The organism is Candidatus Latescibacterota bacterium (assembly GCA_020633725.1).
GTDB lineage: Bacteria > Krumholzibacteriota > Krumholzibacteriia > JACNKJ01 > JACNKJ01 > VGXI01.
Genome location: JACKDC010000006.1, coordinates 172,420 through 228,838, shown reverse-complemented (window position 1 = coordinate 228,838; position 56,419 = coordinate 172,420). Strand labels below are relative to the sequence as shown.

General features: G+C 71.7%; 49 protein-coding genes (2 of these 49 running past the window's edge). 20 read left to right on the top strand and 29 right to left on the bottom strand.

All coding sequences use genetic code 11. From position 1 onward, the window contains the following. Together H6693_13395 and H6693_13390 are read right to left on the bottom strand one after the other, a co-directional pair. Positions 1–236, bottom strand: the start of a protein-coding gene (locus H6693_13395) for a hypothetical protein (GenBank protein MCB9517179.1). Its footprint begins 1,126 nt before the window's first position; only the first 236 of its 1,362 coding nucleotides appear in the window; the start codon lies at positions 234–236; its stop codon lies beyond the left edge, outside the window. Between the two features lie 92 nt (positions 237–328). Next, on the bottom strand, positions 329–1,975 hold the full coding sequence (locus H6693_13390; GenBank protein ID MCB9517178.1) for a serine/threonine protein kinase: 1,647 nt from the start codon (positions 1,973–1,975) through the stop codon (positions 329–331). A gap of 158 nt (positions 1,976–2,133) precedes the next feature. Between H6693_13390 and H6693_13385 the strand changes: the two genes are divergently transcribed. Then, a complete protein-coding gene (locus H6693_13385) occupies positions 2,134–4,746 on the top strand; it encodes a glycosyl hydrolase (protein ID MCB9517177.1) in 2,613 nt (870 codons plus the stop codon). Here H6693_13385 and H6693_13380 read toward each other — a convergent pair. After that, complete coding sequence (locus H6693_13380; GenBank protein ID MCB9517176.1) at positions 4,743–7,031, bottom strand: hypothetical protein; 2,289 nt, start codon at positions 7,029–7,031, stop codon at positions 4,743–4,745. The two genes, H6693_13385 and H6693_13380, sit on opposite strands and share 4 nt — an antisense overlap. Then, entirely contained in the window at positions 7,031–8,227 is a 1,197-nt protein-coding gene (locus H6693_13375; protein ID MCB9517175.1) for a metallophosphoesterase, read from the bottom strand. Before H6693_13375 ends, H6693_13380 begins: the two co-directional genes overlap by 1 nt. A gap of 49 nt (positions 8,228–8,276) precedes the next feature. Here H6693_13375 and H6693_13370 point away from each other — a divergent pair, with 49 nt between their 5' ends. From H6693_13370 to H6693_13360, 3 genes are read left to right on the top strand one after another with little or no spacing between them, the layout of a single operon-like run. Beyond that, positions 8,277–9,638, top strand: a complete 1,362-nt coding sequence (locus H6693_13370) for a BamA/TamA family outer membrane protein (GenBank protein ID MCB9517174.1) — start codon at positions 8,277–8,279, stop codon at positions 9,636–9,638. Further along, positions 9,610–11,322, top strand: a complete 1,713-nt coding sequence (locus H6693_13365) for a hypothetical protein (protein MCB9517173.1) — start codon at positions 9,610–9,612, stop codon at positions 11,320–11,322. The genes H6693_13370 and H6693_13365 overlap by 29 nt, the downstream gene beginning before the upstream one ends. Further along, positions 11,322–12,647, top strand: a complete 1,326-nt coding sequence (locus tag H6693_13360; protein MCB9517172.1) for an MFS transporter — start codon at positions 11,322–11,324, stop codon at positions 12,645–12,647. Before H6693_13365 ends, H6693_13360 begins: the two co-directional genes overlap by 1 nt. Here H6693_13360 and H6693_13355 read toward each other — a convergent pair. Further along, positions 12,644–12,949, bottom strand: coding sequence for a YciI family protein (locus H6693_13355; protein ID MCB9517171.1), 306 nt, complete (start codon positions 12,947–12,949; stop codon positions 12,644–12,646). The two genes, H6693_13360 and H6693_13355, sit on opposite strands and share 4 nt — an antisense overlap. Positions 12,950–13,071: 122 nt before the next feature. On the opposite strand from H6693_13355, the gene H6693_13350 reads away from it, so the two are divergent. Continuing rightward, positions 13,072–13,641, top strand: coding sequence for a hypothetical protein (locus H6693_13350; protein ID MCB9517170.1), 570 nt, complete (start codon positions 13,072–13,074; stop codon positions 13,639–13,641). Here H6693_13350 and H6693_13345 read toward each other — a convergent pair. After that, positions 13,638–13,991: a hypothetical protein gene (locus H6693_13345; protein ID MCB9517169.1), complete on the bottom strand. Its 354-nt coding sequence runs from the start codon at positions 13,989–13,991 to the stop codon at positions 13,638–13,640. The genes H6693_13350 and H6693_13345 overlap by 4 nt on opposite strands. A 125-nt stretch (positions 13,992–14,116) precedes the next feature. After that, a complete protein-coding gene (locus tag H6693_13340) occupies positions 14,117–14,518 on the bottom strand; it encodes a hypothetical protein (protein MCB9517168.1) in 402 nt (133 codons plus the stop codon). A gap of 353 nt (positions 14,519–14,871) precedes the next feature. Here H6693_13340 and H6693_13335 point away from each other — a divergent pair, with 353 nt between their 5' ends. Further along, the gene (locus H6693_13335; GenBank protein MCB9517167.1) at positions 14,872–15,849 is read left to right on the top strand and encodes a hydroxyacid dehydrogenase; all 978 of its coding nucleotides are present in this window, start codon (positions 14,872–14,874) and stop codon (positions 15,847–15,849) included. On the opposite strand, the gene H6693_13330 is transcribed toward H6693_13335, so the two are convergent. Further along, positions 15,843–17,117 (bottom strand): sodium:proton antiporter, encoded by a 1,275-nt coding sequence (locus H6693_13330; GenBank protein MCB9517166.1) that lies wholly within the window; start codon positions 17,115–17,117, stop codon positions 15,843–15,845. The genes H6693_13335 and H6693_13330 overlap by 7 nt on opposite strands. Positions 17,118–17,380: 263 nt before the next feature. Between H6693_13330 and H6693_13325 the strand changes: the two genes are divergently transcribed. Both H6693_13325 and H6693_13320 read left to right on the top strand, forming a co-directional pair. Further along, positions 17,381–20,551: a nucleotidyltransferase domain-containing protein gene (locus H6693_13325; protein ID MCB9517165.1), complete on the top strand. Its 3,171-nt coding sequence runs from the start codon at positions 17,381–17,383 to the stop codon at positions 20,549–20,551. A 132-nt stretch (positions 20,552–20,683) separates the two neighbouring features. After that, on the top strand, positions 20,684–22,675 hold the full coding sequence (locus H6693_13320; GenBank protein ID MCB9517164.1) for a Cache 3/Cache 2 fusion domain-containing protein: 1,992 nt from the start codon (positions 20,684–20,686) through the stop codon (positions 22,673–22,675). A 79-nt stretch (positions 22,676–22,754) separates the two neighbouring features. On the opposite strand, the gene H6693_13315 is transcribed toward H6693_13320, so the two are convergent. The 3 genes from H6693_13315 to H6693_13305 all read right to left on the bottom strand — a co-directional run bounded on the left by H6693_13315 (position 22,755) and on the right by H6693_13305 (position 26,705). Next, positions 22,755–24,686 (bottom strand): S9 family peptidase, encoded by a 1,932-nt coding sequence (locus tag H6693_13315; protein MCB9517163.1) that lies wholly within the window; start codon positions 24,684–24,686, stop codon positions 22,755–22,757. A 152-nt stretch (positions 24,687–24,838) separates the two neighbouring features. Continuing rightward, positions 24,839–25,429, bottom strand: a complete 591-nt coding sequence (locus H6693_13310) for a carbonic anhydrase (GenBank protein MCB9517162.1) — start codon at positions 25,427–25,429, stop codon at positions 24,839–24,841. 49 nt (positions 25,430–25,478) lie between these two features. Beyond that, positions 25,479–26,705, bottom strand: a complete 1,227-nt coding sequence (locus H6693_13305) for an HDOD domain-containing protein (protein ID MCB9517161.1) — start codon at positions 26,703–26,705, stop codon at positions 25,479–25,481. A gap of 163 nt (positions 26,706–26,868) precedes the next feature. Here H6693_13305 and H6693_13300 point away from each other — a divergent pair, with 163 nt between their 5' ends. The 6 genes from H6693_13300 to H6693_13275 all read left to right on the top strand — a co-directional run bounded on the left by H6693_13300 (position 26,869) and on the right by H6693_13275 (position 32,675). Beyond that, positions 26,869–28,248, top strand: coding sequence for an NAD-dependent succinate-semialdehyde dehydrogenase (locus H6693_13300; protein MCB9517160.1), 1,380 nt, complete (start codon positions 26,869–26,871; stop codon positions 28,246–28,248). 254 nt (positions 28,249–28,502) lie between these two features. Beyond that, a complete protein-coding gene (locus tag H6693_13295; GenBank protein ID MCB9517159.1) occupies positions 28,503–28,883 on the top strand; it encodes a transcriptional repressor in 381 nt (126 codons plus the stop codon). After that, positions 28,778–29,770, top strand: coding sequence for a zinc ABC transporter substrate-binding protein (locus H6693_13290; protein ID MCB9517158.1), 993 nt, complete (start codon positions 28,778–28,780; stop codon positions 29,768–29,770). Before H6693_13295 ends, H6693_13290 begins: the two co-directional genes overlap by 106 nt. Then, positions 29,767–30,549 carry an ABC transporter ATP-binding protein gene (locus tag H6693_13285; protein ID MCB9517157.1) on the top strand — a complete coding sequence of 261 codons (783 nt, stop codon included), beginning with the start codon at positions 29,767–29,769 and terminating at the stop codon, positions 30,547–30,549. Before H6693_13290 ends, H6693_13285 begins: the two co-directional genes overlap by 4 nt. Continuing rightward, positions 30,546–31,376 carry a metal ABC transporter permease gene (locus tag H6693_13280; GenBank protein MCB9517156.1) on the top strand — a complete coding sequence of 277 codons (831 nt, stop codon included), beginning with the start codon at positions 30,546–30,548 and terminating at the stop codon, positions 31,374–31,376. The genes H6693_13285 and H6693_13280 overlap by 4 nt, the downstream gene beginning before the upstream one ends. Positions 31,377–31,409: 33 nt before the next feature. Next, positions 31,410–32,675 carry a T9SS type A sorting domain-containing protein gene (locus H6693_13275; GenBank protein ID MCB9517155.1) on the top strand — a complete coding sequence of 422 codons (1,266 nt, stop codon included), beginning with the start codon at positions 31,410–31,412 and terminating at the stop codon, positions 32,673–32,675. A 550-nt stretch (positions 32,676–33,225) separates the two neighbouring features. On the opposite strand, the gene H6693_13270 is transcribed toward H6693_13275, so the two are convergent. The 9 genes from H6693_13270 to H6693_13230 all read right to left on the bottom strand — a co-directional run bounded on the left by H6693_13270 (position 33,226) and on the right by H6693_13230 (position 42,588). Continuing rightward, on the bottom strand, positions 33,226–34,089 hold the full coding sequence (locus tag H6693_13270) for a hypothetical protein (protein ID MCB9517154.1): 864 nt from the start codon (positions 34,087–34,089) through the stop codon (positions 33,226–33,228). 17 nt (positions 34,090–34,106) lie between these two features. After that, positions 34,107–34,742: an O-methyltransferase gene (locus H6693_13265; protein ID MCB9517153.1), complete on the bottom strand. Its 636-nt coding sequence runs from the start codon at positions 34,740–34,742 to the stop codon at positions 34,107–34,109. Next, positions 34,742–35,404: an isoprenoid biosynthesis glyoxalase ElbB gene (gene elbB / locus H6693_13260; GenBank protein MCB9517152.1), complete on the bottom strand. Its 663-nt coding sequence runs from the start codon at positions 35,402–35,404 to the stop codon at positions 34,742–34,744. Before elbB ends, H6693_13265 begins: the two co-directional genes overlap by 1 nt. A 49-nt stretch (positions 35,405–35,453) precedes the next feature. Beyond that, on the bottom strand, positions 35,454–38,525 hold the full coding sequence (locus tag H6693_13255) for an efflux RND transporter permease subunit (protein MCB9517151.1): 3,072 nt from the start codon (positions 38,523–38,525) through the stop codon (positions 35,454–35,456). An 11-nt stretch (positions 38,526–38,536) separates the two neighbouring features. After that, the gene (locus tag H6693_13250) at positions 38,537–39,856 is read right to left on the bottom strand and encodes an efflux RND transporter periplasmic adaptor subunit (protein ID MCB9517150.1); all 1,320 of its coding nucleotides are present in this window, start codon (positions 39,854–39,856) and stop codon (positions 38,537–38,539) included. Then, complete coding sequence (locus H6693_13245) at positions 39,834–41,075, bottom strand: TolC family protein (GenBank protein ID MCB9517149.1); 1,242 nt, start codon at positions 41,073–41,075, stop codon at positions 39,834–39,836. Before H6693_13245 ends, H6693_13250 begins: the two co-directional genes overlap by 23 nt. Before the next feature lie 47 nt (positions 41,076–41,122). Continuing rightward, positions 41,123–41,467, bottom strand: coding sequence for a hypothetical protein (locus tag H6693_13240; protein ID MCB9517148.1), 345 nt, complete (start codon positions 41,465–41,467; stop codon positions 41,123–41,125). A gap of 86 nt (positions 41,468–41,553) precedes the next feature. Beyond that, the gene (locus H6693_13235) at positions 41,554–41,919 is read right to left on the bottom strand and encodes a hypothetical protein (protein MCB9517147.1); all 366 of its coding nucleotides are present in this window, start codon (positions 41,917–41,919) and stop codon (positions 41,554–41,556) included. 78 nt (positions 41,920–41,997) lie between these two features. Then, complete coding sequence (locus tag H6693_13230; GenBank protein ID MCB9517146.1) at positions 41,998–42,588, bottom strand: hypothetical protein; 591 nt, start codon at positions 42,586–42,588, stop codon at positions 41,998–42,000. A gap of 129 nt (positions 42,589–42,717) precedes the next feature. Between H6693_13230 and H6693_13225 the strand changes: the two genes are divergently transcribed. Beyond that, positions 42,718–43,440 carry a creatininase family protein gene (locus H6693_13225; GenBank protein MCB9517145.1) on the top strand — a complete coding sequence of 241 codons (723 nt, stop codon included), beginning with the start codon at positions 42,718–42,720 and terminating at the stop codon, positions 43,438–43,440. Here the strand turns inward: H6693_13225 and H6693_13220 are convergent. Beyond that, positions 43,437–43,748: a Rieske 2Fe-2S domain-containing protein gene (locus H6693_13220; protein ID MCB9517144.1), complete on the bottom strand. Its 312-nt coding sequence runs from the start codon at positions 43,746–43,748 to the stop codon at positions 43,437–43,439. The genes H6693_13225 and H6693_13220 overlap by 4 nt on opposite strands. 151 nt (positions 43,749–43,899) lie before the next feature. Between H6693_13220 and H6693_13215 the strand changes: the two genes are divergently transcribed. Genes H6693_13215 through H6693_13200 form a run of 4 tightly spaced genes read left to right on the top strand, consistent with a single transcriptional unit; the run spans position 43,900 to position 49,022 of the window. Continuing rightward, positions 43,900–44,730: an ABC transporter substrate-binding protein gene (locus H6693_13215; protein ID MCB9517143.1), complete on the top strand. Its 831-nt coding sequence runs from the start codon at positions 43,900–43,902 to the stop codon at positions 44,728–44,730. Between the two features lie 13 nt (positions 44,731–44,743). Continuing rightward, the gene (locus H6693_13210; GenBank protein MCB9517142.1) at positions 44,744–45,919 is read left to right on the top strand and encodes an amidohydrolase; all 1,176 of its coding nucleotides are present in this window, start codon (positions 44,744–44,746) and stop codon (positions 45,917–45,919) included. A gap of 21 nt (positions 45,920–45,940) precedes the next feature. Continuing rightward, positions 45,941–47,494, top strand: a complete 1,554-nt coding sequence (locus H6693_13205) for a hypothetical protein (GenBank protein MCB9517141.1) — start codon at positions 45,941–45,943, stop codon at positions 47,492–47,494. Then, positions 47,466–49,022 carry a glycosyltransferase family 39 protein gene (locus H6693_13200; protein ID MCB9517140.1) on the top strand — a complete coding sequence of 519 codons (1,557 nt, stop codon included), beginning with the start codon at positions 47,466–47,468 and terminating at the stop codon, positions 49,020–49,022. The genes H6693_13205 and H6693_13200 overlap by 29 nt, the downstream gene beginning before the upstream one ends. On the opposite strand, the gene H6693_13195 is transcribed toward H6693_13200, so the two are convergent. Further along, on the bottom strand, positions 49,019–49,873 hold the full coding sequence (locus H6693_13195; GenBank protein MCB9517139.1) for a neutral zinc metallopeptidase: 855 nt from the start codon (positions 49,871–49,873) through the stop codon (positions 49,019–49,021). The genes H6693_13200 and H6693_13195 overlap by 4 nt on opposite strands. Positions 49,874–49,942: 69 nt before the next feature. On the opposite strand from H6693_13195, the gene H6693_13190 reads away from it, so the two are divergent. Then, entirely contained in the window at positions 49,943–50,731 is a 789-nt protein-coding gene (locus H6693_13190; GenBank protein MCB9517138.1) for a nitroreductase family protein, read from the top strand. On the opposite strand, the gene H6693_13185 is transcribed toward H6693_13190, so the two are convergent. The 7 genes from H6693_13185 to H6693_13155 form a co-directional block, all read right to left on the bottom strand. Continuing rightward, entirely contained in the window at positions 50,706–52,172 is a 1,467-nt protein-coding gene (locus tag H6693_13185; protein ID MCB9517137.1) for a beta-lactamase family protein, read from the bottom strand. The genes H6693_13190 and H6693_13185 overlap by 26 nt on opposite strands. 148 nt (positions 52,173–52,320) lie before the next feature. Beyond that, positions 52,321–52,959, bottom strand: coding sequence for an MOSC domain-containing protein (locus tag H6693_13180; protein MCB9517136.1), 639 nt, complete (start codon positions 52,957–52,959; stop codon positions 52,321–52,323). A gap of 28 nt (positions 52,960–52,987) precedes the next feature. Continuing rightward, entirely contained in the window at positions 52,988–53,368 is a 381-nt protein-coding gene (locus H6693_13175) for a hypothetical protein (protein MCB9517135.1), read from the bottom strand. 69 nt (positions 53,369–53,437) lie between these two features. Next, positions 53,438–53,821 (bottom strand): VOC family protein, encoded by a 384-nt coding sequence (locus H6693_13170; protein ID MCB9517134.1) that lies wholly within the window; start codon positions 53,819–53,821, stop codon positions 53,438–53,440. A gap of 32 nt (positions 53,822–53,853) precedes the next feature. Continuing rightward, positions 53,854–54,258, bottom strand: coding sequence for a DUF3052 domain-containing protein (locus H6693_13165; protein ID MCB9517133.1), 405 nt, complete (start codon positions 54,256–54,258; stop codon positions 53,854–53,856). Between the two features lie 394 nt (positions 54,259–54,652). After that, positions 54,653–55,051, bottom strand: coding sequence for a hypothetical protein (locus tag H6693_13160; GenBank protein ID MCB9517132.1), 399 nt, complete (start codon positions 55,049–55,051; stop codon positions 54,653–54,655). A gap of 60 nt (positions 55,052–55,111) precedes the next feature. Beyond that, positions 55,112–56,419, bottom strand: partial view of a response regulator gene (locus H6693_13155; protein MCB9517131.1) — the 3' portion only. The gene runs 45 nt beyond the window's last position; 1,308 of the gene's 1,353 nt are visible here — the last part of the coding sequence; its start codon lies off the right edge, out of view — the gene reads right to left on this strand; it ends in the stop codon at positions 55,112–55,114.

Sequence of the window (56,419 nt, the reverse complement as noted above, 5' to 3'; positions counted from 1 at the left end):
GGGGTGAAATAGAAGACGTCCTCCAGCAGCTCCTGCCGCACGCGCAGGTCCGCGCTCGCCCGCCAGCCCGGTTCCACCTGCACGGCATCGGCGCCGAGGGGATTCGTCAGCAGGCCGAACAGGCTCAGCCAGCCGCGCAGGGCGCTGGAGTCGGGGGGCGCGTCGGCGGCGAGAACCGGCGAGGACAGCGCGAGAAGCAGGCAGAGCAACCCGACGGCGCGAAACAGCGTGCGCATGGAGACCTCATCCCGAAGCTGGCCGCCCGGCGGTGAGGGGGGACTCCCGGCGAACGTCCGTCAGCAAACTAGCACAGGCCCGCGCGCGCGTGCTAGCGCCTGGCCGACGCCGCCGCGGGTCGCGGCAGCCCCATGCTGGGGTCTGCGGGCAGGTGCAGGTCCCACCACTCCCGCGCCTGGCGGGGACTCCAGGTCGCGGCATCCCGGCAGGCCGCGAGTCGATCGGCGAGCATCGCGGCGCTGATAGGACGCGCGCCGGGCTCCTTGGCGAGGCAGGCCATGATCACGCCTTCGAGGTCGGCGGGCACCGGCGTCTCGCTGCGCTGGGACGGCGGCAGGGGCTCGTCCTTCACGTGCTTCAGCACGGTGGCCAGCGGCGTCTCGCCCTCGAAGACCTGCACGCCCGTGAGCAGGAAGTAGCCGACGCAACCCAGCGCGTAGATGTCGCTGCGCGCATCCGCCGCGCCCGCGCCCATGGCCATCTCCGGCGCCATGTAGCCGGGCGTGCCGAAGGCCAGCCCATCGCGCGTGAGCTGCGTCTCCGCGGCGTTGCGATCGCTGTCCTTGACCAGGCCGTAGTCGAGCACCTTCACGAAGTCGCAGTCCGGCCCCAGGCGGCAGATGAAGAGGTTCGCCGGCTTGAGGTCCCGGTGGATGAGCCCGCGCCCGTGCGCGTCCTCCAGCGCGTGGCAGGCCTGGCGCAGCCAGTGCAGCGCGCGGCCCGGCGGCAGCGGGCCGAAGTGCTTCACGAAGCTGTCCATGTCCTGCCCCTCGAGCAGCTCCATCACGTAGTAGAAGCTGCTGTCGGGCGTGATGCCGAAGTCGTAGACGTCGATGCTGTGCACCGAACGCAGCGCCGCGGTGGCGCGCGCCTCGCGCTCGAAGCGGCGGAGCTGGGCCAGGCGGGCGGTCGTGTCGCCCTGCAGCGAGTCGGGGCGGATCAGCTTAACGGCCGCGGGCCGCGCCAGCATGCGGTGCTCGGCGCGCCAGACCTCGCCCATGCCGCCGCGCCCGATGAGCCGCGTCAGCCGGTACTGCCCCATCTCCTGCGCCTTGCGCAGACGGGCGCCGTAGCGGAACACCATGCGGCTGATGATCACCGCCTGCAGCGCGCAGAGGAAGGTGGTGAAGAGGTAGTAGTTGTAGAAGGGCAGGAGCGGCAGCGCGCGGTCGGTGGGCCCGTAGAACTTGGACGCGGTGAGCACGGCCGCGGGCATGGCCGCCGCCAGCAGCGAGGCGATGAGCGTCTTGCCCGGCGAGTTCGGCGCGATCAGCGGAAAGATGAGGATCCAGATGCACTCCCAGGGCACGCCCACGTAGTGGCCGGAGTTGAAGACCGCCGGCGTGTACTCGGGGTAGAGGCCCCAGATCTGCGGCAGGCCGATCCCCAGCGCCGCGACCACCTCGAAGATGAGACCCAGGTCCAGCAGCCTGTGCGGCGGCAGCTTGAGATGGCGCACCGCAAGCCACACCGCGATCCCCAGCGCGATGAAGATGTTGGAGATGATCCCGGACATGCCCCGGAGGTACTCGGGCGCCCCCCCTTCGCGGAACCAGGCCGGGATCGAGGACCCGTAGAAGGCCAGGGCGTAGACCGCCGAGTACATCAGACCCAGCAGCCCCAGGCGGCGCGACGCCTCCTCGAGCAGCTCGGGAGGGAGCCCGCTCAGCGAGGGCAGGGTGAGCGGCTGGGTTTCGGCGCTCGCGTCCTGCTTGCCGATGTGGAGAAGGTCGCGCAAGACGTCTCTCCGCGATAGCGATGTTTCAGGGGCGGGCGGGGGCAGGCAGCCTGGAGTCTAGGGCAGGGCGTGGGCCAGGGCAAGCGATTGGACCGCCCCCGCCCGATGGCCTATAATTGAGCCTCCACCCGTGGCCGTAGAGGTTCCCCATGCATGTCATGAGCCGCCGCAGCGCCCTGTCCTTGCTCGTCGTCGTCGTCGCCCTGGGCGGCGCCGGGCTTCTGGCCCGGCTGCCGATCGAACGCGCGGGAATCGGTGAAGTGGAGGAGCGCGACGTCTCCCGCGAGCCGGGCGACGGCCTCGCCCCCAAGGCGCCCAACCCCTGGTTCTTCCTCGAGCGCGCCTACCCCCAGGGCAGGATCCCCCGCGAGGCCCTCCAGGCCGGGCGGCATCAGGCGGCGCTGCTGCGCGAGGAGGCCCGTCTGGCCGGCGACCGCGAGGTGGGCTGGATCCCCCGCGGGCCCAGCAACGTGGGCGGCCGCATCACCGACCTGGCCGTGGACCCGCGCGACGACAACCGCGTCTACGCCGCGGCCGCCGAGGGCGGCGTCCTGCGCAGCGACGACGCCGGCCAGCACTGGACGCCCCTCTTCGACTTCGGGCCCAGCCTGGCCATGGGCGCGGTAGCGCTGGATCCGCTGGACCCGGACGTGGTCTACGCCGGCGGCGGCGAGGTGAACCCGGGCGGCGGCAGCGTCGCCTACGGCGGCGCCGGGCTCTTCCGCTCCCCCGACCGCGGCGCCACCTGGGCGAGCCTCGGCCTCGAAGAGGTCGGCGCCATCGGCCGCATCCGCGTCGATCCCACCGATTCGGACCGCATCTTCGTCGCGGCCATGGGGCAACTCTGGGAGACGGACGCGAACCGCGGCGTGTATCGTTCGATCGACGGCGGCGCGACCTGGGAGCGGGTGCTCCACGTCGCCGATGACACGGGCTGCGTGGACATCATCCAGCGGCCGGACCAGCCCGACGTCCTGCTGGCCGCCATGTGGCAGCGCCTGCGCCAGCCCGACGCCTACGACTACGGCGGACCGAACTGCACCGTCTATCGCTCCACCGACGGCGGCGACAACTGGGCCCTGCTCTCGGGCACGGGCGGCCTGCCGGCCGGCGGCAGCCAGAGCGGGCGCATCGGCCTGGACCTCTGCGCCAGCGACCCCGACGTCATGTGCGCGATCTACTCCGACCGCACGGGCTACTTCGCCGGCCTGTACCGCTCCACCAACGGCGGCAGCAGCTGGACGCGCACCAGCGACGGCGGCCTCTCCGGCGTCTACGCGAGCTACGGCTGGTGGTTCGGCAACGTGCGCGTCCATCCGGCCAACCCGCTGGTGATCTTCGTGGTCGGCTACGACTTCTACCGCAGCACCAACGGCGGCGGCTCCTACAGCTTCGCCGGCGGCAGCATGCACGTGGACCACCACGCCCTGGCCTTCGGCCCCGGCGCGAGCCCGGTGATGTACAGCGGCAACGACGGCGGCGTCTATCGCAGCTCCAACGGCGGCACCGTCTGGAGCTTCCTGCCCGAGCAGCCGGTGACTCAGGTCTACCGCATGGCGCTCTCGGCCACGAATCCGAACGTGCTCTTCCTCGGGGCGCAGGACAACGGCACGAACCGCAGCACGGGCGGCGCGGCCGACGATTTCCAGAACGTCTACGGCGGCGACGGCTTCGGCCCCCTCGTCCATCCCACCAACGGCCAGCAGGTCTGGGCGCAGTACCAGTACGGCGGCCTCGGCTACTCGTCCAACGGCGGCGGCTCCTTCACCGGCGCCACCAGCGGCATCGGCGGCAGCGACCGCGTGGCCTGGAACGCGCCCATCGTGCAGGATCCCACGGATCCGGGCCGCCGCTACTTCGGCACCAACAAGCTCTACCGCAGCGCGTCGAACACCAGCTGGACCGCCGTCAGCGGCGACCTCACCGGCGGCCCCGGCGGCAGCGGCGGACAGGTGGCGGGGACGATCACGGCCATCGGCGTCTCGCCGCTGGACGGCCAGGTGCTCTGGACCGGCAGCGACGACGGGCACGTCAACGTCAGCACGAACGGCGGCGCGAGCTGGACCGACGTCTCCGCCGGCCTGCCCGTCCGCTGGATCACCAGCGTCAAGGGCGATCCCTTCGTCCGCGAGACGGCCTACGTCACCGTGAGCGGCTTCCGCTGGGCGGAGCCGCTGCCGCACGTCTTCCGCACGACCGACCTCGGCGCCACCTGGACGCCCATCGCGAGCAACCTGCCCGAGGCGCCGGTGAACGACATCCTGCCCGACCCGGACACGCCGGACCGCCTCTGGGTCGCCAGCGACCTCGGCGTGTACCAGAGCACGAACGGCGGCGGCGCGTGGAGCATGCTCGGCGCAGACCTGCCCAACGTGGTCGTGAGCGAGCTGGATCTCGACGCGGCGAACCGCCGCCTTTACGCCGGCACCTACGGGCGGAGCGTCTTCACGATCGACGTGGACCAGCTCACCGCCGCGCCCCCGGCGGCCCTGGCGCCGGGCCGCCTGCTCGCGCCCTACCCGAACCCCAGCGAGGGCGGCAGCTGGATTGCCTGGAGCTTGTCGCGGGAGGCGTCGCTCGACGTTTCCGTGTACAGCGTGGCGGGGCGGCGGGTCTGGCAGACGCAGCGCGCGGCGGCCGGCGGCGAGGGGCGCCTCTTCTGGGCCGGCGAGGACGAGCACGGCCGCGCCCTGCCCAGCGGCGTCTACCTGGCGCGGGTGAGCGCGGCGGGGCGCGAGCTCGGCGCGGCGACGATCACGCTGCGGCGCTAGTCGCGCGCGTCGCCGCCGTCCGTGTCCTCCAGCAGCCGGCGCAGCGCGCGCTGCTGGGATTCGTCGGCGAAGAGCGTGGCGTGGCTGTTCAGCAGGTCGCCCACGACCTCCTGCAGCGAGCGGCGGCGCGCGCGCTGCTGCTCCTGGCTCAGGTCGCCGATGAAGAGCCAGAGCCGCTCGCGGATGTCCGCCGGCAACACCTGCTCGAGGTACTCCTGTGCGAAGCCGCGGTAGTCGTCGCGGCCCTGGACGATGCCGTGGAAGGCCGCGCACACGGGCTGCGGGTCGAGCACCAGCGACATCAGGCGAAACGCGTGCTCGAGGCTGCGCCCGCCGCGCAGCTCCGCGCGCTCGAGCACGAGCTCGTCGCCCTCGCCGCCGGCAGGCGCGGCGTCCAGCAGCTTCTGCAGCTCCCAGATGGGACGCTCACGCGTCACCTCCAGCCGCAGGGCCGCCCAGATCCGCGCGTCGCGATCGCGCGTGGACGGGGGCAGCCCGTGGCGACGTCGCCGCGTCAACGCGCGCGCAGCGCGGTAGCGGATCTCGAAGCGGTCCGCGCTCAGCGCCTCCAGCAGCGCGTCGTCCGCGCGGACGTCACCGCAGCGGCCCAGCACACGCGGCAGCCGGCGGCGGATGATGAACTCCTCGGCCGGGTCGGTCTGCGCCGCCACCATGAGCGCCATCGCCCGCTCGCAGTGCGCCTCGAGTCGCGTGGCCGCCGTCTCCATGAGCGGGTCGCGCGCGAGCAGGCGGACGAGCTGTGCGAGCGCGGGTTCGTCCCAGCCCTGCTCGGCATCGAGGTGCGCGATGGCGGCGAGCACGTCGGCGGTCTCGGCCGCGCCGAGCTGCGACGCGAGCGTCGCCTCCCCCGCCCTGCGCGGCGACGGCGCCGACTCCCGGCGCTCCAGCAGCGCGCCCAGGTCGAGACGCGTGAAGGTGGCGCTCAGCTCCGCCTCGCTGCCGAGGCCGGCGCCCGGCAGGGTCAGCCCGGCCTCGCCCTCTTCGAGGCGCTCCACCACCGTGCGCAGGTAGACGCGATCCATCCGCCGCGACAGCCAGAGGAAGGCGCCGGCCAGCAACGCCACGCCCAGCGAGAGCCAGCGGCTGGAGAAGCCGGCGAGGGTGACCCAGAGGAAGATCAGGCCCGCGCCCGCGCCCTCGGCCAGGGCGTCGAGAGTGGAGTCCACGAGGCTCTTGCTGCTGCGCCGGAGCCGCTCGGGCAGCGGGACGAACAGCACCTCCAGCGCCGGCCTGAAGAGGCTCTTGCGCAGCGCGTTGTCGCCACCGCGGGTCAGGGTGATGACCAGCAGCCCGGGCAGCAGCGCGAAGCCCGCCGCGCCGACGAGCAGCAGCAGCGGCAGCACCGCGAGCGCGGCGCCGATGCCCGCGCGGGCGAGCAGGCGTCCCGAGACGAGCAGCTGGAAGGCCAGCGCGATCGCGCCGGTGACGCCGTAGAAGGTGCCGAGGAAGCCCGTCAGCGCGCCGGCGGGATCGGCGGAGGCCGCGCTGGCGGCGCGCGCGGCCTCCTTGAACTGGTAGTCGAGGAGCGTGCTCGCGCCGGTGGCGCAGATCACCAGCAGACCGATCACGCGCAGGTGGGGATTGGACCAGAGCGAGCGGAAGCCCGCGCGGGCGCCCCGGGGCGCGGCGCCGTCCGCGGCACGCGCCGCCTGCTCGCCGGCGCGGCGCTGGACGAGCACCAGCCCCAGCACCGCCAGCAGGATGAGCGCCAGGGGCAGCACGAGCAGTCGCGCATCGTGCCCCTCCGCCAGCGCGCCGAGGCTCAGCCCCGCCACCATGGCGCCGGCCGTGCCGCCCGCGCTCACCAGGCCGTAGAGCCGCTTGGCGCCGCGCAGGGGAAAGATGCCGCCGGTCATCACCCAGAAGCCCGAGCCGAGCAGGAGGAGGCCGAGTGCCGTCCACAGGTAGAAGAGCACGATGGCCGGGCGCCGCCAGGCGGGCAGCCCGCCGAGCAGGGTGAGGAGACCGAGGCCCACGACCTCGATCAGGATCAGCGCGCTGAGGACGCGCCAGGTGGGCGTGCGGGCCAGGGCGCGGCTGAAGCGTCCGGCGAGGGGCAGGCCGAGCAGCGCGACGGCCGCCGTGACGTAGGGCAGCGTCTCCATGGCGAAGGCGTCCAGGTAGAGGCCTTCGCGCAGGGCGCGGCCCAGGGTGAGCGCGGCCATGACGAGGAAGGCCCCGGCGCAGGCCAGGGCCACGCTGCGGCCCTCGCCGGGCCGCACGTCGAGCCAGCGCGCGAGCGCGCTCGCGAAGGGCGGTGACATCAGTCGAGTTGCCGCGGCTCGGTGTCGCGAAGGCCGGCCGGGGCGTCCTCGTCGAGGAAGTGCACGGTGTAGCTCAGGGGCCCCTCGGGCGGCAGGTCGAAGACGGCGAACTCGTCGGCCTCGTCGCGCGTCATGGCGTCCACCTGATCGATGGTCCAGCCGTCGAGGTCCTTCCAGCCCCAGTCGGCGAGGCGCTCGGTCTCGCGGCCGAGGATGTCCCGCGCGCGCCGCGCGCCGGCGCCCCAGCCGAGCACGCTGTCGCGGGGGCGTCCAGAAAGGTTGATCAGGTGCATGGCGCGCCCGCCCCGCGCGAGACGGAACTGCTCGAAGGTGTGCGTGTGGCCGCAGAGCACCAGGTCGACGCCGCCGTCGAGAAAGAGCTCGGGCAGGCTGCGGCCGTCCACGCGCAGGTTCCAGAGGCCGCTGGCCGCCTCGCGATGCTTCTTGCTCGACTGCACGATCGGATGGTGCATGGCGACCACCGTCACCACGCCCTCCGGCTCGGGGCGCGCGAGCTGGTCGACCAGCCAGCGCCACTGGGCCTCGGCGCGGCTGCCCGGCGCGGGCGTCGCCACGGCCTTCGCGCTGCCGTCATCCCCGTAGACGAGATCGTTGCTGTCCAGCACCAGCAGGCGCAGGCGGCCGAGCTGCTTGGCGTAGTACATGCGGCCGACGCCGAAGTCCGCGTCGAGGCCGGCCAGGCAGACCGCGGTGTTTTGCCGGGCCACGGCCGAGCGGTTGTCCTTGAGCTCGTGATTTCCGACCGACACGACATACGGCAGATCGGCGGCGGGGGCGAGGATGTCGGCCAGCAGGGCGAACTGGTCGGCGTGGCGGCCGTCGTTCACGATGTCGCCGGTGTCGAGCATGAAGAGCAGGCGGGCGTCGCCCTCGGCGCGGGCGGCGATGGCGGCCATGAGGGCCTGCCACTCGCCGTCGGCCACGGCGCGCTGGTCGCCGAAGGCGACGAAGCGGAAGCCGCCGGACGGCCCGCCCGGGAGCCCGGCGAGGGCCGTCTCGACGCTCGGGTGGCTCAGCGGCGCGACGGGCCGCTCCGAGCTGGAGGGCCAGGGGCCGTTCACGTCCCAGGGCCAGGTGAAGGCGCAGAGGCTCAGCGCGAGGGCGATCAGCCCCGCCGCGCCGGCATTCCTTGCGACCGCTCGTCCAATTCGCCTAGACTGCCCCGGACCAGGCATCATTACCCCCTTCGCCCACGGCGCGAAGTCACCGCAAGGTCCAGGCTACATGCTGCTACGCCTCACGGCAATAGCCCTGCTCCTCGGCATGCTGGCCGGCCCCGGCGGGACATCGCCCGCGCGCGGCGCCGAGCTGCCGGACAGCGCGCGCACGGACAGCGGCCGGTGGGGCGCCTGGGGCGCGATGCCGGCGCCCTCCGACAGCACCGTGCTCCGCATCGAGTCCTCGCCCACGCCCGGCTGGGCGCCGCTGGTTCTCGTCCCCTATCGCCTCGTTTCGCTGCCCTTCAGCCTGCTGCGTCTGGGCCTCGAGGGCGGCATCCGCACATGGGGCCGCCACGATCTGCCCTCGCTGCTCGGTCCCTATCCCCTGCCGGGCCACCTGATGGCCGAACTCGAGGCCGGCGGCCTCGGCGGTCTCGGCATGGGCGTCGACGTGAAGGACGTCGCCGGCGGACAAGCCCTGCGCCTGGGCCTGCGCGCGGCGCTGGGCGGCAGCCGCGAGGCGCGGCTCGGCCTGCGCGGCGGCCAGGGCAGGGCGCGGCTGGTACTGAGCGCGGGACACGCCCGCCGCGCGGCGCTGGCCTACTACGGTCTGGGTCCGGAGTCCAGCGCGGACGATCGCAGCGAATACCTGCAGGAGCTCAACTGGGGCGGTCTGGCGCTGGAGCTGGAGCCGGCCGCGCATCTGGAGCTGGAGCTGAGCGCCACGGCCAGCGGGCTCGCCGCTTACGACCGCGAGGGGCCGGCCTTCGCGGAAGCCACCGCCGCCACCGGCCGCTCCAGCGGCACGGCCGTCGGCCTGCGCGTGGTCTACGACAGCACGGACCAGGACGGCCGCCCCGCGCACGGCGGCGTCGTCGCCCTCAAGGCTGCGCGTTTCTTCGAGAGCGACGAGGGGCTCGCCGATTTCACGCACTACCGAGCTTCAATTGAGCGCTTCGTCGGCCTGTGGAACTCGGATCAGACCCTGGCCCTGCGCGCGGTCACGAGCTGGATCGAACCCGAGGGCGACGCCCCCGTGGCCTTCACCCGCCTGCTCGCCGGCGAGAACCCCGACCGCCAGCGCGGCTACCCCGCCGGGCGCTGGCGCGACCGCGGCCTCGCGCTGGCCACGGCCGAGTACCGCTGGCCGGTCTGGGCGCCCAGCGAGGCGGCGAGCCTCGGCCTCGACGCACTGCTCTTCAGCGACGTCGGGCAGGTCTTCGGCCACCTCGACGCGCTCGGCGACGCGATCAAGACCAGCTGGGGCGGCGGCCTGCGCCTGGTGGGCGGGGGCGGCGACTTCAGCGCCAGCCTCGAGATCGGCCACTCCGACGAGGGCACGCGCGTCGCGCTGCAGTTCGATCAGCACTTCCAGCACGCGAAAGGGGGGCTCTTCCATGGCGAAGAGGCGTCGGTGCGCCACTAGCCTGCTGCTCCTCGCGCTGCTGGCCCTCGCCGCGCCGGCGGCCGCGCGCAAGCCCGCGCCCCTGGCCGACGCGCCCGTCGCGTGGTGGGAAGATCCGGGCGCGCCCATCGCCAGGCCCGAGACCCGCGAACCTCACGACCTGGTGGACATGGCCCGCGACGGCTTCTTCCTGCCGGTGGAGCGCTTCTTCAATCCGCTGCGCCGCCTGCGCGATCTGAAGGGGGACCCCGTGGCGCCGGCGCGGGACATCAACAGCCTGGACGAGGCGCTGAACTCCAGCTGGTTCACCAACCGCATCGGGCTCTTCCCGATGAGCCCGGCCGAGGTTGCGCTGGGGCCGGGCCCCGGCCGCGGTCCCGACCCGGACGGCCCCTGGCTCGTGGTGGCCGCCAAGGCGCAGGGCGTCACGCCGGGCTTCACGGTGCGCGACGTGAACGGCACGACCTTCCTCGTGAAGTTCGACCCGCCCGGCTACCTGGGCATGACCAGCGCGGCGGGGGCCATCTGCGCGCGGCTCTTCCACGCGGCGGGCTACAACGTGCCGGACGACAACGTCGTCACCTTCACGCCCGAGCAGCTCGTGCTCGACGAGGGCGTCACGCTCAAGCTGCCCGACGGCACGCGCCGCGCCATGACGCGCGCGGATCTCGACGCGATCCTCGCCCCCGTGGAGCGGCTCGAGGACGGGCGCATCCTCGCGATCGCGAGCCGCTGGGTCGCGGGGCGTCCGATCGGCTGCTTCGACTACCGCGGGCTGCGCGCCGACGACCCCAACGACCGCATCCCTCACCAGGAGCGGCGCGAGCTGCGCGGCCTGCGCTTCTTCGCCGCGTGGCTGAACCACTTCGACACGAAGCAGCAGAACAGCATGGACACCTGGGAGCCGCTGGCCGACGGCGCCGACCGAGGCTTCGTGAAGCACTACCTCATCGATTTCGCCAGCACGCTCGGCCTCGGCGCGGGCGGCCCCGAGCCCACCTTCGGCCGCGAGCTGACCGTGGACTTCCCCGCCATCGCGAAGCGCACGGCGGCGCTCGGACTCCACGAGGACGCCTGGCGCCGTCTCGAGCGGCCGGCCGCGGCGCCGGGCCTCGGCTACTGGACGGCGCAGGACTTCGACCCCTGGGCCTTCGATCCCCTGCGCCCCAACAGCGCCTTCGCCGACTGCACGCCCCGTGACGCCTACTGGGCCGCCAAGATCATCAGCGCCTTCACCGACGAGCAGCTGCGCGCGGCGGTGACCGCCGGCCGCTACGTGGACCCCGCGGCCGCCGACGTCGTGGCGCGCGTGCTCGGCGAGCGGCGCGACATCATCGCGAAGGTCGCCTTCGACGAGACCCCGCCCCTGGACTTCTTCTCGCAGGTGGAAGGCGTGGTGCTCTGGCGCGACCTCGGCGTGGAACGCGGCATCTACCCCGCCGCCGGCACGCGCTACCGCGCGCGGCTCGCCACCGTGCGCGCCGATCGCCGCGTGGTCGAGCAGGGCGAGTGGATGGACCTGGCGGCCACGAACGTCGCGCTGTCCGCGCTGCCGGGCTTCGCGCGGGGCAAGGCGGTGCCACCGACCTCCGCACCCACGTATGTAGAAGTGCAGTGTCAGGTGGATCGCGGCGACGGCTGGAGCCGCACGGTGACCTGCTACCTCGCGCGGGCCAGCGGGCGCGTGGTGGCGGTGGACCGCTGATGGGCGCGGAACGTCGCAGCGCGCTCGACCGCTTCCTCGGCCTCTTCGCCGAGGTGCGGGCGGGCGAGGGCCTGTCGGCGCTGCTGCTCGCGGTGAACGTCTTCCTGCTGCTGACGAGCTACTACATCATGAAGCCGGTACGCGAGGCGCTGATCCTCGCCGCGCCCGGCGGCGCCGAACTGAAGAGCTACATGTCGGCCGGGCAGACGCTGCTCCTGCTGCTCTTCGTGCCGGCCTACGCGCGACTCGCCTCGCGCCTGCCCCGGCGACGCCTGCTCAACGGCGTGACGCTCTTCTTCGCCGCCTGCCTGGTGGCCTTCTGGCTGCTCGGCACCTCCACCACCCTGCCCCTGGGCGTACCCTTCTTCCTGTGGATAGGGATCTTCAGCGTGTCGCTGGTGGCGCAGTTCTGGAGCTTCGCCAACGATCTCTACACGCCCGAGCAGGGCAAGCGCCTGTTCGCGATCCTGGGCTTCGGCGCGTCGGCCGGCGCGGTCTTCGGCGCGACGAGCGTGAAGGGCCTGATCGCGCCGCTGGGCCTGATGGGCTCGCTGCTGGTGGCGGGCGCCGTGCTGCTCGTCAGTCTCGTCTTCACCAACTGGGTCGACGCGCGCGCGTCGGACCGGCGGCCGGCGGTGGCGAAGCAGGCCGAGGAGCCCATGGGCGACGAGAACCCCTACCGGCTCGTCTTCGGCCGCCGCTACCTGCTCTTGATCGCGCTGCTCATCCTGCTGCTGAACTGGGTGAACAGCACGGGCGAGTACATCCTCGGCAAGGTGGTGAGCGAGGCGGCGCGGGCGGCGGCCGCGGCTACCCCCGGCGCGCCGGCGGGCTTCGTGAACGACAGCATCGGCCGCTTCTACGGGGACTTCTACGGTGTCGTCAATGCGGCCAGCCTCGTGGTGCAGCTCTTCCTGGTGAGCCGCATCCTCAAGTACATCGGCGTGCGCGCGGCGCTGCTGATCCTGCCGGTGATCGCCTTCGCGGGCTACGCGCTGGCGGCCTTCGTGCCGGTGCTGGGGATCATCCGCTGGAGCAAGACGGCCGAGAACGCCACGGACTACTCGCTGATGAACACGCTCAAGGGCGTGCTCTTCCTGCCCACGACGCGCGAGGAGAAGTACAAGGCCAAGCAGGCCATCGACACGCTCTTCATGCGCGCGGGCGACGTGCTGAGCGCCGCGCTCGTCTTCGCGGGGACGACCTGGCTCGGCTTCGCCGCGCGGCAGTTCGCGCTGGTGAACCTGGGGCTGGTGCTCGTGTGGCTCGTGATCGCACTGCGCATCGGGCGCGAGTTCCAGCGGCTCACCGCCGCGAAGGGCTAGCCCTCGGGCCGCACCGGCGTGGCCGCGTCGGGTCCCACCACCGTCATCCAGCGCCGCACGGACCAGGACTTCACCAGCCCCTCGGTCACGTAGGGATCCACAGTCGCGAAGCTCTCCGCCACCTCGGGGCCGTCGCCCCGGAAGAAGAGGACGGCCCGGTCGGCCGGCTCGGTGAGCGCCCCGCCCAGCAGCAGCTCGCCGCGGTCGACGGCCGCCCAGGCCAGGCGCAGGTGGGCGTCGCGCAGGGCGGCCCGGCGCTCGAGGTAGTCGTCCGCGAGTTCGTAGAGCAGGAGGTAGTGCATGGCTGGAAGGTAGCAGATTCGGGGGTCACAGGGGGTAGCGGTATTTGGGCGCCGCGGGTCTTGAATGCTATGATTCCACTGTGACCCCTCACCGAGGTCCGGCCCTGCCCTTGGAGGACGCCATGAAAGCCGTGCTAGCAGCAGCCGCGCTCCTGTGCTCGCTCGCGACGGGCGCCGCCGCGCAGCCCTGGTTCACCATGACCACCGTGATCGACTACGAAAACTGCACCGCCGACGCGCCGCCGTATCAGTCGACCACCGTCTACTTCATCGTCGATCTCAACTACTTCGTCGATGCCATCACGGCGGTCGAGTTCCGCATCGCGGGTTTCCCGGACGTCCCCGGCGACGTGGTCATCACGCAGCACTGGGAGACCCCCCTCGTGATCGGCACGCCGGGCCATGGAATCGCTCTCGCGTTCTCACCGGCGCTGGCGGGCCCCCGCTGCTACCTGGGGAGGGTCGAGTTCTTCGTCGCGGCGGCGGACGCGCTCGGCGACGACTACTGCATGGAGTACAGCGAGTCCCTGGGCAGCGGGAGGCTGCTCGTGGTGGACTCGGAGTTCAACGAGATCGACGCTCTCGGCGACGCCTTCGTTTTCAATCCGGTGAACTGGCTGAACTGCAACTTCTGCCCGGACATCGTGTCCGCGGAAACGCAGAGCTGGAGCGCCGTCAAGAGCCTCTACTAGTCGAAGCTGCGGTCGCCCTTGGGGACGCGCCGCCGCTCGATCAGCCGGCCGTTCTCGTCGAAGCGGAACTCCAGGCCCAGCGCAGGGTAGCGCCAGCGCTCGGTCACGCCGGCCACGCCGCGGTCTTCGCGCAGGCGGAAGGGCGTGAAGCCGTGCTCCTCGAAGACGACGAGCTTGTCGCCCGGCAGCCGCTTGGCATAGAGGGAGTGCCGCAGGTCCGCGCGGCTCTGCTTGCCCCAGACGGGGAGGGGGCGGGGCTGGTACAGGATCTCCTCGCCGGCCGTGGCGCGCTGGGGCAGGGCCCCGGCGATCGCCAGCGCGGCGAGCGCGAGCAGGATGGTCTTCCGCATGGCCTCTTCCTTCGGTGTCGTGTCGCGTGGTGCAAAACGAGGTGCTGGAAGAGTCCATTATAGCGCATCGCGCCGCCCCGAGGCCAGTCGGGGCGGGCGTTTGCGGATCGCGGTGTCGGGAAGGCCTAGTCGGCGACGGGCGCGCCGGGATCCTTGGCGTAGAGCAACCAGTCCATGGCCAGGTCGTCGACGCGGCCCATGGCCGGGCAGATGTAGCGCTCGAAGTCGTCGTAGCCCATCTGGATGGCGGCGTGGCGGAAGCCGCGGGCCATCTTCGCCTCGCGGAAGACGATCACCGAGCGGCGCATGCCGCGCCGGAAGAAGATGCGCCGGCCCAGGTCGAGGCTCTGCTTGGCCTTGTCGCCGAGGTAGTCGCAGGCGCGGAAGTCGAGCAGCATGGCGAACTTGCCCTTCCAGCCCGCCGTGAGGCGGGTGGCCTCCTCGAGCCAGTCCTGCATGTCGTCGTTGCTCACCCTGCCCGTGAAACGGGTGTGGATGCCCCAGTCCATGCGCTTCATGATGTACATCGATCCTCGACTCCACGCCGCGGGTGCTTGAAGGGTATCGGCGGCCCCCGCGGGGATCTTGAGCGCCCGTCGCCGGAAACAAGAGCCGGCCGCCCCGGGGTGGAGCGGCCGGCGAGGTCCGGGAAGGGGAATTCCCAGAGATCAGAGGCTACCCCGGGCATCGGCCTGCGGCCGGCCCCGCTGAAGCCCTTTCCTTGTGCCGCCGAGAATGTGGCTGCGCGCCACCGGCCCAAGACCTGGGGCTGTGAACATTGTCGACACCCCGCATGCTGGGGGGTGGGCGGCCAGGCGCCGTCTGGAGAGGGGCAGATACAATTTCGACGGCACAAGGAGGTTGGGAGTAGAATGGGGGCATGATCGTCCTCCACTACCACCCGCTCGACGCCTCGCTCGCCGATCGACTTCGCGCAGCCCTGGATCCCGGCATCGACCTGCGCGTCCCGGGCCCCGGCGTGAACCTCGACGCCCTGGCGCCGCTCTGCGACGGCGTCATCGCCGGGCGCCTGTCCTTCGACTGGCTGCGCGCCGCTCGGAACCTGCGCTTCCAGGTGGTTCCGTACGCCGGCGTGCCGGCCCAGGACCGGACCCAGGTCGCCATGCTCCCCGCCGTGACGCTCTACAACAGCCACTTCAACGCGGACGTCACCGCCGAGCACGCCTGGGCGCTGCTGCTCGCCGCGGCGAAGCGCCTGCTGCCCGCCCACGCGCGGCTCGCGCGCGGCGACTGGACCCCGCGCTACGACGGCCCGCTCTCGGCGCGCCTGGCCGGCGCGCGGCTGCTCGTGCTGGGGCACGGGGCCGTGGGCGGCCGCGTGGCGGCCATCGGCCGGGCCTTCGGCATGCGGGTGGACGCCGTGACCCGCCACGGCCAGCCCGCGCCAGGGCTGGAGCGCACGGGGACCACGGCGGCGTTGCGCGCGCTGCTGGCCGAGGCCGACGCGATCGTCTGCTGCCTGCCGGACACGCCCGCCACCGCAGGACTGCTGAATGCGGCCGCCTTCGCCGCCATGAAGCCCGGGGCGGTGTTCGTCAACGTGGGGCGCGGCGCCTGCGTGGACGAAGGCGCGCTGCACGACGCGCTCACCGGCGGCCGTCTCGGCGCGGCGGGGCTCGACACCTGGTGGCGGTATCCCACGGTCCCGGAGGAGCGCGCCGCCTGCCCGCCGGGGCGCCGCGACTGGGCCGGGGTGGAGAACGTCGTGCTGAGCCCGCACCGCGCGAGCCACGCCGAGGGCCGCGAGGAGGCCCGCATGGACGCGCTGGCCGCGCTGCTGAACGCCATCGCGCGCGGCGCGCCGCCGCGGCCGGTGGATCTCGCCGAGGGCTACTGAATGTAGCGCCGCAGGACGCGCCCGACCGTCATCCCCTGCACCAGGATCGAGAACAGCACCACGACGTAGGTGCAGGTGAGGATGAGGCTCTTCTCCGGGATCGGCGGCAGCGACAGCGCCAGAGCGACGCTGATCCCCCCGCGCAGGCCCGCCCAGGTGAGGATGCGCACCACGCCGCGGTTGAAGATCCGCCGCGAGCGCAGCAGCCCGATCGGCAGCGCCACGCTCACCAGTCGCGCGAGCAGCACGATCGCGATGCAGGCCAGCCCCGCCAGCGCGCTCCTCGCGCTGAAGGAGAGCAGCAGCACCTCGACGCCGATGAGCAGGAAGAGCACGGCGTTGAGGATCTCGTCGAGCAGCTCCCAGAACTTCTCCAGGTAGTCGGCCACCGTCTCGCTCATGGCCAGCGCGCGCCCGCGGTTACCGATGAAGATGCCCGCCGTCACCACCGCGATGGGCCCCGACAGGTGCAGCGCCCCCGCCAGGCTGTAGCCGCCCATGACCAGCGCGAGGCTGAGCATGACCTCCACCTTGTAGTCGTCGATGGCCAGCATCAACCGATAGGTGACGTAACCCGCGGCCAGGCCCAGCAGGGCGCCGCCGCCCGCCTCGCGCAGGAAGAGCCAGATCAGCCCCATCGGACCCAGCGCCTCGCCGCCGTGCCCGTGGCCGCCGCTCGCGCCGCCGCCGTGGCTTTCGATCAGCGCGACGAGCCCCGTGAACACGACGACCGCCACGCCGTCGTTGAAGAGGCTCTCGCCGGCGATCTTGGCCTCCAGCGCAGGCGGCGCGTGCAGGCTCTTGAGGGTGCCCATCACGGCGATGGGGTCCGTCGGCGAGATCAGCGCCCCGAAGACCAGGCAGGCCAGCCACGACGCCTCCAGCCCCAGCGCGCCGAAGAGCAGCTTGGCCATGACCCCCACCAGCGCCGTCGAGATGAGCAGCCCCACCGTGGCCAGCAGCCCGATGCTCAGCCGGCGCTGGAGGAAGTAGTCGAGATCGGCGTGCAGGGCGCCGGCGAAGAGCAGGAAGCCCAGCATGCCGTGCATGAGGGCGGCGTTGAAGTCGATGCCGCGCAGGAAGCCGCGGATGCTCGCGTCCAGCGCGAAGCCCGGCCACAGCCAGTGGATCAGCATCACCCCCAGCGAGCTGGTCAGGCTGATGAGCAGCAGCCCCACGGCCGGGTTCAGCTTGAGCCAGCGGCTGTTGAGCGTGCCGAAGAGCGCGGCCAGGGTGAGCAGGATGGCGCTGACGGTGAAGAGCGACATGCGTCCTCCGCGGTGGGCGTTCCTTGTGCCGCCGAAAATGTGTCTGACGTCCCCTGCGGCAAGCTGCCGGGCACCCCGGCACTCCATGCGGCGTGTCAACCCTGTTCACAGCACAAGATCTTGGCGCTGAGACCCGAGACACATTTTCGGCGGCACAAGGGAAGCTATAGCGCGCCGGGGCCGAAAGGTCGAGCGCCGTGCTGTCTTGACGCCGCCCGCCCCGCGTCGCAAGCTAGTGGCCAACCCAAGCCCCCCGGAGGGCCATGAGCGAGGTCCACGAGACGCCCGGCCGCCTGCCCCTGCCGCTCAGCGAGCGCGCCAAGGAGCTGGACTGCCTCTTCACCATCGAAGAGCAGCTGGTGGACATCGACGGCGAGATCGCCGACGCCTTCGCCTCGGTGCTCGAAGCACTTCCTCAGGGCTGGCGCTTTCCGGATGTCTGCCAGGGGCTGATCCGCTTCGAGGACGAGGTCTACCGCAACCGCGAGTTCCAGCCCACGCAGTGGCGTCTGGCCGCGCCGATCCGGATCCTGGATCGCAAGTTCGGCACGCTGGAGGTCTACTACCTCGAGGAGCGGCAGGGCCCCGACGGCGAGGCCTTCACCGCGCACGAGCGGCGGCTGCTGAGCACGATCGCCGACCGGCTGGCGCACTTCATCCTGCACAAGCGCATCGACTCGCTGCGCGAGCGCTGGGAGCAGACGCGGCGCGAGGGACGTCGCAGCGCCTGGAAGGGCTCGCTGCAGATGCTGCGCGCCTCGGACCCGGAGCTCTACCAGCGCATCGCGCGCAAGATGCTCAACTACCTCTCCGCGCTGGGCGTCGACGAAGCCCGCGCCATGCTGCAGGAGGCGCGCGCGCTGGCCGACCCCGAGGCCATCACGGGCGAGAGCAACGTCGCGTCCACCCACCTGCGCGCCGACCGCGAGCTGCTGGGCAGCGATCGCCCGTTCGCGCTGGCGGCCGGTCACCTGGGCGGCGAGCAGATCCTGGCCCTGGTGGAGAAGTGGCTGCTGGAGGACCGGGCGGGCTTCTTCATCAACATCCTGGCCAACCCGCGCTCGTCGCTCAACGAGATCGCCGAGGCGATCCGCCGCTACAAGCACGTGGTGGCCGACGGCGCCGGCCTGCCCGCCTCGGTGATGCGCGGCCTGCGCGTCACGCTGGCGCAGCGATTCCTCACCGAGCAGCTCGACTTCCTCAAGGTGGCGAAGGACTACATCAAGATCACCGACATGGCCGGCCTGCTGGACCACATGATCCTGCCCACCAGCAGCCAGGGCAAGCTGGGCGGCAAGAGCGCGGGTCTGCTGCTCGCGCGGCGGCTGCTGGAGCAGTGCGCCACCGAGGACAGCCCCGTGGGCGAGATCCACGTGCCGCGGACCTGGTACGTCGCCTCCGACGCGGTGATGGACTTCATCGCCTACAACGACCTCGAGGACGTGATCGAGCAGAAGTTCAAGGACCTCGAGCAGATCCGCGCGGAGTACCCGCACCTGGTGCAGCTCTTCAAGGACAGCATGTTCCCGCCGGACTTCGTCCGCGGCCTGAGCCAGGCGCTGGACGACCTGGGCGACGTCCCGCTCATCGTGCGCAGCTCGAGCCTCCTGGAGGACCGCCTCGGCACGGCCTTCAGTGGCAAGTACAAGAGCCTCTTCCTGCCCAACCAGGGCAGCAAGCGCGAGCGGCTCGACGCCGCGCTGGACGCCATCGCCGAGATCTACGCCTCCACCTTCGGGCCGGACCCCATCGCCTACCGTCGCGATCGCGGCCTGCTCGAGTTCAGCGAGGAGATGGGCATCCTGATCCAGGAGGTGGTGGGCCGCCGCGCGGGCAGGTACTGGCTGCCGGCCTTCGCGGGCGTGGCCTTCAGCAACAACGAGTTCCGCTGGTCGCCGCGGATCAAGCGCGAGGACGGGATCGTCCGCCTCGTGCCCGGCCTCGGCACCCGCGCCGTGGACCGCGTGAGCGACGACTACCCCATCCTCGCCGTGCCCGGCCAGCCGCAGCTGCGGGCGAACGTCGCCGTGGACGAGCAGCTCCGCTACGCGCCGCGCAAGGTGGACCTGATCAACCTCGAGACGAACCGCTTCGAAACCGTCGAGGTGAACGCGCTGCTGAAGGAGCTGGGCGACGACGTCCCCGGCCTCGACCGGGTCTACTCGCTCTACAAGGACGGGCGCATGCAGAAGCTCGTGCCGCTGCTCTACGACGCCGCGCAGCACGAGGCCATCCCCACCTTCGACGCGCTCCTCCAGGGCACGCCCTTCCTCCAGCAGATCCGCAACATGCTCACGATCCTCGCCGAGAAGCTGGAGACGCCCATCGACCTGGAGTTCGCCCACGACGGCGAGCGCTTCTACCTGTTGCAGTGCCGTCCGCAGAGCAGCGCCGGCGAGGACGGCCCCGCGCCCATCCCGCGCGACCTGCCCGCCGAGGAACGCGTCTTCAGCGCGCGGCGCTACGTGTCCAACGGCTGGATGCCCGACCTGACGCACGTCGTCTACGTGGATCCCGCCGCCTACCTGCAGCTGCCCGACCGCGAGTCGATGCAGGCCGTGGGGCAGGCCGTGGGGCGTCTCAACAAGCTGCTGCCCCGGCGGCAGTTCGCGCTCATGGGACCGGGGCGCTGGGGCAGCCGCGGCGACATCCGCCTGGGCGTGCCCGTGACCTACGCGGACATCAGCAACTGCGCGCTGCTGGTGGAGATCGCGCGGCGCCAGGGCGGCGTGGTGCCCGACCTCTCCTTCGGGACGCACTTCTTCCAGGACCTGGTGGAGAGCCGCATCCGCTATCTGCCGCTCTACCCGGAGGACGCGGGCGTCCTGTTCAACGACGACTTCTTCATGAACTCGCGGAACGCGCTGGTCGACCTGCTGCCCGAGCACGCGGCGCTCGCGGGGGTGATCCGGCTCATCGACGTGGCGCGCGTCACCGACGGGCAGATCCTGCGGGTTCATCTCAACGCGGACCTCGACGAGGCGCTGGCCTTCCTCTGCCACCCCGGCTGCGGACCGGGCCCCGAGCCCGAGCCGGAGTTCGCCTCGCCGGAGAGCCGCGAGGATCACTGGCGCTGGCGTCGCCGCATGGTGGAGCACCTGGCCACGAGCCTGGACGCCGAGCACTTCGGCGTGAAGGGGCTCTACCTCTACGGGAGCGTCAAGAACGGCGCGGCGCGGGCGGACAGCGACATCGACCTGCTCGTCCACGTGGACGACGATCCCTCCCGCCACCGCGACCTGGAGCACTGGCTCACGGGCTGGAGCCAGGCCCTGGCGGAGATGAACGCCCTGCGCACGGGCTACGTCTGCGACCGGCTGCTGGACGTCCGCCTGGTCACCGACCAGGACATCGCCGGCGGCGACAGCCACGCGGCCAAGATCGGCGCGGCCACGGATCCGGCGCTGGCCCTGCCCCTGGGCGGCGGTCGCTAGTCGGGCGATTTCCGCCCGTTTCATCTTAAGTTTGCAATCTTTCCGTCGATAACTGGAGGACGCCCGGTCGGCCACGGCCCGGGGTGCGGGTCCGTGGCGCGGGACACCGTCCATCGCCCGCGGAGGACTGCGATGTTCAAGCGATTCACCCACTTGAAGTTGCGAAGCAAGCTGCTCCTGACCGGCTGCGCCCTGACCGCGGTGCCGCTGCTCGTGGTCGCCGTCATGACCTTCGTCGAGAACCAGGCCATGTGCGAGGCCGCCGAGGAAGAGACCATGGCCAGCGCCCTGGAGAACCTCGACCGCACGGCCGCCGGGATCTACGCGCTGGTGGCCTCCCACCAGGAAGTGAACGAGCACAACCTCGTGGGCGCGCTGAACGTCGCGCGCGATGTTCTCGAGGCCGCCGGCCCGATCGGCTTCGACACCCAGCCCGCCACCTGGACCGCGGTGAACCAGGTCACGAAGCAGGCCACGCAGGTGCAGCTGCCGCGCATGACCGCGGGCGGACGCTGGTTCGGCCAGATCAAGTCGCCGGAGTCGGAGGTGGCGGTGGTGGATCACGTCCACGACCTGGTGGACGTCACCTGCACGATCTTCCAGCGCATGGACGACTCGGGCGACATGCTGCGCGTCGCCACCAACGTGGTGAAGACGGACGGCACCCGCGCCATCGGGACCTACATCCCCGCGAAGCACCCCGACGGCAGCAGCGACCCCGTGATCGCCAAGGTGCTGCGCGGCGAGACCTTCCATGGCCGCGCCTACGTGGTGGACGGCTGGTACATCACCGCCTACGAGCCGATCACCGAGGACGGCCGCGTGGTGGGCATGCTCTACGTGGGCGTCCCGCAGGAGAGCGTGAAGAGCCTGCGCGAGGCGATCATGAGCGTGGTCGTGGGCAAGACGGGCTACGTCTTCGTGCTCGACAGCGATGGCCGCTACGTGATCTCCAAGGACGGCAAGCGCGACGGCGAGGACATCTCCGGCGCCAAGGACGCCAACGGCGTGCTCTTCATCCAGGAGATCGTCAAGAAGGGCCGCGCGCTGGCGCCGGGTCAGATCGCCGAGCAGCGCTACCCCTGGAAGAACGCCGACGACAACACCTCCCGCGACAAGATCGCCCGCATCGCCTACTTCGCGCCCTGGGACTGGGTGATCGGCGTCAGCACCTACGAGGACGAATTCCTGGCCGGCACGCAGCGCCTGCGCAATCTCGGCGACCGCATCCAGATGCTGCTGATCGTGACCTTCTTCGTCTCGATGGCGCTCACCCTGGTCATCTGGCTGCTGGCCTCGCGGCAGATCGCCGGACCGCTGCAGCAGGTGATCGACGGCCTCGAGCACGGCGCGAAGCAGGTGGCCTCCGCGTCGTCCGACGTGGCGATCGCCAGCCGCACCCTCGCCGACGGCTCGGGCTCCCAGGCCGCGGCACTGGAGGAGACCTCCGCCTCGCTCGAAGAGGTGGCGGCCATGACCACGGCCAACGCCGATCACGTGAAGGAAGCCCACAACCTCATGGAGTCGGCCAACGGCGCCATGCAGCGGGCGGGCACGGCGATGAACGACATGACGTCGTCCATGGAGGCCATTCGCGAGGCCAGCCAGGAGACGTCGAAGATCGTCAAGAGCATCGACGAGATCGCCTTCCAGACCAACCTGCTGGCCCTCAACGCCGCCGTGGAGGCCGCGCGCGCCGGCGAGGCCGGGGCCGGCTTCGCCGTCGTGGCCGACGAGGTGCGCAATCTCGCCATGCGCGCGGCCAAGGCGGCGCGCAGCACCGCCGACCTGATCGAGCAGACGGTGGAGAAGGTGGAAGGCGGCGTCGGGCTGGTGGAGCAGACGAACACCGCCTTCGCCGAGGTCGCCTCGAGCTCGCAGAGCGTCGGCGAGCTGCTGGCGCAGATCGCCACGGCGTCGGCCGAGCAGGCCGAGGGCATCCGCCAGGTGAACATGGCGATGACGAGCATCGATCACGCCGTGCAGGACGGCGCGGCGAGCGCGGACGAGTCCGCCAGCGCGAGCCAGCAGATGAACAACCAGGCGGTGGAGATGAAGAATCTCATCGACGCGTTGCTCTGCCTCGTCAACGGCGAGAGCAGTGTCGAGTCGGGCGTGTGCTGAGGCTGCCGACCTGGCCGAACGACAACGCCCCCGCTCAGCAGATGAGCGGGGGCGTTTTCACAGGCCGTGGGCGCGAGCGCTAGGTTTCCGAACCCGGCGCCGGCTCGGGCGACACGCTGCCGCCCAGATGCTTGCCCAGGAACTTCTCCATGGCGCCGTAGAAGTCGAAGCGGTTCTCCTCGTTGGCGAAGCCGTGGCCCTCGTTGTCCTTGACCATGTACTCCACCTCGATGCCGCGGCCGCGCAGGGCCTCGACGATCTGGTCGCTCTCGGCCTTGTTCACGCGCGGGTCGTTGGCGCCCTGCGCCACCAGCATGGGCACCTGGATCTGGTCCACGTGGAAGAAGGGCGAGATGGAGCGGATGAAGTCCGGATCCGTGTCCGGGTCGCCCACCATCTCCTTCACCATGGCGATGAACGGCTCCCAGTAGGGCGGGAAGGCCTTCATCCAGGTGAAGATGTTCGAGACGCCCACGTAGTCCACGCCGCAGGCGTAGAGATCGGGCGTGAAGGTGACGCCGGCCAGCGTGGCGTAGCCGCCGTAAGAGCCGCCGTAGATGCCGATCCTGTCCGGATCCGCGACCCCCTGGTTGATGAGCCACTTCACGCCGTCGGTGACGTCGTCCTGCATCGTGAGGCCCCACTGGCGGAAGCTCTTCGTCCAGAACTCCTTGCCGTAGCCGGTGGAGCCGCGGAAGTTCATCTGCAGCACGGCGTAGCCGCGGTTGGCGAGGAACTGCACCTCGGGGTTGAAGCCCCAGTAGTCGCGCGCCCAGGGGCCGCCGTGGGGGTTGACCACCACCGGCAGGTTCTTGGCCTCGATGCCGCGGGGCAGCGTGAGGTAGCCGTGGATGGTCAGGCCGTCGCGGCTGGTGTACTGGACGGGCTTCATGTCCGCCATCGCCGCCGCGTCGAGCCACGGACTCACCTCGACGAGCTTCTCCAGCTTGCCGCCGTCGCGGTCCAGGTAGTAGTAGGCGCCGCGGGTCTTGTCGCTGAAGGTGCGCACCAGGACGCGGCGCTCGTCGCGGCTCATGCTGGCCACGGCCACCTCGACGCCCGGCAGCTGGCTCTCCAGGGTCTCCTGAAGCTGGCGGCGGTCCTCGTCGAAGAACTTGTAGCCGCGCTTGTCGGTGAAGTAGGCCACGCCCGTGATCACCTTGCGGTGGCGCGAGCGCATCAGGTTCTCGACGTCCACCTCGGGGTGCTCGTAGATCAGGTCGAGCTGCGTGGCCGTGCGGGGGTCGTAGGTGAAGATGGCGGTCTTGTCGCGGCCGATGTTCGACGCCACGTAGAGCAGCGAGTCGTCGAAGGTGAAGGAGAGCGGCTGGAGCGACTCCTTGAAGTTGGTGGTGAGCACCGTCTTGAAGGGCTCGCTCTCGGTCTCGCGGTAGAGCAGGCTGCTGTTCACGCCGTCGGTGGTGGTCGCCACGCGCACGTGGCCGGCGTTGTCGGTCTGCCAGCCGGTGATGTTCCCGGGGTTCTCCGCCACCCGCTCCAGCGCGCCGGTGTTCACGTCCACCTTGTAGACGTCGTGGATGCGCGGGTCGCGGTCGTTGATGGCCAGCAGCATGTGGTCGTCGTCGTCCTCGAGCGCGTCGACGAAGCGGGTCTGCACCGACTCGAAGGGCGTGAGATCGAGAAAGTTGCCGCCGTCGAGATCCACGGCGTAGGCGTGGTAGTTCTCGTCGCCGCCGGAGTCCTGGACGTAGACCAGCCGGTTGGGGTTCGCCCAGCCGTAGCCAAAGATGTCCCTCGCCGTGGAGGACGTCACCCGCGTCACCTGGTCGCTGTCCACCGCGCGGACGTGGACGTTCAGTCGGCCCTCCCAGGGCTGGAGCCAGGAGAAGTACCGGCCGTCCGGCGACAGCTGGAAACTGGTCTGCTCCGGGTTGCGGAAGAAGTCCTGCATCGCGATCAAGGGTGCCTGCTCCTCATGTTTGGTCGCGCAGCCGACCATCGCCGGCAGCGCCAGCGCGATCAGGCAGGCGGACAGAAACTGCCTGGACATCTCATACTCCTCACTGACGTGGACGTCCTCGACGAGGACTGGGATGGAAGCGCCGGCGCCCCCTGGCACGCGCTTCACGCCGCCGCGGCCGGCGGCCACGAACGACTAGCGAAGATACGCCCTCGGAGTTACGGGGTCCAGGCGATCCGCGGTCAGGGCGCGGGTTCCAGGAACTCCACGGCGCCGTCCGCCAGGCGATAGAAGGCCGAAAGCACGCGCGTGTGCCCCGTCGCCGCCACGGCGGGCAGGGCGCGCCGCAGGGCCGCGGCCACGTGGCGGGCGTTGGCGCGGGCGGCGACGTCCACCTGCTCGGCGCCGTCGCCGGGGAGCGCGAGCCCCTCCAGCGCGGGGCTGACGCGCGCCACCAGCCCCCCCAGCGCTCCCGGGGGCGGACTGTCCCCCAGGGCCGCCGTCACCGCGCCGCAGGCCTCGTGGCCCAGCACCAGCACGAGGGGCACCTCCAGGCGGTTCACGGCGAACTCCAGGCTGCCGAGGACGGTCTCGTCCAGCACGTTGCCGGCCACGCGCACCACGAAGAGGTCGCCCAGCCCCTGGTCGAAGATCAGCTCGGGCGGCACGCGGGAGTCGGCGCAGCCCAGCACGGCGGCGAAGGGATTCTGTCCGGCGGCCAGCTCGGCGCGCCACTCGGGATCGAGACGTGGATGCGACTGGCGGAAGGCCTGATAGCGGGCGTTGCCGTTGCGCAGGCGCGCCAGCGCGTTTTGCCAGGATGTGTCGGGCATGTCGGCCCCCCGGAGCGAGACGGGAGCCAGAGTAGGCGAGTCGGTCGCGTCAGTCCACCTGCGTTTCCGCAGGTTCAGGTTCGCCTTGCTGGGTTTCCGCGAGGCCCTCGGGCGCCATCTGGGGCAGGTGCAGGAGACGCAGCCGCGGCAGCGCGGCCTCCACCTCGCCCGTGCAGACCTGCTCCAGGTTCTCCGCGCCCAGCAGCCGCAGCCAGCTCTCGTGGGGCCGGTAGACGGTGGCCAGCTCCTGGTCCGCCGGCGCCGGCGTGGCCGCGTGCACGAAGAGATCCGCCAGGTGCACCACCGCCAGCGAGCGCCGGCAGCCGGGATCGATCGCGCTGATTGAGACGTAGCTCGGCGCATGGTGGTGACGGATCACCTGCAGGCTCTCGTCCGGCAGGCCCCAGGCCGCCGCCACCGCCGCACCCAGACGCGCGTGCCGCGCACCCAGCCGCGCCTCCTCGATGAGCACGCTGCGGTCGGTGAAGTGCACCGGGTAGTAGAGTGCCTTGGCGCGGTCCGGCCACACGTTGAGGCAGATCAGCTTGCCGATGTCGTGCAGCAGCGCCATCGTCGAGATCTTGTCGGGCTCGGCCAGCCCGCGGCTCTTGGCCAGCGCGAAGGCCACCTTGCTGGTGGCGAAGCTGTGCTGCCAGAGCCCTTCCACCAGGGCCTGCGCCGCCTTGTCCGCGCCGCCGAGCCCCTCGTTCACGCAGGCGCGCCAGATGATGTTGCGCACTTCCACGTGACCCAGGTAGACGACCGCGCGAAAGACCGAGCCGACCTTCTGGTTGAGCCCGTAGAACGCCGAGTTCACGATGCGCAGCACCTGGGCGGCGAGCGCCGCATCGCTGAGCACCAGCTCGGTGATCTGCTTGGGGTTGAACTCGGCGCCGGTGACGCCCGCGAGGATCTTCTGACGCGCCTTGAGCCGGCCGGCGATGCTGTCCGCCTGGGCCATGATCTCGCTCATGTCGTCGGCGTCGCCGCCGTCTTCGTCGAGGTAGTTGAAGTCCTCCGGCGGGTTGTCGAAGCGCCAGACGTGCACGGGACTGCTGGACGGCGTCTCCACGCGCGGCCGCTCGGCGCGCTCGGACGCGGCCGGCGCGGGGCGTTCGCTCGCGTCGGCGCTGCGCCGCACGGGATTGCTTCGCGACGCGGCCGGCCGAGCCGCGGCGGACGGCGACGTCGCGTCGTCCCGCTTCGCGGAGAGGACGGCGATCGCGAGCAGGGCCAGCATCAGCAGGCCCAGAAGCAGCATCACCAGTAGCTCCATGCACGCTCCAGGTCGTTGTCCTGGGAATCGGATGCTAAGTCGCTGAAGTTTAGACATTTCACCCTGTAACACGCCCCGTGCCGACGGGCGGGGACGCGGGGGGCCTTGCGGGGTACCGAGAGGAGTCCTAGGCTGGATGGAGCCCCGACGAGGAGGAATCGGCATGCGCGTGGACTGCGTGAATCCCAGCACCGGCGAGCGACGGCACCAGTACGAGACCATGAGCCAGGCAACGCTCGAGGCGGCGGTCGAGCGCGCCGCGTCGGCCCAGCGCGCCTGGCGTGAGCGGCCGCTGCGCGAACGGCTGCCTCTCTTCCGGGAACTCGCCGCCGTTCTGCGCCGCCACGGGGACGAATGGGCCGCGCTGATCACCCTCGAGATGGGCAAGCGCATCGCGGAGTCCCGCGCCGAGCTGGAGAAGTGCGCCTGGCTCGCGGAGGTCTACGCCGACAACGGCGAGGCCTGGCTGGCGGAAGAGGCCGTGGTCGCCGACGGACTCCGCCACCGCGTCCTCTTCCAGCCGCTGGGCGTGGTGCTCTCGATCATGCCCTGGAACTTCCCGTTCTGGCAGGCGATGCGCTTCGCCGTCCCCGCCCTGCTCGCCGGCAACGCCGGCCTGCTCAAGCACGCCAGCAACGTGCCCGGCTGCGCGCTGGCCATCGCCGAGGCCTTTGCGGAGGCCGGCTTCCCGCCCGATCTCTTCCAGACCCTCTTCGCGGCGCACCAGGATCTGGAGGTCGTCATCACGAGCGACGTGGTCGGCGGCATCTCGCTCACCGGCTCCACCGCGGCCGGCGCCCGGGTGGCCGCGGCGGCGGGCGCCGCCCTCAAGCGCGTGGTGCTCGAGCTGGGCGGATCGGACCCCTTCGTGGTGCTGGACGACGCCGACCTGGACGTCGCCGTGGCCGGCGCCGCCCTCGGCCGCCTGATCTGCACGGGCCAAAGCTGCATCGCGGCCAAGCGCTTCATCGTGCAGGACGCCCTGGCCGACGCCTTCGCGGAGCGCCTTGCCGAGCGCTTCCGCGCGCTGCGTCCCGGCGATCCCGCCGACGCCGACACGACCCTCGGCCCCCTCGTCGACGAATCCGCGCTCCGCGCGCTCGACGACCAGGTGCAGCGCAGCGTGGCGGCCGGCGCGCGTTTGCTTTGCGGCGGCGAGCGCATCGACCGCCCCGGCTTCTACTATCCGGCGACCGTGTTGACGGGGGTGACGCCCGAGATGGCCGTGGCGTCGGAGGAGGTCTTCGGTCCGGTGGCGCCGGTGCTGCGCGTACGCGGCGAGGCCGAGGCGCTCGCCCTCGCCAACGCCACCGCCTTCGGACTCGGGGCGAGCGTGTGGACCCGCGACCTGGAGCGCGGCGAGCGCTTCGCGCGGGCGCTGGAGGCCGGGAGCGTCTTCGTGAACTCCATCGTGAAGAGCGATCCGCGCATGCCGTTCGGCGGCGTGAAGAAGAGCGGCATCGGACGGGAGCTGTCAGCCTACGGGCTGCGCGAGTTCGTCAACGTGAAAGGTCTTAGCGTGTACGCCCACGAGCGGGCCTAGCGGCCGGCACAAGTTGGCATATCTAAATCCTTTAGAAATATCACAAGAGTCTTGCTTGCCTTTCTGGCGCGGCGGGACCACACTCCGCAGCGTCAGCACGCCCCCGGCTCTACTGATGCCACTACTCCGCCGGGAGGCCTCGACGGTGCCCGAGCCCATGGCCCGGGCATTTTCATGCGCTCGAACGCGGCCCTCTTGACTTTTATTGATAAGCCCCTATCAATAGGAGTGTCCGGTTCCCGTCGAGGTGACGCGTGCAGCGACGTACCCGCCAGCGCGAGGCCATCCTGGCCGCGCTTCAGCGCACAGACCGCCCGCTTTCGCCGCGCGAGATCCTCGTGGAGGCCGCGAGGACCGTCCCGCAGCTCGGCATCGCCACGGTCTACCGGCAGGTCACACGCCTGATCGAGGCCGGCGAGCTGCGCGAGGTCGCGCTCCCCGGCGAGCCCAGCCGCTACGAGCTCGCGGGCAAGGGGCACCATCACCACTTCCGCTGCCGACGCTGCGAGCGCGTCTACGAGCTGGATCGATGCCCCGGCAACTTTCGAACCCTCGCCCCCGCCGGCTTCCTGGTGGAGGACCACGACCTCCTGCTCACCGGGCTCTGCCCCGGCTGCCGGAGCGTGCAGGCGTGAGCGCGCGCGCCCTGGCGCTTGCCGCCTTGCTGGCGCTCGCGCTGCCCGCCCCCGGGGGCGCGGCGCCTCTGCGCGTGGCCGTGAGCGTCCTGCCCGAGCAGGCTTTCGTCAGCGCCGTGGCGGGTTCACTGGCCACGGTGGACGTCCTCGTGGGGCCCGGTCGCAGCCCCGCCACCTACGAGCCGACGCCGCGCCAGATGGCCTCGCTCGCGGACGCCGCGCTCTTCCTGCCCATGGGCGTGCCCTTCGAACAGGCCTGGCTGCCCCGTCTGACGGCCGCGGCGCCGGGACTGCGGGTGGTCGATCTCGTCGCGGCGGCCGGCATCGAGCGTCTGACGCTGCACGGACACTCCCACGGCGACGCCCCCGCCTCCCCGGCGGGCGCCGAACTCGACCCCCACCTCTGGACCGACCCCCGTCTGGTGGCGCGCCTGCTGCCGCCCCTGGCGGACGCCCTCTGCGCCGCCGATCCCGCGCACTGCGATGCCTTTCGCGCCGGCGCCGCCGCCTACGCCGACACGCTCGCCGCCCTCGACGCCGAGCTGCGCGCCATCCTCGCGCCGGTGCGCGGGCGACGCTTTCTCGTCTTCCACCCCTCCTGGGGCTACTTCGCCGCGGCCTACGGGCTCGAGCAGGTGGCCATCGAGCACGAGGGCAAGGAACCGGGGGCGCGCGCGCTCGCGAACGTGATCGACGCGGCCCGCGCCTCGGGACTGCGGACGATCTTCGTGCAGCGGCAGTTCGCGTCGGGCGCCGCACGCGCCGTGGCCGACGCCATCGGCGGCGACGTGATCGCGGTCGACCCGCTGGCCGCCGACTACTGCGCCAACCTGCGCCGCACGGCCCGCATCATGGCCGCCGCCCTGGCCGCGGAGGACTCGCCGTGAGCCACGCACCCCAGGGCGGTCCCGCCATCGCGGTCCGCGACGTCAGCTTCCGCTACGGCGGCGTGGCCGGCCGGCCGGCTGTGCTCGAGCAGATCACCCTCGACGTGCCCGACGGCGAGTTCCTCGGCCTCGTCGGCCCCAACGGCGGCGGCAAGAGCACCCTGCTCAAGCTCATGCTGGGCCTGCTGGAGCCCGAGCGCGGCAGCGTGCGCATCTTCGGCCGACGTCCGCGCGAGGCGCGCGGGCTGCTCGGCTATGTCCCGCAGTTCCGCACCTTCACGCGCGACTTCCCCATCTCGGTGGGCAAGGCCGTGCTGCAGGGCCGGCTGGGCCGCACGCGCCGCCTCTTCGGCTACGGCGCCGACGACCGCGCGATCGCCGCGCGGGCCATGGCCGACGTGGGCATCGCCGACCTCGCGGCGCGTCCGCTGGGCACGCTGTCGGGCGGCCAGCTCCAGCGCGTGCTCATCGCCCGGGCGCTGGCCTGCGAGCCGCGGATCCTGCTGCTCGACGAGCCCACCGCCAACGTCGACGCCCGCGTGGAGACGAGCCTCTTCGATTTGCTGCGCAGCCTCAACCGAGCGCTGACGATCGTGGTGGTCTCGCACGACGTGGGCTTCATCTCAGACTACGTCGGCCGCGTGGCCTGCCTCAACAAGCGGCTCGTCTGCCACGAGACCAGCGCGCTGAGCGGGGACGTCATCGCCGAGATGTACGGCGGCGGCGCGCACATGATCCACCACCACACGCACGTGGATCCCGCGGAGCCCGGGCGATGAACCCGGGCAACTTCTTCGACGCCCTCACCGACCAGCGTTTCCTCCAGTACGCCCTCGCCGGCGGCCTGCTGGCCAGCCTCGGCTGCGGCATGATCGGCCCCTTCGTCGTGGTCAAGCGACTGACCTTCCTCGCCGGTGGCATCGCGCACGCGGTGCTGGGCGGCATGGGCATCGCGCACTACCTGGGCGTGTCGCCGCTGGCCGGCGCGCTCGTCGCCGCGCTCGTGGCCGCGCTCGTGATCGGCGCCGTCAGCCTCAAGGCCCGCCAGCGCGAAGACACCCTGATCGGCGCGCTCTGGGCCGTGGGCATGGCGGTGGGCATCCTCTTCATCTCGCGCACGCCGGGCTACAACACGGACCTGATGAGCGTGCTCTTCGGGAACATCCTCATGGTGACGCCCGGGCATCTGCGGCTCATGGCCGGACTCGACCTCGCCCTGCTGCTGCTGGTGGCCGTGTTCTACAAGCAGTTCCAGGCCGTGGCCTTCGACGAAGAGTTCGCCCGCCTGCGCGGCGTGCCGGTGACCTTCTTCTACCTCCTCCTGCTCTGCATGATCGCCCTCACCGTGGTCCTGCTGATCCAGGTGGTGGGCCTCATCCTGGTGATCGCGCTGCTCACGCTGCCGGCCGCCGTGGCGGGGCAGTTCGTGAACTCCCTCGGGCGCATGATGGTGATCGCGGCGCTGCTCGGCGCGGCGCTCAGCACCGGCGGCCTGGCCATCAGCTACGGCCCCGATCTGCCCGCGGGCGCGACGATCATCCTGCTCGCCGGCGGGGTCTATCTCCTCTCGACCCTGCTCGCCCGCCTCCTGCACCGCAACGGCTGATCCATGCTATAGTTGATGCATGGGAGGTCCGCCATGCGTCGACTCGTTCTCGCCACCGCTCTGCTCCTGCTCGCCGCGACCGCTGCCGCGCTCGACTGGGAGTACGTCGGCATGGATGGCGTGAGCGCCACCACGATCACCGTGGATCCGCTGCACGACCGCGTGTTCGTGGGCACCTACGAGGGCTTCCACTATCTCGACCTCCCCACCGACACCTGGACCGAGCGCGACTGGGAGGACTGGATCGGCCGGCAGGTCTACGCGGTGGACTTCGCCGACGACCTGCCCGGGCGCGTGATCACCGGCCGCGAGAACGCCTGGTTCAAGGGCTACCTCGAGGTCAGCGACGACCTCGGCGCCACCGAGACCTTCGTCTACGAGTCCACCGGCGGCCGGGTCACGGACATCATGCACGCCGACCTCTCCGACCACTGGGCCTGCACCTGGTCGGACGTGGCGCCGGGCGAGCTGCTGCGCTCCACCGATGCCGGCGTGAGCTGGTCAACCGTGGGCGGCCACGGCTTCTCCGCGATGACCGACCTCGAGCTGCCGGGCAGCGGCGAGCTCTACGTCGCCGGCGACGCGGGCGTGAAGTGGACCCACGACGACGGCGCCACCTGGGAAAGCCTCAACGGCGACCTGCCCGCGGGCCAGGGGGTCTACTGCATCTGCTACGCCTATGCCGGCGGCGATGTCCTCACGCCCACCAGCCTCTTCGCCAGCGTGGACGCCGGGGTCTACTTCAGCGAGACCCCCGGTGACTGGACGCCGATGCTCACCACCTCCTGCCGGCGGCTCGTGAGGCTGCCGGTGCCCGTGTATCTCGCCCCCGACGCGCTCGCCGCCGTGACCTGGGACGGCCGCGTGCTCGTCTCCCGCAACTTCGGCGGCAGCTGGGACGACGAGACCGGCATCCTGCCGGGCACACCCATCGATGCGGCCTACTGCCCCTACGATCGGGGGCTCTACGTCCTCACGTCGACGCGCGGCCTCTACCGCTTCCGCAACGTCGTGACGGAGACGCCGTCCGCCCCCGCCGCTCGCCTGGCGGTTGACGCCTGGCCCAACCCGTTCAACCCGAGCACGACCCTGCGCATCGAGTTGCCCGCGGCCGGGCCGACGACGTTGCGCATCCACGACGTGCAGGGGCGCACGGTGGCCACGCTCCTCGACGGCGCGCAACCGGCCGGTGAGCGGCGATTGGTCTGGCGGCCCGACGGCCTGCCGAGCGGTGTCTACCTCGCGCGGCTTTCCAGCGCATCCGGGGATGTGTCGACGCGGCTCATTCTGCTGAAGTAGCCGTCGCGTTCGCGGCGACCTGCGCGCGGTGGCCGCCGGCTTCACCCGCCCCCGGGGGCGGGTGGCAAGCGCAGCGAGCACCAGCTCTTCTTTCGGGTCGAGTTGGCCGCCCTCGGGTAGCGCTTCGATCAGCGCTTCCCAGCGCATCGCGGCCGCAGGCGTGAATCGATGCGTAGCCCAGCTCGCGGAAGAGCCGCTCCTCCATTGTCGAGGTGCAGGACAGCAGCGCCCGCTTCTCGAGGCGCTGCAATCGCTCAAGTTCGGTGGCGAGAACCCGGTGCAGTCGCCGGGCGCGGTCGGCTCGAGTCTCCATGATGAAAGTCCCAGGAAAGTGCAGCGGGAGGCTTGCGATGGATACCAATGTATAGTATTGTGCAAAGGTCGTCAAGGGCGGCCGAACAGATAGTCGAGAGAATCTTTCCGCGGCAGCCCCCACCCGCCCCCGGGGGCGAGCGAGACCAGGAGGTCCGATAGCGCAGCAGCACCGAGCGCCGCCGCTGAACGACCCGCCCCCGGGGGCGGGTCCATGCAGCGTCGCGTCCGGCCCGATCTACCAGTGCGCGCTCAGGAGAAAGAGGGGGATGAAGCTCGAGTCGTCCGTCCCGGGACCGATGGGATTCACGGCGCCGATCGTGAAGGAGGTGCTGTCGCCGAACAGCCTGAGGGCAAAGGTCACGTAGCCGCTCACCACGTCGTCGTCGCTGGCGACGTCGAGCTGGCTGTCGCGCCACTCGGCGAGGAGCTTGGCCCGCGGAAGCAGCTGCAGGTCGCCCCCGAGCATCACGGATCCTCCGCGGGTGCCGGACTCGTCGACGCCGCGCTCCACGGCCAGGTTGATCGACCGGCGGTCGTTCCCCAGGCCCAGAACGGCGCCCAGTCCCGTGTAGCGCTGGTCGTCTTCGGCGATGACGTGCAGCCCCGTGAGCGCGAAGCCGAGGCCGCGCAGCCGGCGGTCCACGACCTGGTACTTGAGGCCGATGGCGACGAAGTCTGACAGAAAGGGCCAGATGCCGAGGGCCGAGACGTCCAGGCGATCGGTCAGCCCATAGCCGGCGTTGAAGACCACCACGTCGTAGGCGCGAAAGTAGCCCCGACCGCGGCCTACGGTGCAGGGGGACGGTGTCAGCAGTACCGAGTTGAAGTCCGGGTCGCCCGTGCGCGGGCCCGGGACCGCCTGGATGCTCGCGATCTGCTCGCGCAGGAGGTGTACCCGCCCGTGCGCAGGGATGTCGAGGACCACCATGTCCTCGCTCTCGGCGAGGATGCGCCCCGTGAGCTGGCTGCCGTCGACGAGTTCGACCAGGAACAGCGGCGGCGGTCCCTCGAAGCCCCGGTTGCGCGCGCCCGTGCGGGCCGCCGCGGACGCCGCCGCAACGAGCAGCAGCACGAGCGCCAGCGCGAGCGTGCGGCCCATGCCCACTCCTTCCCCTGCTAGCGCAGGCGGACGCAGAGCCCCACGCCGTCCCGGATCGGCAGCAGGCTGCTGAGGAACTCCGGGCTGTCCCACATGCGCGCGGTGAAGGCGCGCACGCCGAGGGTGCTGTCGTCGGTGTCGTCGGGGTTGGCCACGCGGCCGTCCCAGAGGAGGTTGTCGATCACGAGCGCGCCGCCCACGCGAAGGTGCTGGCGGAGCAGCGGATAGACGTCGGGGTACTGCTCCTTGTCGACGTCGCAGAAGATGACGTCGAAGAGCCCCGGCGTGACCTGGAGCAGGTCCTGGGCGTGTCCGGCGAGGTAGCTCACCTTGTCGGCGACGCCTGCGCGCGCGTGGAAGTCACGGGCGCGATCGAGATTGGCGGGATCGCCGTCCGTGCAGACCACCTCGCCGTCCTCGGGCAGCGCGCGCGCGAACCACAGGGCGCTGTAGCCGAAGCCCGAGCCGAGCTCGAAGACGCGCCTGGCGCCCATCAGGTGGACGACCTGCGCGAGGAAGCGACCCACCTCGGGCCCGACGATCGGAAAGCCGCGCTCGGCGGCGAGCGCGTGCATCTCGCGCAGGAGGGGATCCTCGCCCTGCAGGGCCAGCGCGCGCAGGTAGGCCTCGACGGGCGCGTCGTGCAGGGCCATCAGTGGCCCGCCAGGTCGAGGACGGCCTTCACCAGCTTCTCGATGCCGTCGGCGGCTTCGCTCACGCGCTCGGCGAGCATGTAGGCCGGTGTGGTGACGATGCGGTTCGGCGTGTCCACCACGAACTCGCGCACGGGGCAGTCCACGTGCTTTGCGCCCTTGGCCTCGATCGCCGCCGCCGTGCCCGCGTCGTTGCCGATGGTCAGCGTGGGCGGCACGGACTCGCCCGCGAAGACCGTCGCCAGGACCGCGGGCGCGATGCAGATGGCGCCGATGGGCTTGCCGGCCTTGTGCACCTCGCGGAGGATGCGCGCGACCTCGGGGTTGGCCGCGGCCTTGGCGCCCTTGCTGGCGAAGTCGGACAGGTTCTTGGCGGCGCCGAAGCCGCCGGGGAGGATCAGCGCGTCGATCTCGCGCTCGCGCAGCTCGGCGAGCGGCTTGATCTTGCCGCGCATGATGCGGGCCGACTCCACGAGGACGTTCCGCTTCTCGCCGGTGGCCTTGCCCGAGTAGTGGTCCACCACGTCGAACTCCACGTCCGGCGCGGCGGCGATCACCTCGGCGCCGGCGCGATCCAGGGCCAGGAGGGTGGCCACCGTCTCGTAGATCTCGCTGCCGTCGAAGACGCCGCAGCCCGACAGGACGACTCCAACCTTGGTCATGCTGCACCTCCGCGCTGTGTGGCCATGATAGACCGGTGCTCGGCGGGCGTCAAACCGCGTCCGCCGGGTCGCACGGCGCCGGCGCGCGGGGCGGCAGCGTGGCGTAGAGCGTCGGCAGGATCAGCAGGGTGAGCGCCGTGGCGCTGAGCAACCCGCCGATGACCACCGCCGCCAGCGGTCGCTGCAGCTCGGCGCCGGGCCCGCGGGCGACGAGCATGGGCGCCAGGCCGAGGACCGTGGTCAGGGTCGTCATCAGCAGCGCCCGGAAGCGCAGTCCGCAGGCCTGCAGCACCGCGTCGCGCACGGCCAGCCCCTGCTGTCGCAGCTGCGTGATGAAGGTGACCAGCACGGTGCCGTTCTGCACGGCCATGCCGAAGAGGGCGATGAAGCCCACCGTGGCCGGCACCGAGAGGTCGATCCGCAGCAGCAGCATGGCCGCCACGCCGCCCAGCAGCGCGAAGGGCAGGTTGGCCAGCACCAGCACCGCCGCGCCGGCCGATCGCAGCGCGACGTAGAGCATGAGGCCGATCAGCAGCACCGCCGTCGGCACCGCGATGCTCAGCCGCGCCATGGCCCGCTGCTGGTTCTCGAAGCTGCCACCCAGCTCGAGCCAGTAGCCCGGGGGCAGCGAGGCCACCAGCGGGTCCAGCGCCTCGCGCGCCTCGGCCACGAAGCTGCCGAGGTCGCGGTCGCGGATGTTCGTCTCGACCACCACGCGGCGCATGCCCTGCTCGCGGCTCACCTGGGCCGGCCCCTCGCGGTGGACGAGCGCGGCCAGCTGACCCAGCGGCACGCGCAGCCCCGCGGGGGTGGGCACGAGCAGGCCCAGGATGTCCGCCTCGCTGGCGCGGCGCGCGGCCGGCAGGCGGACCTGAACGCCCGTGCGCACGCGTCCGTCCACGAGCTCGGTGGCGACGCGGCCGCCGAGGGCGGTCTCCACCAGCGCGCCGAGGTCCTCGACGCCGAGCTGGTGCCGCGCCAGCGCGCGCCGGTCGGGGAGCAGATCCAGCTGGCTGAAGCCGGTCACCTGTTCGACGCTGATGTCCTCGGCGCCCTCCACGCCGGCGAGCGCGGTGGCGGCGTCGTCTGCCACCGCCTTGAGCCGCTCGAGGTCGGGACCGAAGAACTTGAGCGCCAGATCGCTGCGCACGCCCGAGATCAGCTCGTTGACGCGCAGCGCGATGGGCTGGCTGAAGGCGAGGCGCAGTCCCGGCACCTGGGCCAGGTCGGCGGCGATGGCCGCCTGCAGCGCGGGCTTGTCGCGGCCGGTCGTCCAGTCGCGCTCGGGGTGGAGCATCACCAGCACGTCGGTCTGTTCCGGGCCCATCGGATCCTCGCCGATCTCGGCACGGCCCGTCTTGCTCACCACCGTGCGCACCTCCGGGAAGGCGGCGAGACGTCGCTCGATGAACGCCGCCGTGCGCACCGAACCCTCGAGGCCGGCGTTGGGCAGGCGGACCACGTTGATCGCGAGCGCGCCCTCGTCCAGGTCGGGCAGGAAGGCCGTGCCCAGGCGGGGGAGCAGCGCGAGTACGAGCAGCAGCGCGCCGGCGGCCAGGCCCAGCGTGAGGCGACGCCGCGCCAGGGTGCGCGCCAGGAGGGCCAGGTAGCCGTCGCGCAGGCGGCGCAGGAAGCGCGGCTCCGCGCGCTCGACCGTACGACCGCCGGCCAGCAGCGCGGGCGCGAGGAGCAGGGCCACCGCCAGCGAGCCGAGCATGGCGAAGATCAGCGTGATCGCCAGCGGCTTGAAGAGCTTGCCCTCCATGCCCTCGAGCGCGAAGAGCGGCAGGAAGACGAGCACGATGATCAGGATCGAGAAGGCGATGGGGCGGGCGACCTCGCGCAGGGCGTCCACGACGGCCCGCGGACCGGCCACGCGCTGCCGGTGACGCATGACGTTCTCCGTCACCACGATGCTGCCGTCCACCACCATGCCGATCGCGATCGCCAATCCGCCCAGGGTCATCAAGTTCGCGCTGAGCCCGGCCGCACCCATGCCCAGGAAGACGAGCAGCGCCGTCATGGGGAGACTCGCCAGCGCCACCAGCGCGCCGCGCAGGCTGCCCACCAGGGCCAGCAGCACCAGCATCACCAGCAGGCCGCCCTGCAGCAGGGCACCGCGCACGGTGCCGATCACCGCGCTGACGAGCTCGGTGCGGTCGTAGTACACGTCCACGCGCACGCCCTCCGGCAGCGACCGCTCGATCGACGGCAACGCCGCCTTCACCCGCTCCACCACCTCGCGCGCGTTCTCGCCCTTGAGCATGATGACCATGCCGGCCACCACCTCGCCCGCTCCGTCGCGGGTCACCGCGCCCAGGCGGGTGACGCCGCCGATCTCGACCGAGGCCACGTGCTCCAGCGTGACGGGCGTGCCGTCCTCGGCGCGCAGCACCACGCCGCGCAGATCCTCGGACGAGGCCATGAGCCCCACGAGCCGCAGGTTCTCCTGTTCCCAGCTCCGCGTGACGAACCCGCCCCCCACGTTGCGGTTGCTCGCGGCGATGGCGTCCACCACCTCGTCCAGCGTGATGCGGTACTTGAGCAGCCGGTCCGGGTCCACCAGCACCTGCACCTGCCGCACCTCGCCGCCGAAGCTGTTCACCTCGTTCACGCCGGCCAGGGCGCGCAGGCGCGGCGCCACCACCCAGTCCTGCAGCGCGCGCAGCTCGCGCAGATCGTGGCGGTCGCTCTCCAGCGTGTACTGGAAGATCTCGCCCAGTCCGGTGCTGATCGGCCCGAGCTCGGGCTCCACGCCGGGGGGCAGATCGCCGCGGGCCTGCTGCAGGCGCTCGGTGACGAGCTGGCGGGCGAGGTAGGTGTCCACACCGTCCTCGAAGACCACCACCACCTGCGAGAGGCCCGACTTCGACAGCGAGCGCACGAGGGACACGCGCGGCAGGCCGCCCATGACCGTCTCGATGGGAATGCTCACCTGCTGCTCGACGTCCACCGGCCCGAGCCCCGGCGCCTCGCTGAGCACCATGACCTGCTGGTTGGTGACGTCCGGAAAGGCGTCCAGCGGCAGGCGCTTCCAGGCCAGCAGGCCGAGCGCGGCCAGCAGCAGCGCGCCGGCCAGCACGAGCCCCCGGCTTCTCACGACGTTCTCGCTCCAGTGCATCATGGCGCCCCCTAGTCCGCGCAGCCCGCGCCCATCTTGGAGCGCAGGACGTCCGACTTGAGCAGGAAGGCCCCCTGTCCGGCCACGGTCTGGCCGGCGGCGAGCCCCTCGACGATCTCCACGTGCCCACCCAGCCGCCGCCCGCTCGTCACGGGCCGGCGCACGAAGTACTCCCCCTCGTGATGCACGAAGACGAACTCGCGCCCCGCGTCCGCCAGCAGGGCGTCGGCCGGCACGGCGAGCGCGCGCTCGTCGCCCGGCAGCTCGACGCGCACCCGCGCGAACATGCCCGGCCGCAGGAGGCCGTCGGGATTGGGCAGCAGCACGCGGGACTTCACGGTGCGCGTGGCCTCGTCCATGCTGCGGCCCAGCAGGTCGAGCGTGCCGGGGAAGACGCGATCCGGGTACGCCGCCACGATCACCTCCACCGGCAGCGGGCCAGCGCGGCGAAGCGCCTCGAGACGCGCGAGCTGGCCTTCGTAGACGTCGACCCAGACCCAGAGCGTCTCGGTGTCACCGAGGAGCAGCAGGTCCGCGCCGGGCTCCACGGGTTCGCCGCGAACGGCGTGGAGGCCGAGCACCTCGCCCGCGAAGGGGGCGCGCAGGAGGAGTCGGCCGTCGGCGCGGGCGGCGTCACCCTGGATCAGCGCCTCGATCTCCCCCGCCGCCACCCCGAGGGCCAGCAGGCGCTGGCGGCAGGCCTCGCGACGGATCCGCGCGGCCTCGAGCTGCTGGGCGGCCTCGAGGGCCTCGCGCTCGCTGGCGACCGCCGCGTCGCGCAGCGCGCTCAGGCGTTCGTGGGCACGCGCGGCAAGGGGCTCGGCAGCGAGGGCGTCGAGGTAGGCGGCCTGCGCCTCGGCGAGGGCCGCGCTCTGCAGCACCAGCAGCGGCTCGCCGGCCTTCACCGGCTGACCGAGGTCCACCTGCACGGCGGACACGACGCCGGCGACCAGCGGCGTGAGGTGGGCGATGCGGTGTTCGTCGAAACGGATCTCGCCGGGCAGATCGACCGCCTCCGCCACCGCCCGCGTGTCCACGGTGGCCGTGGCGATCAGGCCGTCGCTGATGAGCACGGGGGTCACGCGGGCCACGCCCACCTCGTAGCGGCACTCCGCGCAGGCGTGGGCCGCGAGGTCGTGCTCGCAGCGCGCGGCGAAGAGCGCGTCGACGGGGCGGTCGAGGTCGGAGAGCTCGTCGTCGTGGTCATGGTCGTGGTCGTGCGCTTCCTCGGCGTGGGCGGCGGCGAGGTGCTCGTCCACGCCGTGACCGCGCTCGCAGGCGGCGAGAAGCAGCAGCGGCAGGAGGAGTCTAAGGCGCGAGGTCGGGCGCATGGTCGTCATCTCCGGCGTTGAGGGCGTCGAGGTCGGCGAGGGCGAAGCGGTAGTCGAGCCGGGCGGCCAGCAGCGCGAGGGCGCTGCGGGCGTGGGCGCGGCGCGCGTCGAGGAGCGCGACGAGATCGGCCTCCCCCACGCGGTACTCGGTTTCGAGGGCGTCCAGCGCGCGGCGCGCGCGCGGCAGCACCTCGGCCTCGAGGCGGGTCACGTGGTCGCGGGCCAGGCGGGCGTGGGCGAGGGCGTCGTCGAGCGCGTCGGCCAGCTCGCGCTCGAGGCGGCGCTGCTCCTCCCGCGCGCGCGACGTCTCCGCGCGCGCCCGGTCCACCCCCGCGCCACGGCGGTCGAAGAGCGGCAGTTCGAGGGAGAGCTGCAGGGCCTGAACATCCGCGTCGGCCTCACGGCCGCGCAGCGCGCCCAGGCGAAGGCCCGGCCAGCGGTCGGCGCGGGCCGCGGCGAGCCGAGCGTCGGCCGCGGCGCTTCGCGCCCGGGCGCCGGCCAGCGTGGGGTGCGACGCCGCAGGGTCCGCGGCGGGCAGGGGCGGGAGGGTGTCCCAGTCCGCGTCGACGCGCAGGTCGGCGGGGTCGCGCAGGGCCAGCCGGCGGCCCAGGGCGGCGCGCGCCAGGCGCGCCTCGACGTCCGCGGCGGCGAGTGCGCTGAGCAGCTCCTCGCGCTCGAGCTCGAGGCGCAGCAGCTCGGCGGGACGCGCCTCGCCGAGCTCGACGCGCAGCCGCGCCAGCTGCACGAGGCCTTCCGCGTGGGCGCGCAGTTCGTCCAGCAGCGCCAGCCGCCGGCCGTCGTGGGCCACCTGCCAGAAGTCGCGAGCGAGCTGGCGGCGCAGGTCGCGCCGCGCGAGGTCGAGCGCGGCGTCGGCGGCGGTCACCGACGCGGCGGCCGCCGCGCGCGCGTGCCGCCAGGGACCCCAGGGACGCAGCGGCAGGCTGACGCCCAGCTCCCAGGTTTCGCGGGTGACGTCGGCGTCGAGCGGCTCGGCCCGGCCGCCGGCCAGTTCCAGCTCGGGGTTGGGCAGCGCCAGCGCGCGCCGGTCGGCGGCGGCGGCATCGCGCTCGGCGCGCGCGGCGGCGAGTTCGGGCTGCGAGGGCAGGGCGGCGAGGACGTCCTCCCACCGGAGAACGGTCTCGGCCGCCGTGCCCCCCGGCAACAGCAGGGCAAGGACGAGGACGCCCAGTCGACGCCCCGTCGGCAAGGGCCACGGCATGGCCACTCCCTTCGAGGGGGGTGCTTGGTGTCGGCGAACGGGGGAGATCAGACCGCTGTCGTCAGGGGCGGGCGCTCGAGGCGGGCGCGGTGGCCGGCTGGCAGCGCGCCGTCGGCCGCGGGCGTGAACGCGCCAGGCCGCGTCGCGTGCACGGGTGCGCCGAGTCCGGTCAACACGCCTGTGATGTGGCAGGCGCAGAGGCAGACGTGGGCGCCGTGCTCGGCGGCGGGGCCGTCGCAGTCGGCGCAACTCGCACAGGCCAGCACGACCTCCGCCCCCGGGGGCGGGGCCGAGGCGTGGCCGTCATGCAGGCAGAGCTCCGCCGAGACCGCGCCGAGCAGGAAGAGCAGGGCGGCCAGGGCGAGCGAGCGATTGCGCAGTGCGTTCAGCATGGTGACGGAAACGCCGGCATGACGACCGGCGTTCCCCAATGCTAACAGCTCGAGAGTGCCGGCGCAAGGCGACCGGCGCGCCGCGCCTACCAGTGGCCGACCAGCTGATCGCCGGAGAAGATGAACTCCCTGTTCTCGCCCGGGTAGATCCAGTGCTCGGTCGGGCTGGCGAACTTCAGCTCGAAGTAGCGATAGGGCGGGAAGCCGAACTTCCGGTAGACGTCCAGCCGGTCGCCCTTGAACTGGGCGACCAGCTCATGAAAGCGAAAGACGCGACGACCCTTCTTGCCGGGTCCGGGGACGTTCTTGCCGGAGTCCTCCGCGGGCGCGATCGTGGCGGGTGCTTCGGCGCGCGCGGCGCGGGCCTGCGAGGGGGTGCCCGCGAGGGCGCCGGCGAGCAGGACTGCGATCCCGAGTCGACTCCACAGGCGCGAGGCGTGGGACTGCGGCATGGCGTCCTCCTTTCACCTTGGTGAAAGGAGCAACGCCCATGCCGGAGGCATCGGAAACCCTCGGGAGCCGCGCGGCGCCTACTCGCAGCTGCAGTGATTGAACCAGCCCGCGAAGATGGCCAGGTCGGCCACGGCCACCATTCCGTTCTCGTCGAAGTCGGCGCAGGGGTCCGCGCTCTGCCAGCTCGCGCCGAAGAGGCTGAAGTCGGTCACGGTGACCTCGCCGTCGCCCGAGAGGTCGGGACCGTTCACCGCAAAGGTGAGCGTCTCGAAGGGCATGCCAAGCACGACCGCTTCCACGTTGACCGCCGCGCAGTCGGCGACGGGGTCAACCCACCAGCCATGAACGCCGCTGATGGTGGTGTGGCCTGGGTCGGGAGCGAAGGTGGAGCTGTCCGCGTGGACTTCCGCGCAGAACTGAAAGCCTTCGAAGCTCATGAACCAGATGTCGGAGGCGAGCACTTCCACCGGATTCGCGTCAGGATAGTCAAGGATCCAGACGTCCACCACCGGCATCGGATCGGCCCCGCAGGGCGCCACCGTGAAGACATGGGGGTCCAGGATCGTGGCCGAGCAGTTCGCCGTGTTGGGAATATCGACGGCCCGGGCGGCGCCCGCAGGCCCCACCATCAGCGCCAGAGCGACCAGCGAGCCCCAAAGACGTTTCATGATGTCCTCCATTGATCCACGTCGCCCGACCATAGAAGTATACGCCAGGCGAGGCTCCGCGCACAAATCGCGCTTGCCGGCGCCGGCACGATCTGCGCAGCCTGACCGACAGCCCTCGGGAGGCAGCCCATGCGCATGGCCTTGATGACCTGGCGTCAGGTGGAGAGCTACCTGGCGGAGCGCGACATCGTCCTGATCCCCACCGGCGCCACGGAGCAGCACGGCCCGAACGGCCTGCTGGGCACGGACCACCTGGTGGCCGAGCAGCTCGCCCTCGCCCTCGGCGAGCGCTGCGAGGTGGCCGTGATGCCCGTGTTGCCCGTCGGCATGAGCCAGCACCACCTGGGCTTCCCCGGCTCGGCCAGCCTCACGGCGGCGGGTTACGCGGGCATGCTCACCGAGACCGTGGAGTCCCTGGCGCGGCACGGCTTCCGGCGCTTCGTCTTCGTCAACGGGCACGGCGGCAACACGGTGCCGGCCAAGGCGGCCGCCAGCGACCTGCTGGCGCGCCGCGAGGATCTGGAGTGGATCTGGCGGAGCTGGTGGGAGCACCCGGCGGTGAAGGCGCTGGAGGATGAGCTCTTCGGCGACCGCAACGGCGACCACGCCACGGCCGCCGAGATCAGCATGACGATGCACCTCTTCCCCGGGGCCGTGGCGCCGCTGGCTCCGGTGGACGTGCGGCACCCGGCGCACGAGTGGCCGCTGGGCCCGCGGCGCTTTCGCGAGACCTTCCCCGACGGGCGCATGGGCAGCGACCCCTCGCTGGCCGACGCGGCCAAGGGGAAGCGGCTCTTCGAGCTGTGCGTGGAACTCTACGGGACCGAGCTGGACGACCTGCTCGCGCGCTAGGCCAGCAGCACCCAGATCGCGTCGTCGCGCACCTGCACCGGGAAGGTGGCCACGCCGTCGGCGTCGCGGTCCTCCACCTCGCCCGTCTCCAGGTTGATCACCCAGCCGTGGTCGTGGCAGCAGACGGACCGGTCGACGATCTCGCCCTCGGACAGCTCCGCGCCCATGTGCGGGCAGCGGTTCTCGATGGCGTAGATCTCCTCGCCCGTGTTGAAGACGGCGATGTCGTAACCCTCCAGCGAGAAGCCTCGCGCCTCGCCGGCGGGGACGTCCTCGAGCGGGCAGACGCGGACGTAGTCGGACTCCATGCTTCCTCCCGGCCATGCATCCGTGGGCCGGCAGTCTAGCAGAAGCGGCGGGTCGCCGGAAGAGCCCGCGTGCCCCGCGCCGCCTTGATCCCCGCGCGGCCGATCTGCTAGGATGCCGCCTTCCGACAGCATCTTCTATAATGGAGACACCATGGACATCCTGCTGGGCCACAGTCCGGATCCGGACGACGCCTTCATGTTTTACGGTCTTGCGAAGGGCGGCGTCGACCCCGGGCCCTACCGCTTCACGCACATCCTTCAGGACATCGAGACGCTGAACCGGCGCGCCCTGAACGGCGAGCTGCACATCAGCGCGGTGTCGATCCACGCCTACGCGCACCTGCAGGACAAGTACGCGCTGCTGTCCAGCGGCGCCAGCATGGGCGACGGCTACGGCCCCATGCTCGTGGCCAGGCCGGGCCTCACCCTCGACGAGGCGAAGCGGCGGACCATCGCGGTGCCGGGCACGCTGACCAGCGCCTTCCTCGCGCTGCGGCTGGCCATCGGCGACTACGAGCACGCGGTCGTGCCCTTTGACGAGATCACCCAGCGGGTGGCCGCGGGCGAGTACGATGCCGGGCTCATCATTCACGAGGGGCAGCTCACCTATGCCAGCGAGGGCCTGAACCTGCTGCTGGATCTGGGGATCTGGTGGGGCGACGAGACCGGCGGCCTGCCGCTGCCGCTGGGCGGCAACGCGGTGCGGCGCGACCTGGGCGCGGCGCGGATGGCCGAGCTGAACGGCATCCTCAAGGCGAGCATCGCCTACGGGCTCGAGCATCGCGAGGAGGCCGTGAAGTACGCGCTCGACTTCGGCCGCGGACTCGACCTGGGCCTGGCCGACCGCTTTGTCGGCATGTACGTCAACGAACTGACGCTGGACTACGGCGAGCGGGGGCGCGAGTCCATCGCGCGTTTCCTGCGCCTGGCGCACGAGCGCGGCTACCTGGACGCGCCCGTCGAGGTGCAGTTCATCACCTAGCCGGGGAGGCGCCGTGGAGGCACTCAGTCCCAGCCTGACCGCCGGCGAACGCAGCGAGCTGGTGCGCCTGCGGCGCGACTTCCATCGCTTCCCCGAACTGGGGTTCCAGGAGCGGCGCACGGCGGGGATCATCGCCGAGTTCCTGCGCGGGCTGGGCCTCGCGCCGTCGACCGGCGTGGCCGAGACCGGCGTGGTGACGCTCATCAACCCCCACGCCGACGGCCCCACCCTGCTCCTGCGCGCCGACATGGACGCGCTGCCCATCCACGAGATCGACGGGCGCGACTACGGCTCCGCCCACGCCGGCGTGATGCACGCCTGCGGCCACGACGGCCACTGCGCCACCCTGCTCACCGCCTGTTCGGTGCTCAAGCGCGAGAGCGCGTCGCTCGGCGGGCGCGTGAAGGTGATCTTCCAGCCGGCCGAGGAGGGACTCGGCGGCGCGCGCCGCATGATCGAGGAGGGCGTGCTCGACGCGCCGCGCGTGGACGCCGCCCTCGGCCTGCACTTCTGGAGCGGCCTGCCGACGGGCCAGGTGTCCGTGAGCCCCGGCGCCACCATGGCCGCGGTGGACGAGTTCCACCTGCGCATCGTCGGCCGGGGGGGCCACGCCGCGCACCCGCACGAGACCTGCGACCCCGTGGTGGCCGGCGCCGCGCTGGTGACGGCGCTGCAGACGCTCGTCTCGCGCCGCCACGACCCGCTGCACTCGCTGGTGGTGACCGTGGGCGAGTTCCACGCGGGGAGCGCGTTCAACATCATCCCCGGCGAGGCGCGGCTCAGCGGCACGGTGCGCTGCTTCGACAAGGCCATCTGGGAGGCGATCCCCGAGCAGCTCGAGCACGTCGCGGCGGGCATCTGCCACGCGCACGGCTGCGGCTACGAACTGGACTACCAGCGGCAGAACATCCCCCTGGTCAACGACGTCGCCATGGCCGAACTCGTGCGCGAGACGGCGGTGGACCTGCTGGGCACCGACAAGGTGCTGGAGGTGCGCACGCTGGGCGGTGAGGACATGGCCGACGTCCTCGACCGCGTGCCCGGCTGCTTCTTCTTCGTGGGCTCGGGCAGCGAGGCCAAGGGCATCACCGCCGGCCACCACCATCCGGCCTTCGATCTGGACGAGGACGCGCTGGCCATCGGCGTCGAACTGCTGGTGCGGGCCGCCCGCCGCTACTTCGCCGGCTAGGCGCCGCGGGAGGGGAAGACCATGCGACGCCTCAGCGCCGGCACCTGGCTGGCACTCGTCTTCGCCCTCATCGCCGTGGGCCTGCTCGCCTGGCTCGGCATGGACCTGCTGGGCGGCCCCGCCCGCGTGAGCTACCTCGTCACGGTCGCCACGCCTCCCGAGCAGATGGTCACCGTGGAGGCGCGGCTCGAGCACCTGCCGCGGCGCATCACCACCCTGCGCCTGGGGATGAACACGCGCTACGCCTTCGTCATGCCGGACTCCGCGCTGCTCGCCGGACCGCCGGAACTCACCGCCGCCGACGGCCGCCAGCTCACCCTGCGGCAGGTCGGCCCCTTCGAATGGCTGGCCGCCCTCGGCAGCACGCGCGATCTGGCGCTCCGCTACCGCGTGCCGCTCACGCAGCGCGCGCTCCCGGGCGTGGCCGGCCGCGACGAGTACGAGCAGCCCTTCATGCTCGCGGGCACGGATGGGCAGCCCGGCTACGGCATGCTGTCCACGGGGGCGGTCTTCATCGCGCCGCTGAACGCGGGCGAGCCGGAGCTGCGGGTGAGCTTCGCGCCGCCGGCGGGCTGGGCGCTGCACGTCCCCTGGCCCGAGGCCGAGCCGGGCGTCTACGCGCCGGCGGGCGTGGCCGATCTGCGCGAGGACCTGGTGGCCCTGGGCGCCTGGTCCGTGCGCGAGGTGGAGCGCGGCGGCTGCCGGGTGGAGATCGCGGTGGCGCCCGGGCAGGAGCGGCTCGAGCGCCTGGTGACGCCCTTCGTCGCGCGGATCGTCGAGGCCGAACTGGGCCTCTTCGGCATGACGCCCCAGCCGCGCTACCTCTTCCTCTTCCACCCGGGGCGCGCCGACTTCTTCGCAGGTTCGCCGAAGAGCAACTCCATGACGCTGCAGCTCTCGGCCGACCCCGAGCGGCCGTTCAAGCTGGCGGACCTGTCGCGGCTCGTGGCCCACGAGTTCCATCACACCTGGGTGCACGCGCGCTACGCGCCGCCCGACGTGCTGCGCTTCTTCAACGAAGGCTTCACGGACTACTACGCCTTCCTGGTGAGCGCGCGGCTGGGCCTGATCGACTGGGAGCGCTTCGGCGAGGAGCTGGCCGAGCGCATGGACCGTCTCGCGGCCAATCCGCTCGTCGGGCAGATGTCGCTGGCGGAGGCGGGCGGGCCGATCTTCTTCGAGAGCGAGCCGGCGGGCGATCTGGTCTATCATGGCGGGACGCTGCTGGCGGCGCTCCTGGACCGTCACCTGCGCGCGGCCGGCGACTCGCTGGGCCTGGACGGGTTCATGCGCGGCTTCAACAACGACCCGCGCTGGGGCTGGGAGCATGCGCCGGGGCTGTCGGACTTCGTCGCCGCGGTGGCGAGCGCCGCCGGCGAGGACTACGCCGCCGCGCTGCGCGCGCGCGTCACCGAGCCCTGGAGCCTCGATCCCGTGACGGCGTTCGCGGAGGAGGGCGTGACGGTCACGCGCCAACCCGCCCCCGGGGGCGAGCGCTACTGGCTGGACCCGGCGCCATGGCAGATGGACGCCGCGGAGGTGGAGCATGGCGACGCCGTCGCGGACAGCCTCTGAGCGGCCCCTGGCCCGGCGCCTGCTGCTGGGCCTCGCCGCGCTGCAGTTCGCGCTGCACCTGCTCAGCAACGGCCGCTTCGGCATGTTCCGCGACGAGTACTACTACCTCGCCTGCGCCGACCACCTGGCCTGGGGCTACGTGGACCATCCCCCGCTCTCCATCGCGCTGCTGGCCGCCTGGCGCGCCGCGCTGGGCGACGGCGTCTGGGCCATCCGCCTGCTGCCGGCCGCGGCGGGCGCGGCGCTGGTCTTCCTGACCGGCGCGCTGGCCCGCGAACTCGGCGGACGCCGCGCGGCCCAGACCCTCGCCGCGCTGGCCGTGCTGATCATGCCGGCCTTGCTCGTCACCACGGGCTTCTACTCGATGAACGCCTTCGAGCCGCTGGTCTGGCTGGGCGCGCTGCTCCTGCTGGTGCGCGCGCTGCGGGGTGACGGCCTCGCGCCCTGGCTCTGGCTCGGCGCGCTGCTGGGCCTGGGCCTGCTGAACAAGATCAGCGTGCTGCTGCTGGGCGCGGGGCTGGCGGTGGGGCTCGTCGCCACGCCGGCGCGGAGGGCCTTCGCGACACCGGGCCCCTGGCTCGCGGGCGCGATCGCGCTGGCGCTCTTCGCGCCGCATCTCGTCTGGCAGCAGCGGCATGGCTGGCCGACGCTGGAGTTCATGGCCAACGCGCAGGCGCACAAGATGATCCCGCTGCCGCCCGCCGCCTTCCTCGGCGAGGTCGCGCTCGAGACGCACCCCGGCAACCTGCTGCTCTGGGTCGTCGGGCTCGGCTGGCTCTTCGCCGCGCGCTCGGTGAGGGAGCGGCGCTGGCTGCGCCCGCTGGCGTGGATCTGGCCCGTGGCCGCCGCTGTGCTGATACTGCGGCACGGCAAGCCCTACTACCTGGCCCCGGCGCAGCCGCTGCTGCTGGCCGCGGGCGCGGTGGCGGTCGTGGGCTGGCTGGAGCGTCACTGGCGCTTCGGCGCGCCGCTGCTGATCGGACTCACCGCGCTGGGCGGCGCGTTCACGCTGCCGCTGGCCCTGCCGCTGCTCTCCCCGGCCGAGACGGTGGACTACCTCGCCGCCAGCCACCTGCATGGGCGCTCTTCCGAGCACGGGCACGAGGACGACGTCCTGCCCCAGCACTTCGGCGACCGCTTCGGCTGGCCCGAGATCGCGCGCGCCGTGGCGGACGCGACGGCCACGCTCTCACCCGAGGAGCGCGCCGACTGCCTGGTACTCTGCACCAACTACGGCGAGGCCGGCGCGATCGACTACTACCGGAAGCGCGGCCTCGACCTGCCGCCGGTGGTCTGCGGCCACAACAGCTACTGGGACTGGTGGCCCGAGGGGCGCGGCGGCGAGACGGCCATCGGCATCAACCTGTCGGTGGAGGCCCTGCTCACGGGCTACGAGGAGGTCACGCTCTTCCGCGTGCTCGACACGCCCTACGCGATTCCGAAGGAGGGGCGGGCGGCGATCACGATCTGCCGGCATCGCCGCGTGCCGCTGGAGGAGGCGCGGCCCTACTACCGGCACCTGGACTAGAGGTCGCGCGCCGCGAACGTGTCGCCCTGGCTCAGGTCCCCCGTCTCGAAGCCCCGCGTGAACCAGCGAACGCGCTGCTCGCCCGTGCCGTGTGTGAAGGCGTCGGGCACCACGCGCCCCTGGGACTGGCGCTGGATGTTGTCGTCGCCGATGCGATTGGCGGCATTGAGCGCCTCCTCGATGTCCCCGGGCTCGAGGATGTCGAAGCGCCGCTGCGCGTGGTGCGCCCAGACCCCGGCGAAGAAGTCCGCCTGCAGTTCGAGTCGCACGGAGAGCGCGTTGGCGTCGCGCTCGCTGGCGCGGCTGCGCTGGGCGTTCACGCGGTCGGAGATGCCCAGCAGATTCTGCACGTGGTGCCCCACCTCGTGGGCGATCACGTAGGCCTGGGCGAAGTCGCCCGCCGCGCCGAAGCGCTGGCGCAGGGTGTCGTAGAAGCTGAGGTCGATGTACGCGGTCTGGTCGCCGGGGCAGTAGAAGGGCCCCACCGCCGCGCTCTGCGTACCGCAGGCCGAGCGCACCGCGCCGGTGAAGAGGACGAGCTGCGGCTCCACGTAGCGCCGCCCCTGCGCCGCGAAGAGTTCGCCCCAGACCGCCTCCGTGTCCGCGAGCACCACCGAGACGAACTGCGCCAGCTCGTCCGAGCTGGCGTCCACGGGCGCGCCCATCTCCTGCCCGGACGGCGCCCCGGCGCCCTGCTGGTCCAGCAGCGCCGACGGATCCCCGCCCATGAGCATGTAGATGATCAGGATGATGAGCCCCGCGCCCCCCAGCCCACCGCCGATGGCGGCCGGCCGGCGCGCGCCGCGCAGGTCCCGCACGTTCTGACTGGACTGACGTCCCTTCCAGCGCATGGCCGCCTCCCGGGTGGATGGGACGCAAATGCTAGCCGAAGCGACCCTTCCGGCGCTAGTCTGACGCGCATGGAAACACGCCAACAGATCGCCGCGCACCGCTCGATCCGCAAGTACCGCCCGGACCCCGTGTCCGAGGCGCTGCTGGGGGACGTCCTCCACGCCGCCACGCGCGCCAGCAGCAGCGGCAACATGCAGACCTACTCGATCATCGTCACGCGGGACGAGGCCCGCCGCCGCGAGCTCTGGCGGCTGCACTTCGAACAGGACATGATCCTGCAGGCGCCCGTGCTGCTGACCTTCGTGGCCGACTGGCGGCGCATGAACCGCTGGTGCCGTCTCAGCGACGCCGAGCCCGGCTACGACAACCCCCTCAGCTTCCTGGTGGGCTTCGCCGACGCGCTCATCGCCGCGCAGAACGCGGCGCTGGCCGCCGAGGCGGCGGGGCTCGGCATCTGCTACATGGGCACGACGCTGTGCAACGTGCCGAAGCTCATCGACTTCTTTGGGCTGCCGGAGGGGGTCTTCCCCGCGACGACCCTGGTGCTCGGCTGGCCCGGCGAAGATCCCGCTCCACGCGCAAGGCTGCCGATCGAGGGCATCGTTCACGCGGAGCGCTACACGGACCCCGACGACGACGGCATCCGCGCCATCTATCGCGACCGCGAGACCGAGGGCTGGGCGCGCTACATGAGCTACCCGGAGCTGGCCGAGCGCATGCGGACGTCCGGCGTCAAGAACCTGGCCCAGGTCTACACGCAGCTCAAGTACAGGAAGACCGACAACGAGGAAGTGAGCGAGGAGATCCTGGCCGGGCTGAGGAGCCAGGGGTTCATGGCAGGTCCAGGCGGGTCGTGATCTCGTCGGCCACGGTCGACGCGATCGTGCGCCGGTTGGCCAGCACCACCAGCGTGACGTCCGCGTCGGGGAAGTAGCGCAGCTCCGCGCTGGCGCCCTCCATGCCTCCGTCGTGTCCCAGGGAGAGCGCCCCGCTCCAGGTCCGGCGCTGCACGCCGTAGCCGTAGGCCTCGGTGGGGCCGAGCGTCACCTGCGCGCTGACGAGCCGCGCGCGACTCGCCGGCGTCAGCAGGCGGTCGCTGCGAAACAGGGCCGCGGCGAAGCGGCGCAAGTCGCCGGCGGTCGAGGCCAGTCCGCTCGAGCCCAGGGCGGCGTGCGCGTAGAAGTGGTCGGCGGGGACCGCCGCCTCCACGAAGCGGTAGTTGGTATCCGCCCGATGAGTCAGGCCCACCGCCAGGTCCTCGCGACGCGTGTCGGGAGCGAGGTAGGCCGTGTGGTTCATGCCGGCCCGCGCAAGGACGTGCTCGGCGAGGTAGTCGGGCAGCCGCTGACCGCTCACCCGCTCCACGATCAGTCCGGCCAGGTCGTAGCCCTCGTTCGAGTAGTCGTAGTCGAAGCTGGGCGCGAAGCGACCGTCGCTGCGCAGGGCGTCCAGAAAGCGCAGCTGAACGCCGAGCAGCGCCTCGGCGCTCGGCGCGGCGCGCTTGGCGGCGTTGAAGGGGGCGATTCCATCCAGCTCGATGCCCGAGCGATGCGTGAGCAGATGCGCGATCGTGACGGTCTCGCCGAAGTCCTTCGGCAGCTCCGGCAGAACGCGGCCGATGGGGTCGTCCATGTCCAGCGCACCTGCCTCCGCGAGCTGGGCGATCGCCACCGCCGTGAACATCTTGGTCACCGAGGCGATGCGGAAGCGCGTGTCCGCGCGCACGGGAGTGGACCGCGCGGGGTCCGCCAGGCCGAAGGCGCCGTCGTAGAGGGTGCTGTCCCCGCGCGCGATCAGCACGGTTCCGGCAAAGTAGCCGGTGTCGGCCATGCGCTGGAGGTAGGGCGCCAGCGCGAGGGGGAGCGTCGCGTCCGCGTAGCGTTCGGCGCTGACGCCCTCCGGTCGTTCGCCCTGCAGGATCCCCACCGCGCGAATGCGGTTCGTCTCCGGATCGAGAATCAACTCCACGGCGAACCAGGCGCGAGTGATCGTCCCGTGCATCCACAGCTCGAGATCGTGGGGCTTGTCCAGACTCACCGCGTGCAGTCGCGCGGGGCCGTACTTGTCGCGAAGCTCCTGCCAGTCGCCGGCTTTGTCCCGGCGATCGACGTCCGGGCGGTAGTGCTCCCCTACGAATCGCTCGAAGGCCGCGAAGCTGCCGTCGTCATAGGCGGCGTAGAACGCGCGGAATGCCGCGCCCGCGGGGGTGTCGGGAATCAGGGTTGAGTCAGGCGGCGCGGCGGCGGAAGCGCTACCGACGGCGAGGCAGATGCAGACGAAGATGACAATGGACTTCATCGGCCTGCTACGGCGACACGCCGAGGCGGTTTCCCCGCCTACTTCTTCGGCAGCGAGGCCGCGAAGTCGGCGCCGCGCTTCACCCAGGCGGCCGGCGCGCTGCCGGCCTTCACGCCCGCCGGCTCGACGTGGACGATCCCGCAGGCCATCAGTCGCGTCCTTCGGGCCGTGCGATCTGCTCGCGCAGCCCCTGCGGCAGCGTCTCGAGCGCGGCGCAGCGGCGGCGGAGGTCCGCGTCGGCGACGCCGGCGACGACGCGCGTCACGTCACGCACGGTGATCGGCGTGGCGGCGCGCGCTTCGAGGCGGATCGCGTCGCCCGCGGCGAGCGCGCCCTCTTCCAGCACCGCGAAGTAGATGCCGCTGCGCAGGCTGGCGAGGAAGCGCTTCACCATGTCCTCGCGGCCCATGCGCATGGCGAGACGGCTGCACGGAAAGCGCGGCTGGCTGACGCGCAGCAGCGTCGTGCCGATGCGGTACACGTCGCCGATGCGGACGTTCTCCTCCAGCAGGCCTTCCGTGCTCAGGTTCTCACCGAAGGCGCCCCAGGGCAGGTCGACCTCGGGCAGCTCGCCCCGCCAGTAGGGGTAGTGCTCGGTGGCGTAGGCGTAGACGGCCTTGTCGACGCCGCCGTGGACGTCCGTGTTGCCCTGGCCGTCGCCGTCGAGCTGGTGGCCGCGCAGGGCCACGGGACCCTCGACCGGGGACTTGAAGATGCCGGTGTGAAGGATCTTGCCCTGCCAGGGGACGTCGCGCGGGCGGCCGACGTTCACGGAGACGAGCTTCATGGTCACCGCCTGGGGAGTTGCAGGGCGATCAGCCGACGCCGTGCCGGGAGAGCTGGTCGCGCATCCAGATCTCGGCCTGCTCCAGCTCGAAGAAGGTGGCGTAGGTGGTGCTGCGCAGGTAGCGCGTCTCGAGCTTCGCGGCGGGGAAGCTGCGCCCGTGGTAGAGGACCACGGCCATGGCCACGAGGTCGTCCCGGGACTCGATGATCTCGTAGACGCCGAGGTCGATCGTGTAGTCGTGGACACGGTTGGAGATCAGGCCGAAGGGACCGCCATAGCGGCTGGCGGCGGCGTCCAGGAGCTGGATGGCGTCGTCCACCTCGAAGTCCATGCCGGGACCCACGGTGGCAATGATGTAGCCATCGGGGTGAAACTCGTAATTGACCTTGTTTCCTAGACTTCCCGGCACCTGTGACCTCCGCCTGACAAACGGGGCACTATACCCCGACAGGTTGAGGGGCTGCAAGTTCTAGATGCCTCAGTCCTCGGCGGAGGCTTGCCAGAGCGCGGCGACGGCGCCGGCCGGGTCGCGGATCACCGCCAGCCGGCCGCCGCCCATGCTGCGGGGTCCGTCGAGGACGGCGCCGCCCAGCGAGGTCGCGCGGGCCGCGGCGGCGTCGACGTCGGCGACGCTGATGTAGAGCAGCCACTGGGGCGGCACCTTGGCGTTGGAGCCCCGGGCGTGGCAGATGCCGGCGGCGCAGTCGCCGTCGGGGGCGAGCATCTCGTAGTCGTCGTAGCCGTCCATGGGGTGGGCCTTGGGGGTCCAGCCGGCCACCTGGGCGTAGAACGCGCTCACCGCGTCCGCGTCGGGGACGGTGAGGTCGAACCAGCCGATCTTGCCGAGGGTGTCGTCGCTCATGATTCCCAATTTAGTCCGACATCGGCGATTTGTCAGCCCTTGCTTTCCCGGCGGGCGAAGGCGAGGCCCGACCAGGTGGCGTCGATCGCCGCGATCTTGAAGTCCACCCAGCCGCGGTCGAGGCCGTGGGCGCGCACGGCGTGCTGGGTGATGTCCGTCGCCACCCCGGACGCCTGCTTGGGCCAGCAGATCCAGAGGCGGCCGCCGTCGGCCACGGCCTTGGTGGCGCCGGGCCAGCGGCGGGTCAGGTCGGCCGCGCGGGCGGCAAACAGCAGGACGATGCGCGCTCGGCCCGAGGCGCGGTGGCGCAGGGTGACGTCGGCGGGCAGCGTGCCCAGCGTGTCGGCGAAGTCGGGCGGCGCGCCGAGCAGGATCACCCTGTCGCCGGCCTTCACGCCGAGCTTGGTGGGCAGCGACTGCCCCGAGTAGCCGGCCATCGCGCCCGGCACGGCGGGCTTGGACGGAGGCGCGGCCATGGCGCGCGCGATGGCGCCGCGGATCCCGCGCCAGCTCGTGAAGGTGGCGTCGGGGAGCAGCGCGCGTGTGCGGGCGGTCTTGTCGGGGTCGCCTTCCACGAAGACCAGCGGCAGATGGCGGCTCGTCCGGTTGCGCCGCAGCCAGCCGCCCAGCTCGCGGCCGTGGCTCGGCATGCGCGCGAGGTCGATCACCACCGCATCCAGCGCGCTCGACGCCAGCCGCTTGTACTCGGCCGGCGACTGCGGCGCGCTGATCACGGTGACGTCGTGGCCGGCCTTGCGCAGGCGGGCGGCGCGTTCGTCGGCTTCGGCGGCGTTCCAGTGGGCGAGCAGCAGGCGGGCCATGAGACTCCTCTCAGAACTGCGCGGTGAACTGGAGACCGGTGGCATACCCGCCCCCGGGGGCGGGCTGGAGCACCGGGGCGAGCGCCACCCGCAGACGGCGGTTCTGCACGACCAGCACGCCCCCCAGCACCAGGTCCGCCGCCGCCATCCCCGTGAGGAAGGCACTGAAGAGGCTGCCGTCGTAGTCCTTGAAGGCCAGCGTCGCGGCGCCGGTGAGGCCGCCGGCCGCGGCGAGCAACAGGCGCGGCGGCTGGGCCGTGAGCTCGGAGACCTCGAGGAAGACCAGGTAGGTGTTTATCCCGAAGGCCATGACTTCGTTGGTGGTGAGCGTGTCGTCGACGGTGTCGGCGCACGCAAGCCGCGGCACGAACAGCAGGACGAGCACCGCGAACACGGCCAGCGGGCGCATGGGAACCTCCGTCGTGAGGGACGGAGTGTGTCGGATCGACCAGGCCCGCGCAAGAGCGGCCTAGCTTCCCCCGGTGGGCAGCGGCTCGTCCTGCGCGGCGGGCGCTGCGAGGCGCGCGAGCGTCTCGCGCAGCGCGCCGAGACTGAATGGCTTGACGATGTAGCCATCCATCCCGTGGCTGAGACAGAACTCGCGATCCGACTGGCTGGCCAGCGCGGTCAGCGCCACGATCGGCACGCGGCCGCGTGGGCCCGCCAGCGCGCGGATTCGCTGCGTGGCCTGGATGCCGTCGAGCTCGGGCATCGCGCAGTCCATGAGGATGAGATCGAAGGTCGCCTCGGCAGCCCGCGCCACCGCCTCCGCACCGTCGGCGGCGGTCTCCACCTGCGCGCCGAGCTTCTCGAGCATGCGCCGGGCGAGCAGGCGGTTCGTGGCGTTGTCGTCGGCGACGAGAACGCGCAGCCCCTCGGCGCCGTGCAGGGGATCCGTCGTCGCCGCGATGCCGGTGGGCACCGCGGCGTCCGCATCGCGGACCACCGGCGGCGCCTCGATCTCGAAGTGGAAGACGCTGCCCACGCCCTTCATGCTCTCGGCCACGATCGACCCGCCCATCCGCTCGACGAGATTCCGGCAGATGGCGAGGCCGAGCCCGGTGCCGCCGAAGCGGCGCGTGGTGCTCTCGTCCTCCTGGCTGAACATCTCGAAGATCAGCGTGAGCTTGTCGGCCTCGATGCCGATGCCCGTGTCGCTCACGGCGAAGCCGAGCCGCGTCGGGCCCGAACCCGGACGCACCCGCACGACCACCTCGCCCTGGGCGGTGAACTTGATCGCGTTGCCCACGAGGTTCGCCAGCACCTGGCGGATGCGCACCGGGTCGCCAAGCACGAGGCGCGGGACGCCGGGCTCCACCGTCGCGCGCAGCGCAAGCCCCTTGGACGACGCCGCCGAACGCATGCTCTCCACCAGCTTCGTCACGAAGTTCGCGATGTCGATCTCGCGCTCTTCGAAGGTGAGCGCGTCGGCTTCGATCTTGGAGTAGTCGAGGATGTCGTTGAGGATCTGCAGCAACGCCGACGCCGACTCGTGCGCGACCTGCGCGAGCTCCTGCTGTTCGCGATCGAGCGCGGTGTGCAGCAGCAGCTCGAGCATGCCGATCATGCCGTTCATCGGCGTGCGGATCTCGTGGCTCATCACCGCCAGGAAACGGCTCTTCGACGCGCTCGCCCGCTCGGCGCGCGCCTTCTCCTCCTGGAGGGCCGTCACCGACTCGCCCAGCTCGCGGTAGCTCTTCATGAGCGCCCGCTTGCCCTGCGAGGACATCGAGTCGGAGGTCTCCGCCGTGCGCCGCCACTGCTCCGCGGCCCGCTG

What these genes read in the sequence shown, in the direction of transcription:
- H6693_13385 (MCB9517177.1), top strand. Translation starts at nt 2,134, where the DNA reads ATGAGCCGCCGCAGCGCCCTGTCCTTGCTCGTCGTCGTCGTCGCCCTG.
- H6693_13380 (MCB9517176.1), bottom strand. Translation starts at nt 7,031, where the DNA reads ATGTCACCGCCCTTCGCGAGCGCGCTCGCGCGCTGGCTCGACGTGCGG.
- H6693_13375 (MCB9517175.1), bottom strand. Translation starts at nt 8,227, where the DNA reads ATGCCTGGTCCGGGGCAGTCTAGGCGAATTGGACGAGCGGTCGCAAGG.
- H6693_13370 (MCB9517174.1), top strand. Translation starts at nt 8,277, where the DNA reads ATGCTGCTACGCCTCACGGCAATAGCCCTGCTCCTCGGCATGCTGGCC.
- H6693_13365 (MCB9517173.1), top strand. Translation starts at nt 9,610, where the DNA reads ATGGCGAAGAGGCGTCGGTGCGCCACTAGCCTGCTGCTCCTCGCGCTG.
- H6693_13360 (MCB9517172.1), top strand. Translation starts at nt 11,322, where the DNA reads ATGGGCGCGGAACGTCGCAGCGCGCTCGACCGCTTCCTCGGCCTCTTC.
- H6693_13355 (MCB9517171.1), bottom strand. Translation starts at nt 12,949, where the DNA reads ATGCACTACCTCCTGCTCTACGAACTCGCGGACGACTACCTCGAGCGC.
- H6693_13350 (MCB9517170.1), top strand. Translation starts at nt 13,072, where the DNA reads ATGAAAGCCGTGCTAGCAGCAGCCGCGCTCCTGTGCTCGCTCGCGACG.
- H6693_13345 (MCB9517169.1), bottom strand. Translation starts at nt 13,991, where the DNA reads ATGCGGAAGACCATCCTGCTCGCGCTCGCCGCGCTGGCGATCGCCGGG.
- H6693_13340 (MCB9517168.1), bottom strand. Translation starts at nt 14,518, where the DNA reads ATGTACATCATGAAGCGCATGGACTGGGGCATCCACACCCGTTTCACG.
- H6693_13335 (MCB9517167.1), top strand. Translation starts at nt 14,872, where the DNA reads ATGATCGTCCTCCACTACCACCCGCTCGACGCCTCGCTCGCCGATCGA.
- H6693_13330 (MCB9517166.1), bottom strand. Translation starts at nt 17,117, where the DNA reads ATGTCGCTCTTCACCGTCAGCGCCATCCTGCTCACCCTGGCCGCGCTC.
- H6693_13325 (MCB9517165.1), top strand. Translation starts at nt 17,381, where the DNA reads ATGAGCGAGGTCCACGAGACGCCCGGCCGCCTGCCCCTGCCGCTCAGC.
- H6693_13320 (MCB9517164.1), top strand. Translation starts at nt 20,684, where the DNA reads ATGTTCAAGCGATTCACCCACTTGAAGTTGCGAAGCAAGCTGCTCCTG.
- H6693_13315 (MCB9517163.1), bottom strand. Translation starts at nt 24,686, where the DNA reads ATGTCCAGGCAGTTTCTGTCCGCCTGCCTGATCGCGCTGGCGCTGCCG.
- H6693_13310 (MCB9517162.1), bottom strand. Translation starts at nt 25,429, where the DNA reads ATGCCCGACACATCCTGGCAAAACGCGCTGGCGCGCCTGCGCAACGGC.
- H6693_13305 (MCB9517161.1), bottom strand. Translation starts at nt 26,705, where the DNA reads ATGGAGCTACTGGTGATGCTGCTTCTGGGCCTGCTGATGCTGGCCCTG.
- H6693_13300 (MCB9517160.1), top strand. Translation starts at nt 26,869, where the DNA reads ATGCGCGTGGACTGCGTGAATCCCAGCACCGGCGAGCGACGGCACCAG.
- H6693_13290 (MCB9517158.1), top strand. Translation starts at nt 28,778, where the DNA reads ATGCCCCGGCAACTTTCGAACCCTCGCCCCCGCCGGCTTCCTGGTGGA.
- H6693_13280 (MCB9517156.1), top strand. Translation starts at nt 30,546, where the DNA reads ATGAACCCGGGCAACTTCTTCGACGCCCTCACCGACCAGCGTTTCCTC.
- H6693_13275 (MCB9517155.1), top strand. Translation starts at nt 31,410, where the DNA reads ATGCGTCGACTCGTTCTCGCCACCGCTCTGCTCCTGCTCGCCGCGACC.
- H6693_13270 (MCB9517154.1), bottom strand. Translation starts at nt 34,089, where the DNA reads ATGGGCCGCACGCTCGCGCTGGCGCTCGTGCTGCTGCTCGTTGCGGCG.
- H6693_13265 (MCB9517153.1), bottom strand. Translation starts at nt 34,742, where the DNA reads ATGGCCCTGCACGACGCGCCCGTCGAGGCCTACCTGCGCGCGCTGGCC.
- elbB (MCB9517152.1), bottom strand. Translation starts at nt 35,404, where the DNA reads ATGACCAAGGTTGGAGTCGTCCTGTCGGGCTGCGGCGTCTTCGACGGC.
- H6693_13255 (MCB9517151.1), bottom strand. Translation starts at nt 38,525, where the DNA reads ATGCACTGGAGCGAGAACGTCGTGAGAAGCCGGGGGCTCGTGCTGGCC.
- H6693_13250 (MCB9517150.1), bottom strand. Translation starts at nt 39,856, where the DNA reads ATGCGCCCGACCTCGCGCCTTAGACTCCTCCTGCCGCTGCTGCTTCTC.
- H6693_13245 (MCB9517149.1), bottom strand. Translation starts at nt 41,075, where the DNA reads ATGCCGTGGCCCTTGCCGACGGGGCGTCGACTGGGCGTCCTCGTCCTT.
- H6693_13240 (MCB9517148.1), bottom strand. Translation starts at nt 41,467, where the DNA reads ATGCTGAACGCACTGCGCAATCGCTCGCTCGCCCTGGCCGCCCTGCTC.
- H6693_13235 (MCB9517147.1), bottom strand. Translation starts at nt 41,919, where the DNA reads ATGCCGCAGTCCCACGCCTCGCGCCTGTGGAGTCGACTCGGGATCGCA.
- H6693_13230 (MCB9517146.1), bottom strand. Translation starts at nt 42,588, where the DNA reads ATGAAACGTCTTTGGGGCTCGCTGGTCGCTCTGGCGCTGATGGTGGGG.
- H6693_13225 (MCB9517145.1), top strand. Translation starts at nt 42,718, where the DNA reads ATGCGCATGGCCTTGATGACCTGGCGTCAGGTGGAGAGCTACCTGGCG.
- H6693_13220 (MCB9517144.1), bottom strand. Translation starts at nt 43,748, where the DNA reads ATGGAGTCCGACTACGTCCGCGTCTGCCCGCTCGAGGACGTCCCCGCC.
- H6693_13215 (MCB9517143.1), top strand. Translation starts at nt 43,900, where the DNA reads ATGGACATCCTGCTGGGCCACAGTCCGGATCCGGACGACGCCTTCATG.
- H6693_13205 (MCB9517141.1), top strand. Translation starts at nt 45,941, where the DNA reads ATGCGACGCCTCAGCGCCGGCACCTGGCTGGCACTCGTCTTCGCCCTC.
- H6693_13200 (MCB9517140.1), top strand. Translation starts at nt 47,466, where the DNA reads ATGGCGACGCCGTCGCGGACAGCCTCTGAGCGGCCCCTGGCCCGGCGC.
- H6693_13195 (MCB9517139.1), bottom strand. Translation starts at nt 49,873, where the DNA reads ATGCGCTGGAAGGGACGTCAGTCCAGTCAGAACGTGCGGGACCTGCGC.
- H6693_13190 (MCB9517138.1), top strand. Translation starts at nt 49,943, where the DNA reads ATGGAAACACGCCAACAGATCGCCGCGCACCGCTCGATCCGCAAGTAC.
- H6693_13185 (MCB9517137.1), bottom strand. Translation starts at nt 52,172, where the DNA reads ATGAAGTCCATTGTCATCTTCGTCTGCATCTGCCTCGCCGTCGGTAGC.
- H6693_13180 (MCB9517136.1), bottom strand. Translation starts at nt 52,959, where the DNA reads ATGAAGCTCGTCTCCGTGAACGTCGGCCGCCCGCGCGACGTCCCCTGG.
- H6693_13170 (MCB9517134.1), bottom strand. Translation starts at nt 53,821, where the DNA reads ATGAGCGACGACACCCTCGGCAAGATCGGCTGGTTCGACCTCACCGTC.
- H6693_13165 (MCB9517133.1), bottom strand. Translation starts at nt 54,258, where the DNA reads ATGGCCGGCTACTCGGGGCAGTCGCTGCCCACCAAGCTCGGCGTGAAG.
- H6693_13160 (MCB9517132.1), bottom strand. Translation starts at nt 55,051, where the DNA reads ATGCGCCCGCTGGCCGTGTTCGCGGTGCTCGTCCTGCTGTTCGTGCCG.